The sequence below is a fragment of the Psychroserpens sp. AS72 genome, assembly GCF_038900375.1.
In the GTDB taxonomy this organism is placed as follows: Bacteria; Bacteroidota; Bacteroidia; order Flavobacteriales; family Flavobacteriaceae; genus Psychroserpens.
The window spans coordinates 461,372-519,042 of sequence record NZ_JBBMRC010000003.1 but is presented as its reverse complement, the minus strand read 5'-3'; the positions used below and the strand labels follow the sequence as shown (position 1 = coordinate 519,042).

51 protein-coding genes and 1 pseudogene (2 of these 52 running past the window's edge) are annotated in these 57,671 nt (G+C 30.8%); 15 read left to right on the top strand and 37 right to left on the bottom strand.

Features of this window, described 5'->3' with window-relative positions; translation table 11 throughout:
• Positions 1-1,033, bottom strand: the 5' portion of a protein-coding gene (locus WNY78_RS08495) for a T9SS type A sorting domain-containing protein (protein WP_342872771.1). Its footprint begins 230 nt before the window's first position; 1,033 of the gene's 1,263 nt are visible here — the first part of the coding sequence; the start codon lies at positions 1,031-1,033; its stop codon lies beyond the left edge, outside the window.
• A 3-nt stretch (positions 1,034-1,036) separates the two neighbouring features.
• Positions 1,037-1,645: an ACP phosphodiesterase gene (locus WNY78_RS08490; protein ID WP_342872770.1), complete on the bottom strand. Its 609-nt coding sequence runs from the start codon at positions 1,643-1,645 to the stop codon at positions 1,037-1,039.
• Between the two features lie 40 nt (positions 1,646-1,685).
• Between WNY78_RS08490 and WNY78_RS08485 the strand changes: the two genes are divergently transcribed.
• Genes WNY78_RS08485 through WNY78_RS08475 form a run of 3 tightly spaced genes read left to right on the top strand, consistent with a single transcriptional unit; the run spans position 1,686 to position 5,672 of the window.
• The gene (locus tag WNY78_RS08485) at positions 1,686-2,753 is read left to right on the top strand and encodes an acyltransferase (protein WP_342872769.1); all 1,068 of its coding nucleotides are present in this window, start codon (positions 1,686-1,688) and stop codon (positions 2,751-2,753) included.
• Positions 2,753-4,141 (top strand): phosphoglucosamine mutase, encoded by a 1,389-nt coding sequence (gene glmM, locus WNY78_RS08480; RefSeq protein WP_342872768.1) that lies wholly within the window; start codon positions 2,753-2,755, stop codon positions 4,139-4,141. The genes WNY78_RS08485 and glmM overlap by 1 nt, the downstream gene beginning before the upstream one ends.
• A 25-nt stretch (positions 4,142-4,166) precedes the next feature.
• On the top strand, positions 4,167-5,672 hold the full coding sequence (locus WNY78_RS08475; RefSeq protein WP_342872767.1) for an aminotransferase class V-fold PLP-dependent enzyme: 1,506 nt from the start codon (positions 4,167-4,169) through the stop codon (positions 5,670-5,672).
• Here the strand turns inward: WNY78_RS08475 and WNY78_RS08470 are convergent.
• Complete coding sequence (locus tag WNY78_RS08470; RefSeq protein WP_342872766.1) at positions 5,650-6,564, bottom strand: lysophospholipid acyltransferase family protein; 915 nt, start codon at positions 6,562-6,564, stop codon at positions 5,650-5,652. The genes WNY78_RS08475 and WNY78_RS08470 overlap by 23 nt on opposite strands.
• A 53-nt stretch (positions 6,565-6,617) precedes the next feature.
• On the opposite strand from WNY78_RS08470, the gene WNY78_RS08465 reads away from it, so the two are divergent.
• A complete protein-coding gene (locus WNY78_RS08465) occupies positions 6,618-7,253 on the top strand; it encodes a rhomboid family intramembrane serine protease (protein WP_342872765.1) in 636 nt (211 codons plus the stop codon).
• A gap of 55 nt (positions 7,254-7,308) precedes the next feature.
• On the opposite strand, the gene WNY78_RS08460 is transcribed toward WNY78_RS08465, so the two are convergent.
• Complete coding sequence (locus WNY78_RS08460; protein ID WP_342872764.1) at positions 7,309-8,460, bottom strand: TlpA disulfide reductase family protein; 1,152 nt, start codon at positions 8,458-8,460, stop codon at positions 7,309-7,311.
• A 105-nt stretch (positions 8,461-8,565) separates the two neighbouring features.
• Between WNY78_RS08460 and mnmE the strand changes: the two genes are divergently transcribed.
• The gene (mnmE, locus tag WNY78_RS08455) at positions 8,566-9,957 is read left to right on the top strand and encodes a tRNA uridine-5-carboxymethylaminomethyl(34) synthesis GTPase MnmE (protein ID WP_342872763.1); all 1,392 of its coding nucleotides are present in this window, start codon (positions 8,566-8,568) and stop codon (positions 9,955-9,957) included.
• Positions 9,958-10,240: 283 nt separating this feature from the next.
• On the opposite strand, the gene WNY78_RS08450 is transcribed toward mnmE, so the two are convergent.
• The 3 genes from WNY78_RS08450 to WNY78_RS08440 are packed head-to-tail and all read right to left on the bottom strand — an operon-like array spanning position 10,241 to position 12,659.
• Positions 10,241-10,816, bottom strand: a complete 576-nt coding sequence (locus WNY78_RS08450; protein ID WP_342872762.1) for a helix-turn-helix domain-containing protein — start codon at positions 10,814-10,816, stop codon at positions 10,241-10,243.
• A 3-nt stretch (positions 10,817-10,819) separates the two neighbouring features.
• Positions 10,820-11,278 carry a hypothetical protein gene (locus WNY78_RS08445; RefSeq protein ID WP_342872761.1) on the bottom strand — a complete coding sequence of 153 codons (459 nt, stop codon included), beginning with the start codon at positions 11,276-11,278 and terminating at the stop codon, positions 10,820-10,822.
• Position 11,279: 1 nt separating this feature from the next.
• Entirely contained in the window at positions 11,280-12,659 is a 1,380-nt protein-coding gene (locus WNY78_RS08440) for a serine hydrolase (RefSeq protein WP_223445425.1), read from the bottom strand.
• 171 nt (positions 12,660-12,830) lie between these two features.
• Here WNY78_RS08440 and WNY78_RS08435 point away from each other — a divergent pair, with 171 nt between their 5' ends.
• Both WNY78_RS08435 and WNY78_RS08430 read left to right on the top strand, forming a co-directional pair.
• Positions 12,831-13,340, top strand: coding sequence for a LytTR family DNA-binding domain-containing protein (locus WNY78_RS08435; protein WP_342872835.1), 510 nt, complete (start codon positions 12,831-12,833; stop codon positions 13,338-13,340).
• 387 nt (positions 13,341-13,727) lie between these two features.
• Positions 13,728-14,550, top strand: a pseudogene (locus WNY78_RS08430) (IS110 family transposase); the annotation flags it as partial.
• A 137-nt stretch (positions 14,551-14,687) separates the two neighbouring features.
• Here the strand turns inward: WNY78_RS08430 and WNY78_RS08425 are convergent.
• Both WNY78_RS08425 and WNY78_RS08420 read right to left on the bottom strand, forming a co-directional pair.
• A complete protein-coding gene (locus WNY78_RS08425) occupies positions 14,688-15,386 on the bottom strand; it encodes a LytTR family DNA-binding domain-containing protein (RefSeq protein WP_342872760.1) in 699 nt (232 codons plus the stop codon).
• A complete protein-coding gene (locus tag WNY78_RS08420) occupies positions 15,383-16,336 on the bottom strand; it encodes a histidine kinase (RefSeq protein WP_342872759.1) in 954 nt (317 codons plus the stop codon). Before WNY78_RS08420 ends, WNY78_RS08425 begins: the two co-directional genes overlap by 4 nt.
• A gap of 230 nt (positions 16,337-16,566) precedes the next feature.
• On the opposite strand from WNY78_RS08420, the gene WNY78_RS08415 reads away from it, so the two are divergent.
• A complete protein-coding gene (locus WNY78_RS08415; RefSeq protein ID WP_100818301.1) occupies positions 16,567-17,655 on the top strand; it encodes a serine hydrolase domain-containing protein in 1,089 nt (362 codons plus the stop codon).
• A 99-nt stretch (positions 17,656-17,754) separates the two neighbouring features.
• On the opposite strand, the gene WNY78_RS08410 is transcribed toward WNY78_RS08415, so the two are convergent.
• From WNY78_RS08410 to WNY78_RS08345, 14 genes are all read right to left on the bottom strand, one after another.
• The gene (locus tag WNY78_RS08410; protein WP_342872758.1) at positions 17,755-19,971 is read right to left on the bottom strand and encodes a CocE/NonD family hydrolase; all 2,217 of its coding nucleotides are present in this window, start codon (positions 19,969-19,971) and stop codon (positions 17,755-17,757) included.
• A gap of 32 nt (positions 19,972-20,003) precedes the next feature.
• Complete coding sequence (locus WNY78_RS08405) at positions 20,004-20,624, bottom strand: hypothetical protein (RefSeq protein WP_342872757.1); 621 nt, start codon at positions 20,622-20,624, stop codon at positions 20,004-20,006.
• A gap of 119 nt (positions 20,625-20,743) precedes the next feature.
• Entirely contained in the window at positions 20,744-21,466 is a 723-nt protein-coding gene (locus WNY78_RS08400; RefSeq protein ID WP_342872756.1) for a LytTR family DNA-binding domain-containing protein, read from the bottom strand.
• Positions 21,453-22,478, bottom strand: coding sequence for a histidine kinase (locus tag WNY78_RS08395; RefSeq protein WP_342872755.1), 1,026 nt, complete (start codon positions 22,476-22,478; stop codon positions 21,453-21,455). Before WNY78_RS08395 ends, WNY78_RS08400 begins: the two co-directional genes overlap by 14 nt.
• Positions 22,479-22,795: 317 nt before the next feature.
• Positions 22,796-23,650, bottom strand: coding sequence for a type II CAAX endopeptidase family protein (locus WNY78_RS08390; RefSeq protein WP_342872754.1), 855 nt, complete (start codon positions 23,648-23,650; stop codon positions 22,796-22,798).
• A gap of 217 nt (positions 23,651-23,867) precedes the next feature.
• Positions 23,868-24,098, bottom strand: a complete 231-nt coding sequence (locus WNY78_RS08385; RefSeq protein WP_342872753.1) for a tetratricopeptide repeat protein — start codon at positions 24,096-24,098, stop codon at positions 23,868-23,870.
• 66 nt (positions 24,099-24,164) lie between these two features.
• Complete coding sequence (locus tag WNY78_RS08380; RefSeq protein WP_342872752.1) at positions 24,165-25,295, bottom strand: serine hydrolase domain-containing protein; 1,131 nt, start codon at positions 25,293-25,295, stop codon at positions 24,165-24,167.
• 193 nt (positions 25,296-25,488) lie between these two features.
• The gene (locus tag WNY78_RS08375; RefSeq protein ID WP_342872751.1) at positions 25,489-26,310 is read right to left on the bottom strand and encodes a GNAT family N-acetyltransferase; all 822 of its coding nucleotides are present in this window, start codon (positions 26,308-26,310) and stop codon (positions 25,489-25,491) included.
• A 38-nt stretch (positions 26,311-26,348) separates the two neighbouring features.
• Complete coding sequence (locus WNY78_RS08370) at positions 26,349-26,924, bottom strand: hypothetical protein (RefSeq protein WP_342872750.1); 576 nt, start codon at positions 26,922-26,924, stop codon at positions 26,349-26,351.
• A gap of 111 nt (positions 26,925-27,035) precedes the next feature.
• Positions 27,036-28,289 carry an alpha/beta hydrolase-fold protein gene (locus WNY78_RS08365; protein WP_342872749.1) on the bottom strand — a complete coding sequence of 418 codons (1,254 nt, stop codon included), beginning with the start codon at positions 28,287-28,289 and terminating at the stop codon, positions 27,036-27,038.
• 169 nt (positions 28,290-28,458) lie between these two features.
• Positions 28,459-28,821: a cupin domain-containing protein gene (locus tag WNY78_RS08360; protein ID WP_342872748.1), complete on the bottom strand. Its 363-nt coding sequence runs from the start codon at positions 28,819-28,821 to the stop codon at positions 28,459-28,461.
• Between the two features lie 124 nt (positions 28,822-28,945).
• Entirely contained in the window at positions 28,946-30,061 is a 1,116-nt protein-coding gene (locus tag WNY78_RS08355; protein WP_342872747.1) for a nuclear transport factor 2 family protein, read from the bottom strand.
• Positions 30,062-30,177: 116 nt separating this feature from the next.
• The gene (locus tag WNY78_RS08350) at positions 30,178-31,128 is read right to left on the bottom strand and encodes an alpha/beta hydrolase (protein WP_342872746.1); all 951 of its coding nucleotides are present in this window, start codon (positions 31,126-31,128) and stop codon (positions 30,178-30,180) included.
• Between the two features lies 1 nt (position 31,129).
• Positions 31,130-31,990: an alpha/beta hydrolase gene (locus WNY78_RS08345; protein ID WP_342872745.1), complete on the bottom strand. Its 861-nt coding sequence runs from the start codon at positions 31,988-31,990 to the stop codon at positions 31,130-31,132.
• 97 nt (positions 31,991-32,087) lie between these two features.
• On the opposite strand from WNY78_RS08345, the gene WNY78_RS08340 reads away from it, so the two are divergent.
• Positions 32,088-32,213: a hypothetical protein gene (locus tag WNY78_RS08340; RefSeq protein ID WP_342872744.1), complete on the top strand. Its 126-nt coding sequence runs from the start codon at positions 32,088-32,090 to the stop codon at positions 32,211-32,213.
• 317 nt (positions 32,214-32,530) lie between these two features.
• On the opposite strand, the gene WNY78_RS08335 is transcribed toward WNY78_RS08340, so the two are convergent.
• The 14 genes from WNY78_RS08335 to WNY78_RS08270 all read right to left on the bottom strand — a co-directional run bounded on the left by WNY78_RS08335 (position 32,531) and on the right by WNY78_RS08270 (position 46,390).
• A complete protein-coding gene (locus WNY78_RS08335; protein WP_342872743.1) occupies positions 32,531-33,463 on the bottom strand; it encodes an NAD(P)-dependent alcohol dehydrogenase in 933 nt (310 codons plus the stop codon).
• Positions 33,464-33,540: 77 nt separating this feature from the next.
• Positions 33,541-34,326, bottom strand: coding sequence for a CPBP family intramembrane glutamic endopeptidase (locus tag WNY78_RS08330; protein WP_342872742.1), 786 nt, complete (start codon positions 34,324-34,326; stop codon positions 33,541-33,543).
• Between the two features lie 25 nt (positions 34,327-34,351).
• The gene (locus WNY78_RS08325; RefSeq protein WP_342872741.1) at positions 34,352-35,260 is read right to left on the bottom strand and encodes a hypothetical protein; all 909 of its coding nucleotides are present in this window, start codon (positions 35,258-35,260) and stop codon (positions 34,352-34,354) included.
• A gap of 163 nt (positions 35,261-35,423) precedes the next feature.
• Positions 35,424-35,993, bottom strand: a complete 570-nt coding sequence (locus WNY78_RS08320) for a hypothetical protein (RefSeq protein WP_342872740.1) — start codon at positions 35,991-35,993, stop codon at positions 35,424-35,426.
• Positions 35,994-36,217: 224 nt separating this feature from the next.
• Positions 36,218-37,300 (bottom strand): tryptophan--tRNA ligase, encoded by a 1,083-nt coding sequence (trpS, locus tag WNY78_RS08315; RefSeq protein WP_342872739.1) that lies wholly within the window; start codon positions 37,298-37,300, stop codon positions 36,218-36,220.
• Between the two features lie 130 nt (positions 37,301-37,430).
• Positions 37,431-38,117 (bottom strand): DUF4386 domain-containing protein, encoded by a 687-nt coding sequence (locus tag WNY78_RS08310; RefSeq protein ID WP_342872738.1) that lies wholly within the window; start codon positions 38,115-38,117, stop codon positions 37,431-37,433.
• Between the two features lie 232 nt (positions 38,118-38,349).
• On the bottom strand, positions 38,350-39,174 hold the full coding sequence (locus tag WNY78_RS08305; RefSeq protein WP_342872737.1) for an alpha/beta hydrolase-fold protein: 825 nt from the start codon (positions 39,172-39,174) through the stop codon (positions 38,350-38,352).
• A gap of 51 nt (positions 39,175-39,225) precedes the next feature.
• Complete coding sequence (locus WNY78_RS08300; RefSeq protein WP_342872736.1) at positions 39,226-39,843, bottom strand: hypothetical protein; 618 nt, start codon at positions 39,841-39,843, stop codon at positions 39,226-39,228.
• A 96-nt stretch (positions 39,844-39,939) separates the two neighbouring features.
• Positions 39,940-40,101, bottom strand: coding sequence for a hypothetical protein (locus tag WNY78_RS08295; protein WP_342872735.1), 162 nt, complete (start codon positions 40,099-40,101; stop codon positions 39,940-39,942).
• Positions 40,102-40,482: 381 nt separating this feature from the next.
• Positions 40,483-42,267: a helix-turn-helix domain-containing protein gene (locus tag WNY78_RS08290; protein ID WP_342872734.1), complete on the bottom strand. Its 1,785-nt coding sequence runs from the start codon at positions 42,265-42,267 to the stop codon at positions 40,483-40,485.
• Positions 42,268-42,875: 608 nt separating this feature from the next.
• On the bottom strand, positions 42,876-43,604 hold the full coding sequence (locus tag WNY78_RS08285; RefSeq protein WP_342872733.1) for an NAD(P)-binding oxidoreductase: 729 nt from the start codon (positions 43,602-43,604) through the stop codon (positions 42,876-42,878).
• Position 43,605: 1 nt separating this feature from the next.
• Positions 43,606-44,637, bottom strand: coding sequence for a serine hydrolase domain-containing protein (locus tag WNY78_RS08280; protein WP_342872732.1), 1,032 nt, complete (start codon positions 44,635-44,637; stop codon positions 43,606-43,608).
• A 43-nt stretch (positions 44,638-44,680) separates the two neighbouring features.
• Entirely contained in the window at positions 44,681-45,784 is a 1,104-nt protein-coding gene (locus WNY78_RS08275; RefSeq protein ID WP_342872731.1) for an acyltransferase family protein, read from the bottom strand.
• Positions 45,785-45,796: 12 nt separating this feature from the next.
• A complete protein-coding gene (locus tag WNY78_RS08270; protein WP_342872730.1) occupies positions 45,797-46,390 on the bottom strand; it encodes an ankyrin repeat domain-containing protein in 594 nt (197 codons plus the stop codon).
• Positions 46,391-46,625: 235 nt separating this feature from the next.
• Between WNY78_RS08270 and WNY78_RS08265 the strand changes: the two genes are divergently transcribed.
• From WNY78_RS08265 to WNY78_RS08240, 6 genes are all read left to right on the top strand, one after another.
• Positions 46,626-48,773 carry a helix-turn-helix domain-containing protein gene (locus WNY78_RS08265; RefSeq protein WP_342872729.1) on the top strand — a complete coding sequence of 716 codons (2,148 nt, stop codon included), beginning with the start codon at positions 46,626-46,628 and terminating at the stop codon, positions 48,771-48,773.
• A 530-nt stretch (positions 48,774-49,303) separates the two neighbouring features.
• Positions 49,304-53,245, top strand: coding sequence for a PAS domain S-box protein (locus WNY78_RS08260; RefSeq protein ID WP_342872728.1), 3,942 nt, complete (start codon positions 49,304-49,306; stop codon positions 53,243-53,245).
• A gap of 261 nt (positions 53,246-53,506) precedes the next feature.
• Positions 53,507-53,932: a hypothetical protein gene (locus tag WNY78_RS08255; RefSeq protein WP_342872727.1), complete on the top strand. Its 426-nt coding sequence runs from the start codon at positions 53,507-53,509 to the stop codon at positions 53,930-53,932.
• Positions 53,919-55,757 carry a PAS domain-containing protein gene (locus WNY78_RS08250; RefSeq protein ID WP_342872726.1) on the top strand — a complete coding sequence of 613 codons (1,839 nt, stop codon included), beginning with the start codon at positions 53,919-53,921 and terminating at the stop codon, positions 55,755-55,757. Before WNY78_RS08255 ends, WNY78_RS08250 begins: the two co-directional genes overlap by 14 nt.
• 13 nt (positions 55,758-55,770) lie before the next feature.
• On the top strand, positions 55,771-56,229 hold the full coding sequence (locus WNY78_RS08245; RefSeq protein ID WP_342872725.1) for a response regulator: 459 nt from the start codon (positions 55,771-55,773) through the stop codon (positions 56,227-56,229).
• 48 nt (positions 56,230-56,277) lie between these two features.
• Positions 56,278-57,671 carry the 5' portion of a T9SS type A sorting domain-containing protein gene (locus WNY78_RS08240; RefSeq protein WP_342872724.1) on the top strand. Its footprint extends 550 nt past the window's final position, so 1,394 of the gene's 1,944 nt are visible here — the first part of the coding sequence; it begins with the start codon at positions 56,278-56,280; its stop codon lies off the right edge, out of view.

Here is a 57,671-nt window from a genome sequence, read left to right as displayed (position 1 = left end):
TATAGTCAATGACATCTAGTGTACAATCTGATGTCAATGTAATTCCTGTTAAATTATAATCTAATATTTTATCTTCTAAATATTCAAAGTTAAAATCGTCGGCACAAATGAGTTCTAAATTAGTGTTGTTTTCAAAAAATAAAGAAGGTCTTGGAGGTATCATCGGATTAAAAGTGTCATCAAATATTTCTCCGTTTTTCACATATAATGTGGTGAGATTTGGGTTATTACTACATTCTAACCTAACTTTTGGATTCGTAGCAACTGTGACATCTATTGTAGTTAGTAGATTGTTTTCACAATTAATAAACAAAATGAGTCCAGGATTAATTAACCCAACTCCAGAGACATCTATTGAGGTTAATAAATTATTATCACAAGACAATCCTATTAATGGAAGATTCTGAATTAATAACTGTGTTAATTGATTATCATCACAATTTAAATTTCTGAGACTAATTGCGTTTGATAGATTTAATTCTGATAAGTTGTTATTAGTACAAAATAATTCTGTTAACGATGATGATTGTATAAAATCAATGCTATCAATATTGTTGTCGTTACAGTTCAAGTATTCCAATTGTGGATTTATATTTAGTGTCGTAAGTTGATTATCAAAAACGCTCAAATAAGTTAAGTTCTCTAGCATGCTAACATCTAATTGTAGAAGCTGGTTATGTTGCAAAGCAAGTGAATTAAGATTATTTAAAGTACTAACATCTAATTGTGTTAATTCATTGTAGAGACATGATAATTGAGTTAAATTTGTGAAAAACTCAACACCAACTAAACTGGAGATGTTAGAGTTTATAGGTATAAATAACTCATCAACCAAAGCAGCTTCACTAACTTCAATTTCACCATCACCATTAGTATCAATAATAATAGCAATGTTATCAGAATTCATTGCAATAGAATCTTCGATATCTGTAGTTAATAGTAAATCTTTAAAATTTGGATCATCAAAATTTATGATTTGTGAGTTAGCAGATATCGTTATAATTACAAAAATAAAGAATATTACTTTTTTCATTTTTCAATTTTCATTTGCTATTTCAGTTTCAATAGTACTCAAGGTGTCTTTGCTAAAAGCTATAAGTTCCTCAAAAAAAGAGGTGAACTCTTCTTCAAACTCAGTATAATATTCTTGGAGTTCTACTGTTGCAGTATGCATTCCAGATCTGTTTTTTGTTCGTCGGTTCATACCATTTAAAACTTTTTGAATCCCTTCAATTTTAGCGTAACTCAATAGCCAATTATCTGAAATCATATGTGGCATCATTTTTTGAATTCTCACAGGTAACGTTTCATAATTATTTTCTAATAAATCATAAAAACGCTCTATATATTCTGGTAAAGGGATGTCTGAATATTGCTTCCAGTTTTTAGCCAAAAAGTGATCATAGAGAATATCTACAATAACTCCACTGTAATGACCATAATTTTTATGCAAACGCTTTGTGCTCAATCTTACCGTTGGATGCGCATCTGTAAATGTGTCTATTTGGCGATGTAATAAAATACCTTTCTGTATGTCAATTGGATATTTTTTATAGCGTTTACCACGTATACCATCAGCAATAAAATTACCAATCGTGATTTGATTATCGTTATTTGAAAGAAAAATATGGGCTAGAAAATTCATTCAATAAATATATGTATTTTTGAGTTCTAAACGCTTACACTTGGATAGATTACCAAATTTAGATCCCTTACGTTTTTTATTGGCCTCGTTGGTTTTGTTTTTTCATATTCCACTACTAAGCAGAAATCAAGGTCTTCCATATTATCTAGATATTCCAATTTTTAATAGAGGTACAGAAGCCGTTTATATGTTTTTTGTGCTAAGTGGATTTTTAATTATCAGACTTATTTATAGATATAAAAAGCGTGATGAATTTTCTATTCGGAAATTTTATATACGTAGAATTCTTCGCATTTTTCCGTTATATTATTTAATTGCCTTTTTTGGATTTACGTTTTATTGGTTGATTTTGCCAGCATTAAACATTCCTTTTGAAAATAATTATAACCTAGGAGAAGGTATTTTATTGACCACATTTTTTCTTCCTAATATTTTTGGTAGACTTTATGAACCTGGAGGTATTTTAGAGGTGTTATGGTCTATTGGTATCGAAGAACAGTTTTATTTGATGATTGCTCCACTTTTATATATAGTGAAGAAAAACAGGATATTACTCATATTGTCCATTTTAACGATAGGTTACTTTATACTATTTCATGTTAACGGTTTCCATTATTTACGTCGATTTGGTTTTGTTTATTTTTTACTTTTTTTTGGTGGTATCGTTGCTATTTTGGAAGAAAAGAACAAGTTAGAATTTTTTAAAATTTCCGCAGTAATTCCGATTCTAATTGTGATAGCAACCCTTTTATATTTCACAACAGATGTTTTTAAATTTAAAGAACTCTGGATGCGTAATTTGTCAACAATGCTATTGTTTGGGTTATGTATTCATACGCTTGCTCATAATAACTTCGGAAAAGTGCTCAACAACAAATATCTCAACCATCTAGGACATATTAGCTACGGAATTTACATGTTTCATGTCATAGCTTTAAATTTCGTCGTGTTTTTTATGCTTAAAATCCAAGAACTGAAAATTTTTAACGATACCATAACCATTCTTTTAATTTATATATTGACTTTTGCACTAACAATACTTTTAGCACATTTGAGCTATAAATATTTTGAAACTTATTTTTTAAAACTGAAAACAAAATTTAGATAATGACACTTATAAAATCAATCTCAGGAATACGTGGAACCATTGGCGGTAATGTTGGTGATAATTTAACTCCAATTGATGCTGTTAAATTTGCATCAGCTTATGGTACATGGATCAAACAACAACGCAATAAAGAAAACTATAGAGTTGTGGTTGGTAGAGATGCAAGAATTTCGGGAGAGATGATTCAAAATCTAGTGATGAATACATTAGTCGGATTAGGAATACATGTCATTGATCTTGGTTTATCAACAACACCTACTGTAGAAATTGCTGTACCAATGGAACATGCAGATGGTGGTATTATTTTAACAGCAAGTCACAATCCAAAACAATGGAATGCACTTAAATTACTTGATGCTAAAGGCGAATTTTTAAATGGAGTTGAAGGTGCTAAAATTTTAAAAATAGCCGAATCTAATGAAATGACCTTCGCAGAAGTTGATGACTTAGGAGAAATTGCAATTAATGATGCGTACATTGATATACATATTGATGAAGTTCTTGATATGGATTTAGTGAATGTAAAAGCGATTGAAAAAGCTAATTTTAAAGTCGTTGTAGATGGTGTGAATTCTACAGGTGGCATTGCAATTCCGTTATTATTAGATCGTTTAGGTGTTCATGCTGTAAAATTATATTGTGATCCTACTGGACATTTTCCTCATAACCCAGAACCTCTAAAAGAACATTTAACAGATTTATCAAAAGAAGTTGTTAAAGAACATGCAGATTTCGGAATCGTTGTAGATCCAGACGTAGATCGTTTGGCATTTATGGACGAAACAGGAGAAATGTTTGGAGAAGAATACACATTAGTAGCTTGTGCAGATTATGTGTTGAGTAAAACACCAGGTAATACGGTCAGTAATATGAGTTCTACGCGTGCATTACGTGATGTGACTGAAAAGCATGGAGGAACTTATGAAGCCAGTGCAGTAGGAGAGGTTAACGTTGTGAATCTAATGAAAAAAAACAATGCTGTAATTGGTGGTGAAGGCAATGGCGGAATTATATATCCAGAATCTCACTACGGAAGAGATGCACTAGTTGGTGTGGCTTTATTTTTAAGCTTATTAGCCGAAAAGAAAATGAAAGTAAGTGAGCTTAGAGCTAGTTACCCAAATTATTTTATGAGCAAAAAGAAAATTCAGTTAACACCTGAATTGGATGTTGATGCGTTACTTGTAGCTATGGAAAACAAATACGCTCATGAAAACTTAACCACTATAGATGGTGTTAAAATTGACTTTGCAAATTCTTGGGTACACCTCAGAAAAAGTAATACTGAGCCAATTATTAGAATTTATACCGAAGCACCAAGTCAAACTGAAGCAGACGATTTAGCAGATCGTATCATTTCAGAAATTAAGGCAATCGCAAATATTTAGTATCTTAGCATAAAGCACTTTTATTATGATTTCTACGGAAATGTCAACATCAAAACCCTCTGAGCTCGAATTGTATTTTGATCAATTTAGGCAACATATCATTGGAATAGATCAAGAGTTTGAATCCCCTTACGGAAACAAAAAAATTATCTATACAGATTGGACCGCTTCTGGACGATTATACAGACCAATAGAAGAGAAGCTTTGCAATGAGTTTGGACCTTTTGTAGCAAATACGCATACCGAAACTACGGTTTCTGGGACAGCAATGACTAAAGCGTATCATGAAGCAAAACATATTATCAAAAAACATGTCAACTGTGATGACGATGATGTGCTAATCGTTTCAGGAAATGGAATGACAGGTGTTGTGAATAAATTTCAAAGAATTTTAGGATTAAAAGTGCCTGAAAACTTGAAACAATATACAACGATTCCTGATGAGATTCGTCCTGTAGTTTTTATAACGCATATGGAACATCACTCAAATCAAACTTCTTGGTTGGAGACCATTGCCAAGGTTGAAGTGATTCCACCAGATGACGAAGGTTTATTTAGTATTGAAAATTTAGAAATTTTATTAGAGAAATATAAAGATTGTACATTAAAAATAGCGTCTGTTGTTGGAGGTTCTAATGTCACAGGAATTCAAACACCACATCATAAAATTGCAGAAGTTATGCATCAACATGGTGGTGTGTGTTTTGTAGATTTTGCATGTTCTGCACCTTATGTTGACATTGATATGCATCCAGAAAACGAACTACAAAATTTAGATGCAATTTTCTTTTCTCCACATAAATTTTTGGGTGGACCAGGAACTTCAGGAGTATTGATTTTTAACAAAAAGTTATACAAAAATATGGTTCCAGATTGTCCAGGTGGAGGCACTGTAAGTTGGACCAATCCTTGGGGAGAACATAAGTATATTGACAATATTGAAGATAGAGAAGATGGTGGTACTCCAGGTTTTCTACAAACCATAAAAACAGCACTTTCTATTAAGCTTAAAGAGCAAATGGGAGTTGATAATATTCTCAAACGCGAACATGAATTAGTTGATACCGTTTTTAATGCATTACGTTCCGAAGAAAATCTTACAATACTTGCTGGTCAGCATCAAGATCGTTTAGGTGTGATTTCTTTTTATATTGACGATTTGCATTTTAATCTTGGTGTGAAATTATTGAATGACCGTTTTGGGATTCAAACCAGAGGAGGTTGTAGTTGTGCAGGAACTTATGGACATTTTTTACTACATGTAGATCAACAAACGAGTCATGAGTTAACCAATGAGATTTCTATTGGAGATTTAGTTCGTAAACCAGGTTGGATACGTATGTCTATTCACCCAACAACAACGAATAAAGAAATGGCTTTTGTTTGCGAAAGTCTTAAGGCTTTAGCTCAAAATCATAAAGAATGGGCTAAGAGTTATCAATATGATGGTAAAACGAATGAGTTTATTCATGAATCACTAGTAGGTAAAACTGAAAACAATACTCAAATTAATTCGTGGTTTTCGCTTTAACTACTTTATAATTCTCGGGAGAATCGTCTTTATATTTCCAACGTTTGTGCGTCCATAAATAATATTCTGGAGCTTCATTGATTTGTTGTTCTACTAAACGAAAAAAAGCATCTGTAATATCGTAGTTTTCAAACTCTTTTGGATGTTCTGTAATGGTTTCAAAGGTCGTTTCATAATACCCTCTTTTTAATCGTTTCACTCTAAAGAAAACAACCGCTAAATCTAGACGTTTTGCCAGCATTTCTGCTCCTGTGTGCATTGGTACTCTGTGACCCATAAATTCTGACCAATGAAGCGCTTTCCATGATTTTGCTGATTGATCTGATACAAATCCGCAAATAAAAGTTTTATTGTCAACTTTAGCTCTTAATAATTTTGGGATGGTCTCCTTGGTAGTTATCAACTCGCTATTGTATTTGGCTCGAATACCTTTGATGAGTTTATCAAAATATTTATTTTCAATTCGTTTATAAACAGCATAACCTTTATTTTTAATATAACTCTGGAGTACAAAAATCCACTCCCAACTTCCATAATGAGCACACATTAGTGCTATGCTTCTTCCATTATTTTCTAATTCTTGGAGAAGTTCTATATTGGTGAATGTGAAACGTTTTTTCATTTCTGCTTCAGAAATAGTTAAAGATTTGATAGCTTCAACCATCATATCACATAAGTGATGATAGAACTTATTAGTAATGATTTTTATGTCTTTATCAGATTTTTCTGGAAACACTAATTTTAAATTAGCCACAACAACTTTTTTTCTATACCCAAATACTTTATAAATTAAAAGATAGAGCACATCAGAAAACGCATATAGCAATCTAAAAGGAAGTATAGAAATAAGCCATAAAAAAGGATAAACTAAAATGTATATTATAAATTGCATTATTGATTAGATTTGCAGTGGCAAATATATATATAATAAAACGTTTATAGTCTATGGGTAGTTTGAGTTTATTTACCATTATAATTATTGGAGCAAATGCTTTAATATCCTACAAAGGATTTAATGATTACGGTTTTTTTGAACGCTATAAGTTTAATGTAGGAGGCATTAAAAGAGGTGAGCAGTTTAGAATGTTTAGTTCTGGCTTTTTGCATGCAGATATGCAGCACTTGTTATTTAATATGGTAACGCTCTATTTTTTTGCGGATTGGGTTATCTTTGATTTAGGCGAGCTTAATTTTTTAATTGTCTATGTAGGAAGTCTTACGTTAGGAAGTTTATTGTCTTATTACTTTCATCAAAATGAATATCAATATAGTGCAGTAGGAGCAAGTGGAGCAGTAATGGGTGTGCTATATTCTGCTATTTTAATGAATCCTATGATGAAAATTAATTTCTTTATTCCTGGTTTTGTTTTTGGAATAGGATATTTACTGTATTCTATCTACGGAATGAAAAAGAGAGTTGGTAATATAGGTCACGATGCACACTTTGGTGGTGCAGTTGGTGGTTATGTTATTACTTTAATTTTAAAACCTTCACTATTTGAAACCGATTTGTTAATGGTAGGTCTATTAGCCATACCAATTGTGATTTTATTCATGATGCATAAATTAGGTAAGATTTAAAATGAAAAAGCCTCTGATAAAACATTAGAGGCTCATTTCCGAAGTAAATAAAAATTTAATTCAATAATTCTGAAATCTTAGCTTCAAGAGCTGCACCTCTTAAATTTTTAGCTACAATTTTTCCTGTTTCATCTAAAATATAAGTTGCAGGAATAGATTTAATATTATAAGCTTTTGCTACAGGATCGTTAAAATAACTTAGGTTTGATACTTGATGCCATGTAAGTTTATCTTGTTCTATGGCTTTTAACCATGCATCTTTAGGATCTTTTTGTCTGCCACTACCATCTAACGATACACCAATAATTTTTAGTCCTTTACTATGATATTTTTCATAAATCTTAACCACATTTGGGTTTTCTCTTCTACATGGTCCACACCAAGCAGCCCAAAAATCGATTACAGTTACTTTTCCCATAGCTTCTTTAAGAGATAATACTTTACCATCTGGAGTTGGTGCAGAAAACTGTGGAGCTATACTACCAATTTGCGTTGCACCTTCAGCTGCTTTAACTTTTTGTGCTTGTGATATTCTCAAAGCAGTTTCTTGACCAAGTTTTGAATTCTTCAATTCACTATTTACGTTATTTAAAGCGTCTTCGAGCTTATCAACATCTGCATCTTTAGAATTCAATTCGTTATTAATAAAAACTAAAGACGCTACATTATCTTTGTTTTTTTCAATATGCATGAACGGTATTTTTGATTCATCTTTATTTAATTGAACCATTTCGTTGTTAATGTTTTCACGTTTAGAGACATCTCCAATTGATCTTAATTGTCCAGTCAATTTAGTACGTCTATTTGCTAATTCTCTTGTGTCTTTAAAATAAGCACTCAAAGCATCGTTAGCCTTTGGACCTTTAATTACAGTATTATCAACTTTATCTTTATCTACAGTTATCGTGTAATAATCGTTATCAATAATAAATGGAGAACTACCGTTAACACTATTAATTGATAGATACCAAATTTCAGGTTTTTCAATTTTACCTTCAAAAACAAACTTTTCATTCATTACAATAGCAGTATCTCTATTGATTTTTCTGTTACGTTCATCTGCAGATTGTAAGTAAACTCTAATCCCATTGTAGATACCAGGAGCTTCACCTTCTATAAGATAACCTTCAAGAGGCGCTTTTTTTTCTTCGGTTTTACAACCTATAACTAATAAGCATAATGCTAAAATTGATACTATTTTTTTCATAATTATAAATTTTGTACTGCAAATATAGTAAGTTACTTGTAAGAAAATCAAGCCTATTTTCATAAATAAATCTAAAATTGCGATACTTTTGTAAAAAATATTTTAATGATTCAACAAGATACTATTATTGCATTAGCAACAGCCTCAGGAAGTGGAGCAATTGCTGTGATTAGGCTTTCTGGTAATGATGCTATCGCTATTGTTGATGCACATTTTACTTCCGTAGTAAAAAAGAAGTCATTACAAAAACAAAAGACGCACACTATTCATTTAGGACATATTGTTGACGATAAGCGTGTTATTGATGAAGTTTTGGTGTCTGTATTTAAAAATCCAAATTCTTATACTGGTGAAGATGTTGTAGAAATATCTTGCCATGGTAGTTTATATATTCAACAAGAAATTATTCAATTATTTCTTCGGAAAGGTTGCCGTATGGCAAACGCAGGAGAATTTACATTAAGAGCGTTTCTAAACGGAAAATTAGATTTGTCGCAAGCAGAAGCTGTTGCAGATTTAATAGCTAGTGATAATGAAGCCTCTCACCAAGTCGCTATGCAGCAAATGCGTGGTGGTTTTTCTTCGGAAATATCTAAACTCAGAGAAGAGCTTATAAATTTTGCTTCGTTAATTGAACTAGAGTTAGATTTTGCTGAAGAAGACGTAGAATTTGCAGATCGTTCTCAGTTTAAAGCCTTAGTTGATAGAATTACTTTTGTTTTGAAACGTTTAATAGATTCGTTTGCTGTTGGAAATGTTATTAAAAACGGTATTCCTGTAGCCATTGTAGGAGAACCCAATGTTGGTAAATCTACATTGCTTAATGCACTATTAAATGAAGAACGTGCTATTGTTTCAGAAATAGCAGGTACTACAAGAGATACTATTGAAGATGAGATATCGATAGGAGGTATAGGATTTAGATTTATTGATACTGCAGGAATACGAGACACTAAAGATGTGGTTGAAAGTATTGGAATAAAGAAAACCTTTGAAAAAATAGACCAAGCGCAAGTTGTAATTTATTTATTTGATGCTGATGATTTTAAAGATCAACGTTCAGCTTTAAAAGTTGAGTTAGAAAAGATTAAGAATAAATATCCGCAAAAACCACTTCTTGTAATAGCGAATAAGATAGATAAAGTTGATGATATTTTAATATCCAAAATACAATCTGACATTCCAGAAATTAAATTATTGTCTGCTAAGACAGGCTTTGGAGTAGAGCAGTTGACTAATTCATTGTTAGATTTAATTAACACAGGAGCACTTAGAAATAATGAAACAATTGTAACAAACTCACGTCATTATGATGCGTTGTTGAAAGCATTTGAAGAAATCCAAAAAGTAAAACACGGATTAGAATCAGATTTGTCTGGAGATTTATTGGCTATAGATATTCGTCAGGCATTATATCACTTTGGAGAGATTACAGGTGAGATTACCAATGATGATTTGTTGGGTAATATTTTTGCTAATTTCTGTATCGGCAAATAGTTTAAACTAATTGTCCCATATCTGTACTACTTTTCTTGAAACACTTGTAAATAGGAGTGAAGTACTTTATGTATCCATGTTTAAAATTATTTAGATTTTATTCAGGACGGGTCAACAAATATCTAGTCCTGAAATATGGCTAAAGGTTTAAATTGAATTTACGCTTTTTTTAAATATTTGGTATTTTATATTCTAAAGATAAATGTAATTCAATTTTATTAATTCATTGCATTGTTTAGTTTTTTCTTGGAACTTTTCGGTAATGGTTTGATCTAGATGAAGTTCATTTTAAAAACTTAAATCGAGGACTATATATCACCTCTTTTTCATTGTTTATTCTCAATGTATTGATCAATATTAAAATTAAATTGGCGACATACAAAATGCCAATGACTATAAAAAATAAGCTTAAAGTCATATCTTTAATTAGCCCGATTTTTGATATTAAGAATAATACAATAGGAATAAAAAATAACAATATGGTCCAGGTGATTTCGAAATTGATTAAATCTTTACCTAGCTTATTACTGTTTTTAATCTTACCTTTTTTCGATGTCCACAGTATAAATGGAATTAGAACTCCTAATAATGGAAAAAATAAAAACATTAATGCTGATAGATTGAGATACGTTAAATACTTTTTATCTTCTTTAACGGACCAATCTATCAACTCATCTGGACTTACATTTAAGGCATTGGCTAATCGCTTCAATGACTCACCTGTGGGATTTGATTCCCCTTTTTCAATCCGTTGAATCGTTCTTAAACTCAATCCAGATTCTTCAGCAAGAAACTCTTGAGACATACCTCTCTGATTTCTTAACTCTTTTACTCGTATGGCTAAATAGTTTTTATCCATTTTCTATAGGTTTATTTTTTGTGACTGTTTTCTGTACCGCATTAGTGCTATTGTTATTGAACCCAATATGAATGCAGGAATTAATTGAACTAACGACCCATAAATCACATGATTTAATAAGGCTTCACCAAAATTATCATAATATAATCCATAATGAGTGCCAATTTCCCATTTCGTATCCACCCACCAAAGTATAGCCACAGGAACTCTTGAGATTGGAGAAAAAATAGCTAAACTTAATAAGAGGATGCGATAAGGCATTTTCTTGTTAAAGGTTTTAATACCTAAATATATGGCAAATCCTAAGGTGAGCCAAAGCAGACCAATAATAAAAATGACATTTTCTGGCAGTCCTATCAATTCTAAAGTATATCTTGTTGGTGATAGAAATAATGATATTATTACAGGTACTTTTGCAAAATGTATCGCCTGTCGCAAAGTAGTTTTTTCGTTATTTTCCATATTAATTCTTTTTAGCAGTGATTTTACGACCAGATTGATTCATAGTTAAACTAATAACCTTCCCCTTTTCATTTGTATTAAAAGTGATTTCTGCATCTACAATTTTTACAAAAAAATGATTTTGAGTTTCGGCAAATAATTCGACCTTCTTGGTTTGACCTGGAGCTAATAAGTATAATTGATTTGTGTTATCCAATCCTATAGTAAGGTTTACATTTGGTTTAACCTCATAAGTACCTGTATAGTCACTTAATATTTCTGAAGGTACATCAATTGATTTTCTCTCAGGTTGATTATTCTCAACCTCTGTTATTTTATTATCGGGTAGATTTACAAATAATTCAGCAACTTGTTTCGCCACGTTATTTACATTCTTACAATTACAGTTGGTTAATGCAGTTATATACAGTTTCTCTTTAGGTAAAAACAGCGCAATACTGGTAAACCCCTTCGTGCTTCCTGTGTGGGCAATTACAGGAGAATTTCCCAGTTTTGAAAATCGAAAACCATATCCATAAGGTACTCTTTTTCCACTGTTTAATAAGGTTGGTGTCATAGCTTGTTTTATACTAGAAGCTTTTAAAAGTGTGTTTGAAAGTAATGCATTTTGCCATTTTAAAAGGTCCTCTGTGGTAGATAAAATAGCTCCTGCGGAATACGCTAAAGACAAATTTATATAATCTGATTTTACAAAATCATTTTGTTCAATGATATAACCCTTAGTAAGGTTGGGAATAACTTGTTTCATATCTCCACAGGATGAATTCTTCATTCCTATTTTATCAAAAATATTTTGTTCTATAAAATCACTGTAAGGTTGTCCAGAAACGATTTCAATAATTCGCCCTAGTAAAATATAGCCTGCATTACTGTATTTAAAACGCTCTCCTGGTTTGAATTCTAAAGGTTCATCTTTAAAATATGCAATAAGTTCTGTAGGTGACATATTAGTTTTAGAAATAAAACCCTTGTCACCAACAGGTGTTCTGTTTTTTATTCCCGAAGTATGGTTTAATAGATGATGAATGGTAATGTCTTTTCCAATTTCAGCATATTCAGGAATGTATTTTCCAATTTTATCCTCAACACTTAACTTACCTTGTTCTTCTAGCATTAAAATAGAAATCGCAGTAAATTGTTTTGTTATAGAGCCAATTTGAAAGACACTATTAGTTTCTAAAGGAGTGTTTAATTCTAAATTAGATTTTCCAAAAGCTTTACTATAAATGGCTTTTCTATCTTTGGCTACTAAAACTGAAATTCCTGGTTCTTTAGAACTGTAAGTTGATGAAACTACAGCATCAATTTTAGATTGATAGCTTTGGCTAAACCCAATATATGTAATAAAAAAGAAAAGGATACTTGTAAAATAATTGTTCATGTGTTTGTATTAAATATTTCGTTTACAAAATTAAATACAATACCCATAGACACTAGCGCCAAACTTATGACATCTTTATGACATCTGTGGTAATTACCTGAAATAATAGTACATGTGGACTTTATTTTAATGAGTAAGTAGAGTTTTTATAGTTTTTAAAGAGAGTTCCATATAGGTAAAGAAATACTACTGTTTCCTGTAAAAGTTATTGTAACTACTGCTTATAGTGAGTTTGTCATTGATGGTTATGAATTAAATATTGTCGATTATTTATTAGAACCATTTCGTTTTGAGCGCTTTTTAAAAGCCGTTAATAAAGTTGTTGATTCAAATAAAAAGGTAAAGAAACCAATACTTGAAGCAAGTGAAACTTTACCAAAACGTATTTTTATTCGTCAGAATAAATCTCCTATTCAATTAGAAATCGATACAATTTTGTATGTAGAAGCTTCTGGAAATTATACAAAAATCATCACTAAAACTGAAACCATTACGATTAGGGATAAAATATCTGATATTTTAGAATCATTACCAACAAATGGTTTTATCCAAGTACACAAATCATTTGCTGTTGCTACACAATATATCAATAAAATTGATGGAAATCGAATACATATTCAAGATCATATCATTCCTATTGGTAAACTATACAAAGCTAATCTTCTTAAAATTTTGAATTAGATTTTTTTTAGCTTAAAATATTATTTAAACCTTAGCTACTAGCAGCTGTGGTTGCTGCTATTGATGCTGACATCATAACAACAATCATCGCTGTTATTTGTGTATGAATTTCTTTAATAGTAGTACCTAATACCAATTTGCATTTCTAATGCCGTATAAAATTAGTTTCTTTTTCACCCATTTGTCGTCATAAAATGGAACCATAGCAATTACTATGCTTAAATTTTATTCCTAAACTGAATAAAAAATAATTCAAATTTTTAATACGGCATTTAGAACACAAATTGGTATAACATATTATTTTCAGATTCAGAAATAATAGCCTTTATATTCTTTTTGTACTTCTTGTAACGTTCTTTGCGGTAAACAATTCTATCCATATTACAAGTAATTATGGAAGCAACAGGTTACTATCATTACAGATTAGCTCAGTTCTTCATAAACAAAGTATTTTAGTTTCTGCTGTCAATCCATTATCAATAAAGCGTTTTCTACAAATGAAATTAGCTAAAGTAAAAACGGATAAAAGTGATGCAAAAGCAATTTCTAACTATGGTATGATCAACGAAGTTCCCTTATACAACGCGCTTACAGAAGTTCAAAGTGGATGTCTACAACTCTTTAGATGGTTGGATAGTTTGATAAAAAAGCGAACAGCTACCAAGAATAAAATTCACGGTGAGGATGTCTTAGGTATTCCATCAAAATATTCTTACCGTTCTCTGAAAAGGACAAAAAAGTTCTTAGGTAAAGAGATAAAGGGGATAGAAGAGAAGTTACTTACTTTGGTAAAGCAAGAACAGCAAGGGAAATTAACACTTTTAAAAGTATCTCAGGTATAGGTGTAAAGACGGCGTTATTTTTAATTGTAGTTACAGATGGTTTTTAAAAGTTTGAGACAGCCTCACAACTTTGTAGTTATGTAGGAATCACACCAACTATAAGAGAATCTGGAATTAGTGTTAGGGGAAGAGCAAGAATTAGTAAAGTTGGCAATAGAAAGTTAAGAAACCTATTATTTCTATGTTCATTTACAGCATGTAAGCATAAAAAAGGCTGCAGAGAACTTTATCTACGTATTGTAAACAAAGCCAAGAGCAAGAAATTGGCATTAATAACTGTATCTAATAAGTTGTTAAAATAGAGTTTTGTTATTGTGAAATCAGGATTAGTATATGATGAAACCCATGTTTCAGTACTGCCTAAATAAATAGAATTAAACAGAAAAATAAAGCTCAAAATACCAAGTAATAGCATTTTGAGCTTAATATAATAGTGAAGAAATTTAACGAAGAATTTATTTGTTTTTTGACTCAGTTCTTTGTTGTAGCACGTTTTTAAATAATTTTATTTTATTAATCGATTTACATTAAGCTTATACATTTTGCCTATTGGAATTTTGTGATCCTGAATAAGTATTCTATTGCCTTCAATCAATTCAATTTTATCTATTGAAATAATAAATGATTTATGCACTCTTATAAATTGATTTTCAGGTAAATTATGAGTAAAGGATGTTAAGGTTTGATGTGAAACGATTATTCTGTCAACCATATTAATTTTCACATAATTTCCATAGGCTTCTATAAATAGAATGTCATTAAGCTTAATCTGATAGTATTTTTTATCTTCTTTTATAAATATTTTAGCGTCTTCATTATTTTCTGAATTTTGTATTGATATGGATTTATTAGCCAATGCATCAGAAACTTTACTAACAGATTTTACAAAACGACTAAAATTAAAAGGCTTTAATAAATAATCGTCAATATTCAACTCATAACCTTCTAAAGCAAATTCTTCATAGGCTGTGGTAATGATTATCTTTGGCTGATTAGAAAGTGTTTTTAAAAACTCTAAACCAGAAAGTTTAGGCATATTAATATCTAAAAAGATAAGGTCAATAGAATGTTTATTTAAATAGTCAAGAGCTTCAAAAGCATTATAACAACTTTTTTGGAATGATAGGTAGGTCAAGTTACTCGCATAATCTTTAATATTATCATGCGAGGCTGTCTCATCGTCTACAATTATATATTTTATCATTTCTTATATATTTCTAATGTTGTTGAATAGATGTTTTCTTCCATACTATTACACAGTTTATGACTATTTGGATATAATAAATTTAATCGATCTTTTAAATTTTTCAGTCCAATGCCTTCATTTACTGAAGTATCTTCAACATCATAATTATTTTTGACAGTAAAACTTATTTTAGTATCATCTTCAATAAGTTTTATATGAACAAATGCATTATCAGTTGCTTTTTCAACTCCGTGTTTAAAAGCATTTTCTAGCAAAATAATGAATAACAAAGGTGCCACTTTTGTTTCTGGATTTTTAATTGATTTTTCAAAATTCACATCAATGTCTTTATGGTATCTGGCAGTTTGTAAATCAATAAAATTTATTAAATAATCTATTTCATCTTTTAACTGCACGTTTTCCTTTCCGCTATCGTAAATAGTGAATCGCATTAAATCTGATAATTTTAGGACATAGTCTTGAGCTGCATCAGCATCCTTTTTTATTAAGGCATACAAATTGTTAAGTGTGTTAAAGAAAAAATGAGGATTTATTTGATTTTTTAATAGCATCAATTCGGCTTCTAATTTATCCTTTTTAAGTTTTTGAATACTTTTTCGGTATTCGTAGGTCCAATAGAAAATTAAATAAGCAACTGCAATTGCTAAAAGAATTCTTACGCTATTCTTTAGAAAGCCTCCATCTAAATCTGTAGTAGCATCAATAGCAAATATTAAAAGCGGAATACTTATTCCTAAAAAGAGATATTTTAATCGAAGGTTAGAAGTCCCAAATTTTATTTTTTCAGTTTGAAAGAGATAATTCAAAAGGGTGTAAAAGACTACTAAACCCAATGAACTTGAAAGCACTGCGAATATTTCGCTTTGAGCGTTTCTTAAGATTAGCATCAAAATAATAATGATTACAGATAGAACTGCTGCTGCTTTATAAAGTTTTTTATGTGTCATGATTTTAATTTATTTATGATTTTGACACAAATCTATATTGCATATTCAAGGTTACAGCTTTTATTTTATGAACGTCTCTTTTCATATTGTAAACGTATCAAATTTAATGATAAAGGTACTTTAAATATCATAATGAGTTGATTACCATTTGATACGCTAGCTTCATCAAAATAGTTCTAATTAACGAATATTCAGCTCTAGGTTTACATCGAATTTAAAACTAAATACATATGAAAACTTTAATTACAATTATTACAATCGCATTATCAACCTTATTTGTAAATGCTCAAACGAGTTCTGAGAAAGAACTATTAAAAACTTTAAATGAAACTACACCAAAGGCATTGCAAGACAATAAAGTACCTGGATTGGCATTGGCTATTATTAAAAATGGCGACGTTATTATTAAAAAAGAATATGGGTTTTCTGATGTATCAGAAAACGAGATTGTAAATAGTAAAACAGGCTTTAATATTGGTTCTATATCAAAAATGTTTACAGCTTGGGGAATTATGAAATTGGTAGAAGACCAAAAACTTAATTTAGATGCTCCAGCTTCAAAATATCTTTTGAATTGGAAATTACCATCTAGTGAATTTGATTCAGATAAAGTAACTATCAGGAATCTATTGCAACATACTGCAGGTTTGTCTGTTCATGGTTACAACGGTTATGAAACTAAAGATGAATTAACTTCAATTGATGCATCGTTATCCGGAACTACTAATCTAGATGAGAAAGTAGAACTCGTTATGGAACCAGAAAGCAAATGGAAATATTCAGGTGGTGGTTATTCTATATTGCAATTAGTTATTGAAGACGTTAGTGGGAAATCTTTTGCGGATTACATGAAAGAACATATTTTTAAGCCTTTAAAAATGAAACAAACAAGTTTTAATATTAGTAAAAAGGTTTTAAAAAATTCTGCAAAGGCCTATGATGAAGAAGGAAATGAAATCCCATTACGCCTTTTTAATGCGCAAGCAGCAGCAGGTTTGCATACAACAATAGATGATCTTATTCTTTTTGCAAAAGCATCATTTTCAAAAAATCCTGTTTTGTCAGAAGAAAGCATTGCTCTTTTGATAAAACCTACCGAACTATCTAAAGGGAATTACGGAATGGGTTATATGATTATGAATCGTTTTGGGGATTTTACATTATCTGGTCATGGTGGTTCTAATGAAGGATGGCAATCTGGTTTTATGCTCGATTTTGAATCAAAATCAGGTATTATTATCCTTACCAACGGCTCTAATGGAAAAAACGTTTTATTTGGAAACCTGCAAGATTGGGCAAAATGGCATGGAAGTAATTAATTTAATGTCTTAATATTTGTAGCAGTGAATGTCTTATTTTAAGGCATTCATTGTTTTTGTCATCATGTGTAGTTTCTTTAATGGGTTAGGAAACATCAATTAATCTCTCCAAATTGGTAAAGAAATACTACTGTTACCTGTAAAAGTAATTTTTAATGGGATTATAGCATCTCTAATATTCTCTATATTTACATCTTTACCTGTTCCATAATTTAATTGTGCATTGTTGTTTTTATTGACATTGACAACAATTACAATACGACTTCCTTTTTTTAGTTTTTTACTGATTAATTTTGAGTTATCAAAAGAGACTTCTGTGTTTTTGTTTGGAACAAGTAAATTCCTAAGCTCTTTATCTTTAGCAAAACTAGCTCTACCAATGTAATAGCTTAAATGGAAATACTTGTTTTCTGGTGTTAATTGATATACAATTACAGAATAATCAACATCTTTTTTATTTACTGAAAATTCAAGGTTTCCAAAAAATGATCCGTTTATAATTAAATCTTCTTTTAATGGTTCAGATTTAAAAATCAATCCATCTTTTAAGTTAATGCTGTCTTTTTCTAAAGGCCAAGGATAGTATTCAGTATTGTTCATACCTTTTCTATCTTTAAAATCAACTGACATATCAATCTTAGAAATGTTAGCTTTTGATTTTAAAGCATAAAAATCATCTGTTCTAGTAGCACTTAAATAAAAATTCAAGGTATCATTTATCATCGCATTTAAACTTGATTTATGCATCCAAGTATCTGTATCCATGACCTGAAAATTCACCTTATCTTTTAAAATACTAGGCTTTTGTTTTCCGTTTAAAACGTAATCAAACCATTGATAAATAATGTCCTCTTCAATATTTATTAAGGCAGATTTGTCTAGCTTGTAATTCCTTAAATTCTCTTCTGGTTTTGTTTGCGCTGTCCAATGATCATAAGGTCCTACTAACAAATAATGATTTGGATTTTTTGCATATTTATGATGTTGACTGTAATAATACATAGCACCTCGTTGTGAGTCATCATAATAGCCAGTAATGGTTAAAATAGGAATGTCAATTTTTGCAAACTCTTGTTTATAGGGAATCATTTTTTTCCAATACTCATCATAACTAGGATGTTGCATATAGGTATTCCATAATGTATTTATCTGACCATCTATACTATCTAACTTATTAAATGCAACGCCTGTTTTGTACCAGGTGTTTTTTAAGGTATTCCAACGCTTAAAATCATTTGAAGCCTCAAAATCTAAAAACTTGTTATTGGTTACATAAAAATTCCAGGAATACGAATAATTGTGTAGGACATTATTTTCCATCGGGTAATCAATTCCTGGTGCAATAGCAACCATAGGAACAATGGTTTTTAATGCAGGATGCACGTTGTGTTTCATAGAAGCCCATTGTGTAAACCCATTGTAACTACCTCCAAACATGGCTACTTTTTGATTGGACCAGGATTGTTTACTAATCCAATCAATCACTTCATACACATCAGTATGTTCATATTCAAGAGGTTTTATGTCGCTTTTACTCAATCTCTTTCCTCTTGTATTGGCAATAACGCCTATATAGCCTTTAGATGCTGATAACATGGCGCCAACTTCATTGGTTCCTGCGTAAATAGAGGACACTAATATGGCAGATTTTTTAGCTGTTGAATTTCCTTTTCGCTCTACTAATACAATTGAAACTTCTGCACCATCTTTCATAGGAATGACGATACTGTCATTTATGACATATCTACGCTTATGATCTTGTTTTATTTCTTCAAAGAAAATGTCTCTGGTTAACGCATATACTGTACTCAAAAAATATTTTTTTAATAAGTCTTGAGCTGTAACATTTGAAATTTCGTTAGCGGTAATATTTTTATAGGTATCATTAAAATTAGAAATAAAATAATCAGTTCCATCTCTAAGGATTAATGTTTTATCTAAATTAATGACATGAACATCATTAGATTCTATTAAGTAATTTTGATAAGAATCTTTAAAGGTTTTGTTGAAGTTATTGGACAATTTTGCTTCTACATAGTATCGATATAAATCCAAATAGATGCTTTCTTCTCTAGGTTTTTCTTCTATTTTTTTTTGAATGGTATGTAATGCATCCTTATAATCACCTCTAATTAACTGAACCTTAAATACATCTAATTCTGATAAGTTTTGAGTATCACAGTGTATTGCCAGTTGCTGCATTTGATTTTCAAGTGCTACTGAATCTGATAGTACCACCTTTTGAAATGGTAATTCTTGTGCAAAAGAAGTGCTGCTAATTGCAATTAGAAATAATAATAGGACTGACTTTTTCATTGTTTTACGTTTGAAAATTGATAAAAAACTAACTATTTCCTATTTGGGTCTATGTACTGGATTAACTCTTCATTGTACAAAAAGCCATCTTGAGTTTGCGTCATTTTAATAAAGTTTTTAATTTCTGGTGCATACAACCAAACTTCATCGGTTTGTGCGTTGTATCCTCTAGAATTAGAAACTGTTCCCTTGTATTCTATGGTATAAGCCATAAAGGTTCCAGCGTCTACAGTTTCTTCTTTATAGGATAATACTATTGCATCTTGACTTTGTGTTCCTGTGGTACCATCTTGACTTGTCCAGTTTTTTTCATATCGCCACGTTTTACCAACCTCTAAAGGCCATTTGTATCTTGGTGTTTCGCCTTCTTCTGGCTTTACAATGTCCGAAACTGGAATCGTATCTTTTGCAATGACCATACCTAAACCATCAGCTATATGTACTATTTCTCTTGTATCTTCGCCTTCTGAACGTACTTCGCCTTCAGTGGTTACACCTTTATATTTCCAAGTCCATTGTTCTCCAACGGTATAATCGGATAGGATAGGTTGTTCTGCTACTGAAACAGTGTTTTCATTACAAGATATCAACACTGAAATTAGCACTAGATATACTATTTTTACTGTTTTAAATACTACTTTTAAATACTTCATAATAAGACTTTTAAATTAATTATAGTACAAAGTAAAGGTGTATATTTCTTTCAAAAAAGGAAAAGTACATGAGCGTAATAAAAAGTCAATGAACGTTAGAAAACTTAGCGATTTTCTCTTTATAAACTATTCCAGTTTTTAAACTTAACGGACTGCCTGCTAGATACTTCTACTTTTTCACCAGTGGTTAATATAATTAGTAATTTATTATTGAAGTATGGGTGAATCTCTTTGATGTAATGTATGTTAATCATTTGACTTCGATTCACACGGAAAAAGACTTTAGGGTCTAATTTTTCTGCTAATAAATTTAAAGAACGCTTTATCATTGCTTTATCCGAACCAAAATAAAGACGTGCATAATTTTCTATAGATTCAATAAAATAAATATCTGTTAGTGGAATAAAATGACATTTTTCACCATCTTTTATAAATATCTTTTGATGCATCGGTAATGTTGTAGGTTCTAATTTTACCCTATTAGAAAGTTCTTCCTTTACCTTTTCAATAGTTTTAGAAAAACGTTCATCTCTTAAAGGTTTTACCAAATAGTCTAAAGCGTTCATCTCAAAAGCTTTTACAGCATATTGATCATAGGCCGTTGTAAAAACGACGTCTGGTACATTTGTTAATTCTTCCAGTAAATCAAACCCAGATTTCCCAGGCATATGAATATCTAAAAACAATAGGTCTGGTTGTAAGTCTTCAATTAAAGTTATGGCTTCATCTACATGACTAGCTTCAGCTATAATTTCAAACTCTTTATGTTTTTCTAGTGCACGTTTTACTTCTTCTCTCGCTAAACGTTCATCATCAATGATTATGGTTTTATATCTTTTCATCGTTTATATGCATTGGAATTATTAGTTCTGCGCAGACATGGTTATTTTCAGTCGCTGTTAAACTAAAAACAGCCTTACCTTTATATTCAATTTCTAAGCGTTTTTTTAAATTTTCGAGACCTAATCCAACACTTTTATTTTGATTAATTATTCCAGGATTCTCAACTGTAATATGAATATGGCTATCCTTCTTTTTAATTTTTAAGTAAATAATACCACCATCAACTATTAAATCAATGCCATGTTTAATGGCGTTTTCGATTAACAACTGAATACTTAAGGTGGGAATCTTATATTGACCAAGGCCTTCTTCAATATTCGTTTTGAGTTGCAGTCGTTCTTCAAAACGCATCTTTTCTAATTCAATATAATCATAAACTAAAGCCAATTCATTTTTAATAGGAATGAGATCTTTGTCTTTTTCATATAAGGATGATCTCAGCAAATCTGATAATAAATCAATAGCTCTTCTTGCAACGTTAGGGTTTTCGATGACTAGTGATTTAATCGAATTTAATGAGTTGAATAAGAAATGTGGATTCAATTGCGCTGATAAATTATCTAACTGGGCTTGTTTTGCGATTAAGGAAAGTTGAGCATTCTCTCTTGCCGTAACCACTTCTTTTTGATAGTAATGATACAAGTGATACGCCAATATCCAGATAGACATTAGTCGAAGTCCTGTAAGTAAAATTGGATCCCAGTACATGATGGCTTCAAAGAAATTTTTATCCTCGCCTGCAATAAGAGTCCAATACGTATACCATTTTAAGTTGTTTATTAACACGTATAGAAGCGCTAACAAAAGTATACTTGGAATAACACGAATAAGTAACTTTTTAATTGGCAATTGACTCCAGTTAGCTTTTAATGCATATATTCTGTACACATGTGTTAAGAAAATTCCAATTGCCACATCTAAAACATAATTTAAAAATGTATAGAAAATTCCATAATTATCTCTAGTATATACGGTGTATGCCCAATAAGTTGACACCAAGCACCAGCCCATCAATTGGCAAAGCCAATACAAACGGGTTTTTGATATTTTCTTGGTATAACTTAAACTCATATGAATAACAAAGCAACGTATTTTCTTTAAAAATAGAAAAAAGAAATACATGAGCGCGAATAAGAAGCGATAAGCGTTTGTTATTAATTTTAAGAATTTAGGCTATGGAATATTTAAGGCTTGGATTAATTGCTAAAAAAAAATACAGATTGAAGACAAGAGAATTCATGACTTAAATATTGTCTTTCTTCATGATAGTCTCAGTAGAGGATTGCCTAATTTTTTTATCTATCTTTGTTAGCCGCTGTGTTTTTTAGTTATAATTTTTCTTTAATTGCTTTTCTCCAAAAGTAAATTCCAAAAACGCAAGTCACAATTGCAAACATAATTCCGTTTTCGCCAAGCCAATGTTCCGTTCCTTCATTTTTTATGGTTAATTCAGGTAATATTTTTTGAATATATACATTGCTTACGGCGTGAAAAATTACTGCTGGCCATAGACTTTTAGATTTAAATGTGTAATATGTCATAATAAAAGACATAGAAATAATTACGATGAAGAATGTTATAAATTCCAATAATACATTATTACTATAGTAAACAAGCAGCGGCCAGTGCCAAGCAGCCCAAATAAATCCACTAAAAATAGATACACCAGTAAAGGAAAGTACCTTTCTCAATTCATAGATAAAAAAACCTCTCCACCCAATTTCTTCTCCTAAAGTTGTTGCTGAGGCTCTTATTACTTCTACAGTACCTATTAAAATAATGGCTATTATTGTTATTGCCGTTGGATTTAATGTTCCTATTCCAAACAAACCAAGTTCTTCTCCCCAGTCTATAATGACTTCTTCATTGGCTAAACTTCCAAATCCGAAACTCCAGACTAGTATATAAGTGATTACCCCATATAAGGCAGGAATGAAATAAGACCATCGGATATATTTCCAATTTCCCCAATTCCAATTTAAAGATGAAATTTTACGCCCTTTTATTTTTAAGGTAATAAATGCGGCAATTGCAGGACACCACATGATTGCTCCAACATATATTCGTGATGGATATAAATTAACTATGGCATAATGGAAAGGTGAAGTAAGCGCAAATACGAGAGCGAGAAATAGAAAGATCGTATTCCAAGTTTTTTTTTGTTCTGTTAAATTTTCTTGCATTTTAATTTTCTGATTGGTTGTTAATGGAAGACGATGAGTCCGTAGTTTTGTTACATTGCGCCTAATGTGATTGTATAAGATTCAATATGTGTTAAGCACCTGATTTAACAAATAAATCACAGATAGACACGAGCTTTGCGAACTGTGCGCAGCAAAAGTCAGCGAGGACTTTCGTAAATTGGCTAATACAAGCAAATAATTTTATACGTTGTTGCTATTAGTTTGTTTTTACATTTATTTTTTCAATTCTGTTTATCATTTCTTCTGCATTTGTATTTTCAGGATTGCGTTCTAAAGATTTTTGATAGCTTATTTTTGATAATTCAAATTGGTCATTTAAGAAATAACTTTCGCCCATACTATCAAATGCATTTGATGAATTTGGGAATTCTGAGATAAGTAATGTAAAAATGCTAATAGCTTCTTCTATTTGACCTTTCTTAATCAAATCATAGCCAAGTTGATTTAATTCATTTTCATCCGAAAAATTATATTCAGAAAAATTTTGTTTTTTTTAGTTTTTATAAAGCTCAATTCCCTCATTAGCATTATCATAACATTTTTCTCTAATTGCGAAATAAATAGACTTCTGTGGTATTGAAAAGGAATTGCCTTTTAAAATATTTTCGACTGCATCAGTTATTTCTCGAAGCTTGCGGTTTTTATTATTTGTCATTAAAACGATTGATAATTCTTCTTTCACATTATAATGGATAAAAGATTCATAATTGAAAGATGATCCATGATGTTGATGAATTAGCAAAGTGTCATTCTCAATGACCCCAATTCCTAAAGCAGAAGAACTCTCCTTAGAATGCGAATCAAATAAAGTAATTAACGATTTATTAGATATAAACTGTCCTGAATGTAAGTTGATTATCCATTTATACATATCATTTGCACTAGGGTTTACCCAACCAGAGAATTCGATATCCATTGCTCTATCATTTACAAAAGCATTATTAAATGCGGTTACTAATTCAGGGTTTTGAATATCCGCGTCAATCATAGCATTTGTCATACCGCCAGGAATAAGTAGGTTTTTTTGAATGAAATCATTAAAACTCATTCCAGATACTTGTTCAACAATTCTTCTTTGTAGAAAAACATTATTGTTGCTGTACAAGTAATCTGTACCAGGTTCAAAATTTAGACGTTTAATATTCTTTATATCATTATAGATATCTTGGTCATTTTTAATATTGTTCCAGTTGATTCTTGGCAGTCCACTAGTATATTGAAGTAGATGCCTAATACTAATGGTATTTGACCATTCTGGTAATTGCAATTCAAAATTTGAGATTTTATCATCTAGATTAAGTAACCCTCTTTCATTTAAAATCATTATCGCAACAGCGTTGAATTCTTTTGCTATAGAACCAATGTTAAATATTGAGTTTCTACTAAGTTTTTTTGATCTAGAGGCATCTGAATATCCAAATTCATTTTGATATATAATATTATTGTTCTGTGCCACAAGGATGTTCCCATTGAACAATCCACGTTTATATGACACCTCCATCAATGTGTCTATTTGGTTTATTGTTGTTTCAGACAAATACTTTACCGTCGGATTGTTTTTATTTTGACAGTTTGTGAAAAAGATTATTGATGTCAGAAAAAAGAGAGTTTTTATTCTATTCATTTTTGAAATTTTACTGAAAGACTATAAATTAATTAAACTGTTTCAGTTTTTAATTAATGGCAATGTGATTGTATAAGATTCGTTGCGTGTTTAAGCACTTAATTTAGCAAATAAAAACCGAATATAAAATCCGTAAGGATTTTCGTAAGTACCCTCTAAATAGCCATTAATTATGCACGGTGTTGGCTACAGTTTATATATTCATTTCCATTTCATATTGATTAACAGTATTCGATAATCCAATTGAACTGATGTAATTTATTTTCTCGTTTAATCTTGTATCAACATTTATTATTTTTATTGAGTTTGATACTTCTTTTATCCCTTTAAATAATCTATTCCAACAGCCATCACTTTCTTTTAAAATCTCAAATTGCGCTAAATATTCATTTTTGGGGTTTACAACAAAAAAAGACTCAAGAAAATTATCCTTTGTAATTTGGTAGTATTCGTAATCTCCGTTTTTAATTACTTCTAAGTTAAAATCCCAAGAATATAAATTTTGATTAGGTAATTTTCCCCAATCAAAAGTATTATAGTCAACTTTATTCATCTCAATTTTAGCATTTGAGATTAATTTAATTTCTCCACTGAAGCAATTAAATGTTTTACAAATTTCGAATCCAATACTTTGATAAGATTTTATTGCTTTAGTATTTTCAATGATTACCTCTAATGAACATTTTGTAACTCCATTTATTTTTAAATCTGGTATAGCAAAATCGTAAATCGATTTAACTATTCTTCTCCCTCTATATTCTGGAAGTACACCTGTTCCGGTATTAAAGGCTATTTTTTCTCCATTTCGTTTATCTATGGCGTTAATTATAAACCCAACTAATTTTTCGTCATCAAACATTCCATAGGACAAGGCATAATCAACTTTTGCTAATCTCCATCTATTTTTATAATAGTTTTTGTCTGTTGGTAGCTTAACATAATAATTTTCAAAAGACTTTAAAAAGCAATCAACAATTATATCAAATTCAATTTTCTCTAAATTTTTTACTATCAAAATTTTGTCAGTTATTCGTTCTTAAATTGTAGCCAATGTTATACGGTGTTAGCACTTTTTTTTCTGTTTAATACTTTAATTCCAAGTGTTATTAAGATTACTATTAATACAATAAAAAATATACTTGTTGAAATGCTTTTTATAACTGAAAATATATTAGTTGTATAAACTGCAGTCTCATTCAATTCGGGATAGTTTTTAAGCATTGTGATAATCCCGATATTTTCCAAATAATCTGCAATTCCAGCAATTATCGGTATTACGCAGAGATAAATATATGGGGAATTTAATTTGTTCAATTTTTTTAAGAAATAACCCAAAAGCAGACAGTAAGAAAGTCCGAATAGCAGTGGGTAAATCATATCAACAGGTATTTGATTGGTGAGATACGTCAAACGTCCATTTTCTCCAAGCGAAGTGAATAATTCATTGACATAATTCAAATCATATCCTGTGGGCATCATATCCAATAATTCCATTCCGTTAGAGAATTCCATTGTTTTGGGAATTGTAACAGTCAGCATAAAGGTGTAAACAAGATTGGTCAAGATAAAAAGTCCTAAAACCTTTTTGCCCGAAATATTCTTTTCTATGAATTTTAATAATCGTTTCATTTTTTTCTCAAATAAGTGCTAACGATAAATTGTATGTTTAGTGGCAGATTGCTTGGTAGTTTCTTATAAGACTTCTACTTTGGCATTACTGATACAAAATGTTAGCCTTTGTTATTTGTTTTTTAGTTCTTGAATTCTGTTTTTATAGTATTCGTTATTACTTAATTCAGCAGCTTTTTGCACAAACCTTAGTGCATTAGTTATATCATTTTGAGCTTCATAATAATCTGCCATTGAATTATAGGCACTTGCGCTGTTGGGATAATAATCAATATTCAATTTGAAGAACATTAATGCCTTTTCAGGTTGCCCCATTTGTAAATTCATATAGCCATAGCCACTAAAGATTTCCTCAATCATTGGAGGGAAGGGATAACCGAAATGCGTTGAATAGATTTCTTCTTGTTTTTCCAATAGCTTAACAAGTTCATCTACTGTCGTTTCAGGATTATTATATTTTTGCGGAGATTTAAACTGGTACCATTTAAAAAGAAAAATCAATCCATCTCTCATCGTTGGGAGCGGAACAGTACCATGTAAATCTTCATTGTACACCTTCCATGAGAAATTTAATCCACTCTGTTTTTGAGAGGTCGCAAAAGTTGAAAAGTCAACGATTGAACGTGCAAACAAAGTGAATTCTGAAGAGTCGTCCATAACATTCTCCATGGTTATTTCTTCATCCCACATGTGTAGCTGTTCTGCTGCTAAAGACACATAAAGAGATTTACCTTTATAACTTTCTGAACTCAGCTTTTCTTTTGCCTCCTTCAATAATTTTTGGTCGTCCCAATCCAAACTTGGATCTATGGCTATATAGTTTTGAAAGATGTGTTTATGATTAACCAACATATTTACCGTAAACAAACCGGCATAAGAATGCCCAATTAAGGTACGATAGGCCGTGGTTGGATATTTATTGTCAATGTATGGGATTAGTTCTTTTTCAATACTTTGGGTGAAGTTTTCCGCACCACCAGTTTCTTTATTCATTGCTTGTCCACGCCTCATTTTAATCTGAGAAGTAGTTAAGTCCCGTATCCTGTTAGTTTTGTTAGAAATTCCAATTAGAATCATATGAGGCAAATAATGTCCCCAATAATTATCATAAACTGCTTCTAAATTTTCTCTCAGAGAAAATCCATCTAACAAATAAACAACAGGATATTTTACACTACTATTTGGGTTATAATTATCAGGGAGTTTAACCCAAAACTTTCGATATTCTTTGAATACCTCTGAATAAACAGAATCAATAATTTCTGTTTGAAATTCACTCGATTGATTCAACTTCGATTGTGCCGATATTTCTTGAAAAACAATAATGAGTCCTATTGTCAATGCTATTTTTAATCGTTTTTTCATTTTATTATTTTTATTAATTATTAATTATTAATTATTATTTGTATTTTTAATTGATGGCTAAAGTTCTACTGCTATATATGCTAAAATAGCATACCTCAGATCTACCCTAAATTGAAATTCTGATTGAACTAGTGTTTCAGTATAATGTAATCCCAAACAAACTAAAAAATCAATCCATTTGATTTTTAATAGATTTTGTAATCTCATGGATTACATTTCCTGTATGCAAAGCTGATTTATTTTCAATAAGCATTAAATGGCATTCCTTTTTAGAACTGACTTTATGATTAATTCCCTTTTTTACAATAAACATATCTCCCTTTTTCATTGTAAAAGGCTCTTTATTTTCAATTTCAAAAAGAAGCTTTCCTTTATTAAGGACATAAAATGATTCGTCTTCATCTTTATGGTTATGCCGAGGCACTTTATCGCCCTTAATTTTCACCAGTTTTATATAGACATCATTTACTTCACCTATTATTTTAGGAGAATAATAGTCTTTTATGGTTTTAAGTTGATCGTTTATATTCATAATATAACTGTTGTCGTCAGTTTATATTTTTTTAATCATTTTCAGAGGGTTAGAATTGTTTGGAGTTAATTCTAGCATTTTTTTATAATTAACTAATACTAAATCACAGTTTGCATTTATAGACTTATTTTCTGGTATTTAAATTTTCAATTATTTTTAATGCAACATATTTAGATGATAAATAATTTTGACCTGTTATTACATTTCCTTGTACCTCAACATGTACAGAGTTTCTAGGAGAGTATTTAAAAATTCCACCTCTTTCTTCTATGGTCTTTTGGATTAAAAAAGGGAATTGCTTAAAATATTCGGCATCCTCTTTTTCATAAGCTTCTGGATATCCACTAATTATTTTTCCATTTACCAAGTACTTGCCATCTTTTGTCTTTAAATTAACAATACCAGCTGTTCCATGACATACTGAAGAGACAATACCATTATACTTTTCAAAAATGGTCATTGTTATTTTTTGAATTTCTTTATTCGTAGGCACATCATACACTGCACTTCCACCTCCGATATAATGAACTGCTTTATAGTTTTTTGCAATAATTTCTTTAGGTTTTTTGGTGTGTTTTAAAGCATACATAAAATCTTCATTATAAAGCAGATTTTTTTGGAGTGAGTCAGATGTATTAATATAAGCCAATGGAATACTACCTCCATTAGGACTAACGAAATCCACAGTAAATCCAGCTTTTTTAAATGTGTCATATGCATTGACAATTTCAGAAAAGCTATTTCCAGTTGGAAGTTTAGATGCTCCATGGTATGAAGTATTTGATACTATAAATAATATTTTATCACCATTTTGATTACTTTTTTTATTGCTAGCAGTTTTGCTAATAATTTTCCATTCGTTCTCTATTTTTTTTAAAAGAAACAAATCAATGTATCTCACACCACTCGTAGGGATAATAATTTCTGCTTTTTCAGTAGCAACACCTTCAAAATTATCTATTGATAAAATGTTACCTATTCTTCCTGTAAATTCTCCTTCTTTTTTGTTTTTATACCAACTTGCGTACTCTTTAGCTGGTACAGTCCAAAGTGTTTTGTCCTTTTTTTCTAAATACAGATTAGCATTTGGGTAAAACGCCTTTTCTATGAGCTTAGATTTGTTGTAAGAGGTACCGTTTATATAGTTTAGAAGTGTGTTTTCTATTTTGGATACTTCAGTTTGTGCAAAAATTGAAGTACTAAGGCTTATAAAGCCGATTATTAAAAATATTTTTTTCATAAGTATGTATTGTTTGTAATTGTTAATAAATTGATTCAAAAATTAAGGCTTGTCTATAGTCTCCGACAAATTCTGCTCCTTCTCTATTAATTACCTTTCTTGTTTCCATTTCTTTTTTAACCATTAAATTTTGCCAACCATTTTAAAATCGATTCATTTGTTTCTTGTGGTAATTCCTGTTGAATGTGATGGCCACAATCTAAACTAATCACATCTAAATTCGGAACAAAATCCTGTAACCTTTCAAATTTTGGTATCATATCTAGATTACCATAGATCATAAGTGTAGGCTGGTTGATAATTGGGTCTATATCTGCTAATATGTGCCAGTTTAGATCGAGGTTTCTATACCAATTAATCGCTCCATTAAACCCAGAATTTTTAAAGGCCGTTACAAATACAGACAAATCAACGTCGTTCATAATAGGATCACCAAGGGGTTTTTCTTCTTTTGCAAGATTCATCATTAACATTCCTGGTTCTGGTGGTGCAAGAGGTACATTCTTACGAAATAAATTACGAAAGAAGTTCTCTGTATTTTGCTCTAATACAGCATCTGCTATACCTGGTTGTTTGTTAAAATGGACAAAGTAAAAATCATCACCAAAATACTGCTCCATAACCCGTAACCATGGTTTTTCGCCGCGTTCTTGATAAGGCAATGCAAGATTTATAATTTTATTGACACGCTCTGGATGCAAAAGTGCAAGGTTCCAAACTACATTTGCGCCCCAATCATGACCCACAAAAACAGCATCTTTGTAGTTGTAATAATCAAGTAAAGCCACCAAATCACCTGTTAAATGGGTGATGTCATATGCTGTTACTTCTTTAGGGCATGATGAATTGCCATACCCTCTTTGATTTGGAACAATGACATGATAACCAGCTTTAGCAAGCGCTGGGATTTGATAACGCCATGAAAAAGCATGTTCGGGAAAACCATGACAAAGTACAATTGGATTGCCCATATTTTCTTTACCTGCTTCAAATACTTCTAACTCAATTCCATTTATTGAAATTATATTAGGACTAGGGAATTCTAAAGATTTTATTTCTGCTATCATTTTAGTATCCGTTTTTATCAATAATTAAATCCTCTATTTTTTTAAAACCTTTTGAATTTGGTACGTGTTTAGCATTTTCAATCAAAACAACGTCTTCAATAGAAGAAAATATTCGTTTGGCTCTTTTAATCAATTTTCTACCGGGAAACATAATATCGTTTTCACAGGCGAAAATAGTAATAGGTGTTTCAATTTGTTGAGCAGATTTTTTAGCTATTACAGGTAATGGTGAAAAGTCCATATTACAATTTTGAAAAGTGGTTCCCATAAACTGGATGGCAAAATCATCAGCTTCACTAAAAAGAACTTTTATTACTTTTTTTAGATAGTTATCATTACCCGTTTTTATAAATTTCTTTAAAGGAATAAACATCTTAAATAAGCCTACAAGAGGGTTACCATTTACGATGTAAACTGGCGCTATTAAAAAAACGTGTTTTATGAGTCTTTGGTTAAACTCTAAAGTCTTTAGAGAGATAAAACCTCCAAATGAAAATCCTACTAAAGTAATTTCGTTTAGTCCTAGTAAAATTATGACTTCCGTTAACCATTGTCCATAATCTAAGGACTTCATATCTAATCTGTTTTCAGCACTTTTATTGGGCTGCGCTAAGACATCAATTGCATAGACACAATATTTTAAAGATAAATTCGGAAATGATTCTAAAATTAATGGAGCACAACCTCCTGTGCCGTGAATCAGCACTAAAGGAGGGTTTTTAGTATCGCCAGTAATGATAACATTAGTGACTCCAAACTTTGTTTCTAAAGTTTTTTCGGAATATTCAATATTTAGCTTATTTAACTTCTGGTTGTAAAGGGATAAGATTTTGTATTTTCCTTTTTTTGATTTGAAAAACATATACTGTTCGTTTTTTGATTGATGATTATGATTGATGTATTTTGAATGTTATGACGAGCGATGATTGGTATTTATTACACTTTAATTTTTATTGTTAATGGCACACTTTTTTTACTTCAACAAAGATCCATCAAGAAGCAATGCGTTTCCAAACCCTTATGCAGCCTTAAGTATAAAGTTTGATGATAGATTGAAAATTATGACGCAGTTGTATAAATTATGATGCAAATAAGCCTTTCTATTAAATCTAATTTTAATTTTTCTGATTTATATCCATTTTTGGCAGTTGTTTATTTTTTAATGATTAAGTTTTCCAAATACCTTAGTGCAGTAGCAATTAGATTCTTTCTATTTTTTTGCCTTTTCATTAAAAGAATCCAAAGTCTCTCTGTTTAATTTTCGTCCTTTTACTATTTTCACTTGGTTAATTCTTTTCTTTTCCTTTTTTTGATTTGATAAAAATACACTGTTCGTTTTTTTATGCTTCGACTGGGCTCAGCACGAGTTGATGATTTATAAATTTAGAAAATCCATAGCCAGCTAAATAGTGATGACCACATTTCCTATTTTATGACCCATCTCCACATATTTATGAGCTTCGGCCATTTCTTCTAAAGAATATATTCTATCAATAACAGGTCTAAGTTTCTCTTGTTCTGCTAAGCTTTTTAAATTAAAAAAAACTTCTTTTGGAGTTGATGGAGTGCCATGATCTATGGATATATATTTGCCGCTCGAAGTCAATGCTTTTTTGCTCTTTTCTTTTAGTATCGATGATTTCGAATGGCCTACAGCATCAAGGACATATTTGTACGTTTCTAATTTTGTTTCAGCATTTTCTATCGTGTAGTCTATCATCCTATCACTACCTAAAGACTTTACCAATTCGAAATTTCTACCACTGCAAACACTTGTAACATGAGCTCCCCTAAGCTTCGCCAATTGTATCGCCATTGTACCTATACTTCCTGACGCTCCATAAATTAAAATTTTGTCGCCTTTGTTTATACTCGTCTTTTTTAATAAATGAGAAGCAAGCAAGCCACCATAAGGTATTGCTGCAGCTTCCTCAAAACTAAGATTTACAGGTTTTAGGGCTAGATTCCAATCTTCCGGTAAACAAATATATTCTGCATAAGAACCAAAACGGTGTTTGGTAGGTGATATGGCACCATAGGCAAAAACCTCATCCCCAATTTCAAACAATGTTACATCTCTGCCTTTAGCCTCAAGAATTCCAGCTGATACCATCCCCAAGATAAGATTTCTTGGACGTCCAAATCCAAATATGAGTTGGAGTATAAGTTTAGGAACAAAAGATTCATCCATCCTTCGAATAAGAACATCGCTTGTGGTTACCGAGGTTGCGCGAATCTTTATAAGAACTTCATTAGCTTTGGGTGTTGGCTTTTTAACCTGACTTAGCACCAGATTATCTACATCGCCATATTTTAGACATTCTATTGCTTTCATAATTTTTTTTGTTAACAGCAAAGTTGGTTAACTTATAAAGTTCTAAAGTTCGCGTTTGGAAATTGGAACAAGGTTTTTTACAAATAGGGTGAGCCAACTACATGAAAAACCAAATCCCAAACAATATGAACAATTATTGCTACCAGTAAACCACGTTTCCAATACACCCAACCAAAGAAAGACCCTGTAATAAGATTACCTATCATGGTAGAACTTACAGTTACCAAAGTGAGATTTGAAAAGTTTTTTGATAGCGGTAAATGCATTAAACCAAAACACAATGCCGTAATAATTATACTCACCCAAACCACGCTTGCTGACGGATTTGTTTCTTTTTTGAAACGCTGAATTACTACTACAATTAGAGACATTAATCCTAAGCGGAACATAATTTCTTCCGTAATTCCTGCTGAAAAAGACACAATAGCATAAAACAGTTTGGAAGGTCTTTCAATAATACCTGCTACAGGAAAGTAATCTCTAATTAATTTATGAACCAAAAGTATTACCAAAGCTAAAACTACACTAAGAACTACAGGATACAATAGCTTTTTAAAAAAACGATTTTGCGTTCTGTTTTTTTGATTTGAAAAGAAACGTTCGATTACTGGTGCTCCCAAATGAGCTCTTTGTGATAACCATAAGCCAGCAATAACTAAAATCACACCTAAAATAAGGCCATAAATTCCTGTTTGTATGATATCAGTAGTTAACTGATCTGATAATTGTACCTCAGTATTACCAACTTCAATTTTTAATCGTTTTAATTCTCTACTAAAAGGAATGTTTAGAAGCGTACCTATTATAAATAAAGCAACTATGACAGATGCAGTTTTAATCCGATTGAAATTATTTGTCTCCATTTTGATTTAGGACTTTATTAATGATTTAGTTCTTAGGTCTTATTGATTCAATGATTTGAGCATCTACCCAAAATATATCTACATTTTCAAAATCATCTGATCCTACATTTCTACTAAAGAAAAGGTATTTACCGTCTGGTGTTATACTAGCAGAAGCTTCCCAAGCGTTGGTGTTTATTTTATATCCCAAATTAATTCCATCACCCCAAGTGTCATCTTTTTGTTTAAAACTGATGTAAATATCTGAATCTCCAAAACCATTTTCCCTTTTAGCATCAAATAATAAATATGACTCATCTGGAGCTATAAACGGATGGCTTAAAAAAGTGCCAGTGTTTATTTCCTTAGGCAAAGCGATAGGTTCTTCATGCTTTCCATCTATTAAACGCGAATAGCGAATTGGAAACGTTGAATCATTCTCTTTATAGGTGTCAAAATAATACGTACCATTTGTAGACGATGAAAGGCGCATAATATACATAGAATCATTACTTACAGTAGGAGGTTCTAGTTTTTGTAATTCAGACCATCCAGATTCCGTTCTTTTTAAATAGTTGTCACCTAAATGCATGGTTTGTCCATCTGGCGATATTACGGGTCTTCCTATCCATGGAGATGCTATTTCTGATTTTTCCCATTTTTCATTGGTTTCATTGTATTTGTATTCATAAAAAGCTGATTTTTTATTTTCTTCTCTTCTTCTAATAAAATAAAACGCTTTCATATCTGGGGTGAATGCACTATTGACTTCATACAAATCTGTAGACACAAGACCTGGAGCAAATGGTATAGGCGTTAATCCAGGTGGTTTTTGTCCCAGATATTGATTTTTTATAGAAGGAGTATTATTATCTTTAGTTTGTTGTTTTTTTGCATCACAAGATTGCAACGAAAGTAGTCCAGCGATTAGTAGTGTTATGAAGGTCTTTTCCATTTTGATATTTCAATTATTACTGTTTTTGTTTTATCCTTTTAATCACATTGGCGTCAACACAATTGCTATCAGCTTTATTAGATTCGTAGCTCCTATGAAAAAAGAAATATTTTCCATTTGGCGTTAAGCTTGGACAGGTTTCGTCAAATTATTATTGTTTTTGCTAAAACCTATATCCTATACGCAAGTGCATATTTAATTCCATTTCACTTTTGTTCTTTAAATAACCAGCACGTTTAGCAAATGTGTAACTAAACCCTGTACCAAGACCTGCTTCATAATTAAAATGTTTGCCTATGTTTCTTCTAATTCCCCAAGTGGGTATAATAGAAAAATCACTTACAATAGGAGCATTGTCAGTATTGAATAAGACAAACCAATCTGGATGATAACCCATTTTTAAAGCAATAAAGTTGCCACTATTCCCATCAATTCTTTTTGAGTTTTTTGAACGTTTTTCGAGGTTATAATAAAATCTTGGTTCAACAACTATAACAGGTGTTAGTAGAAATGGAGAATCATAATCATCGTAAAAAGTAGTTTCCCATATACCAAAATCAAAACCAATTTCTGTTCTCAGTGCTACGGTATTTGATAGTTTTGCTTCATTATATGCCCAGATTCCTAGAACTCCAGTTTGTAATCCGAATGTTGATTTTTCTACACTAGTGTTTTGAGCTTTGGCGATTAATGTTAGTCCGCACAAAGTCAAAGTAATTAAAGTTTTTTTCATGATGATGTTTTTTTTGATTAATGATGATTATTGATTGATATTTGTATGAAGTTTACCTTCATGAAAAAGTAGAATTAAATAATAGTTTTAGTTATTTTGTTTTTTTGAAATGCTTCCGTTCGCTTAATTTGTTCTTCGAGATTCCATTTAAAATCAAATCTATTCTTTCAAAATAAAAAGATTATATCGAGTCTGATTTCAATTCTTTGCTGGATGTAGTGCTATTATATTTTCATATTCATTGCCTCAGTGACTTCACTCAACGTTCCAATAGCTGTTTCTCTCGCTTTACTTATACCTTTAAGCAAAATATCCCTGACATAATCTTTATTTTTTTCAAGCTCTATTCTTTTTTTTCTAATAGGCTCAAAATATGTGTTTATGGCTTCTTCTGTTAGCTGTTTAAGTTTTCCTGAACCTTGGTCACCAATTTTATCAGCAATATCTGTTGGACTTTTATCTGAACATAAGGAAGCTAACTTAAGTAAGTTGGAAACCTCTGGTCTGTTTTCGGGGTCGTAAGATATGTAACGACTTGAATCAGTTTTGGCAGATTTTATTAGTTTTACTGTTTCGTCAGCGGTTGACTTTATCATAATTGAATTGTTGCGACTTTTACTCATTTTTTGAATACCGTCTAACCCAAGAATAATAGGGGTATCAGTAAAAAATGCAACTGGTTCTGTAAAAATATTTTTATTGAATTTGGTATTAAAGCGCTTTGCAATTTTCCGAGTTAATTCTATATGAGGTAATTGATCTTTTCCAACAGGAACCACATTACTTTTACAAAACAAAATATCAGCAGCTTGATGAACTGGATAGATATACATTCCTGCATTAATATTACTCAGTCCTGAAGCAGTAATTTCTTCTTTAACAGTTGGATTTTTGTTTAATTCTGAACTGGAAACTAATGTCAGAAATGGAATAGTTAGTTGATTTAATTCAGGAATATGACTATGTGGAAAAATATGAGTTTTATAATTTTCAGGGTCTAATCCACAGGCTAAATAGTCCAAAGTTAGTTCATATGTGAATTTTGAAATTTCATTAAAAACATTTCTATCTGTCAACACTTGATAATCAGCAATTAAAATATAAGTCTCAATTCCTAAGCTTTGTAATTTTAATCGGTTTATTATTGAGCCAAAATAGTGTCCAAGATGTAAATTACCTGTAGGTCTATCTCCCGTTAATACACGGTACTTTTGAGGATTTTTATACAAATCATTTTCTAATAATTTGCTTTGTTCTTTTGCTTTTTCAAAACTTTTATTTATCATTTTTTGTTCAATTTTATTCAAGTAAGTTCAATTTTTCTCATTACCCACAACGATCTCGGCTATGAGTAGTTTCATGGATAAGCACTTAACGTTGCAAGTATAAACCAAACTGAAATCCGTGAGGATTTTCAGAAGTAGGAGAGAAAAGCAATTACTTATAGCTAGGTCTTATGCCAAAAATTAGTAAATAACCTATCATCCAAAATTCTCCAATGGTTGCAGGTAGAGTAAGAAATCTATTGAAGCTAAAATCAATTCCTGCGTAGTGTATAACTGTAGAAATTAGATAGCCTATACCACCCAAAATAATTATTCTTCCTAACCAGACAGGTAACCTTTTAGATTTGATAACTATGTATCCCATTGGAAATAGCCATAACCCGAAAAATAGGCCACCAATACCCCAAGCATTCGAAATAATATTTTGAAAAACCTGAATTAGTAAAACTTTGTCATCCATAGCACTTATTTCAGAATTTGCAATACCTATTGCTGAGGCGATTGAAATTGCACTTATCATAATGGCTAAAGCATTTACCATTCCCCATATACCTAGAGTCCAAGCTTCCCATTCATAATTATCTTTAAATAATTTGAAAAACCAAACTGCGGTAAGTGACTGAGAAATTACTATACCAAATTCTAATAGCAACCTAATTCTTGCTGTAGATTCTAATTCTACTAAATTTGTTAGCGTTTGTTCAGGATTACCAGACACAAATATTTGAGAATGAAAGACCATAAACCCTAGAATTCCTGTAATAGCCATCATTAAATACCATAAGCCAGTTATTCTAGCTGTCTTAATTAATCTTTTTTGTTCTGTATTTGCAATCATAGATGATTTATTTTTATTATTTTATACTAATTCTGACTCTGTAAAAGAGTAATTGTTACAGTTTTGCCCAAATGGCACACAACGTGTTAGTATATGGTTTGTTACGTGTTTTAAGCATCTAATTACCGACCAAGAAAGTCCGCAAGGACTTTCGCAAATAGGCAAAAAGCCAGCAATAAATTATATACGGTGTTACCAAACGTATTTGTTGATATTACCAGCTTCGAAATCATTACTCTTGATTAATATATTTTAACCCTTCGTATAAAGCTACTAATGGTACAGAGCGATGGTTTTCTTTTTCAAAATATTCTATTTCGATATTTAGAGGTTTATCCGATTTCTTTGTCATTAAAGTATAAAGAGAGTCGTGTCTTTGTTTATTCCTTTCGTAATTAGCCTCTCCTTGATTGGCAGTAGCGATATAAAGTTTTTTATCTAATGATATTGAGGAAATAGAATCAACTTTGTTTTTTATCATCTCCTCATTCCACCAAATACTTGGGTCTATAGAAATGTAAGCATTGAATACGCTATTTTCATCCATATAGGAATTTAGTGTAAGTAGTCCTCCTAAAGAGTGCCCAACAAGAGTTCTAAACGGTTCTGTCTTATACTTTTTATCAATATAAGGTACTAGTTCTTTCTCAATGAAATTCAAAAAAATCCTTCCACCTCCCATATTATTCGGTCGTTTGGTCTTAATTTTTGTAACTGTAAAATCTCGTTCTCGGTCAACATTCTCTATGGCTATAATAATACTTTCAGGCATTAAATTGTTTCGATTCCTATTAGAACTCATAAAATGTACTATTCCAGATGCTGTTTTAAAATGAGTATATCCATCCAATAATATGATAACTGGATATTTTTTATCAACTTCAGATGAATTATTGTATGAATCAGGAAGACTTATTAAACAGGTTCTTTCTTCATCTAAAATATTAGATTTAATAATGAACTTACTTCCTATTATAATATCTGTTTCATTCTGTCCAAATGTGGTTTGTACTCCTGAAAGAAGAATATATAAAATTACAAATGTCAAATTTTTCATAGTTTGCTTTATATGTTTGGTAACAATAGAATATATGTAATAGATAAATTTTTATAACCAACTAAACCCTAACCCTACATTAAAAATTACTGCATCTCTATGTGCGTCACCATCTAAAAACGCACGACCAAGTACTAATTTAGATTGCACATTAAGTGCGAAGTTTTTCTTTTTGTAAATTTCGTAACCTGTACTTGCCATTACTGCACAACCAAAATTCCAATCGTCATTTAGATTGTCTTTAATATCATATAGTGCCGGCGAATCTATTGCTAAACCAATTCCGCCATGAATCCACCAGTTGTCTTTTACCCAATATTGTAGCGATGGAATAAAGCCTCCAAAGTTCCTGTCATTATCTTGAAATTCGTATATGTTTCCTGGCATAGCGGCAGTAATGGCAAGATTTTCATTCAACATATAGCCCAACTTTACATCTGGAAAAACAAACGTTCCTTGAGATGTGTCGAACGTTTGAATACCTTCACTATCTTCTAAACTGATTAGACCTCCACCTACTGAAAATTCAATAATAAAGCCATCTCGCTGTGTTGTTGTTTTAGAATCTGCGTTTTGTGCATATGTTATATTTGACACTAATGCAAAGGCTACACAAGCCATTTTTAATCCGATTTGTTTTTTGATTGTTTTCATTTTAATTGATTTCATGATTGTTCGCTTTTTGATTTTTTGATTTTTGTTTTTGATGTTACAAGCATTAATAGCAAATGCTTAAAAAAAAGTGGAATGTGTAATGAGTGATTTTTATTTTTTATGATTTTTTTTGGCACCATATTCTAATGCTGAACCTATGGCAATCCCTAAAACAAACCACAATTGCATATTTGAGGTCAAGTAGCCAACTATAGTGCCTAGTATAATCCCTATTCCTAATTTTAGGCCCTTTCCACTTTTTTTAATTTTCATTTTTGTTATAATTATTAGATTTTTGATAAAATTAAATAGACTTCGCAACTAAAAAGTTCTACTTTAAAAACCAGAACTAAATCTTTTAATTGGCAAACAGCATTCTAATTAATTGATTTTGAAATGATTTTGAATTTTTAGAATAACTGTTCCGATTTGATGGTACAAAGATGCCATGAACCTTGAAGCAACAGTAAACAGTTATGAAGCAAGAGTTATTAAGTTTAGCGCAAGACTATAAATTATGAAGCAAGACTATAGATTATGACGAATTTTGAAATATTGCCTAAGTATAAATCAAGTAATCTCTTACTGTTACTAATTTGATGAAGTAAAACTAATTGTAGCTTATAAAAGGAGGTTCTATTTTTTTAATCAGAACTAACTATTACTCTTAAGGTAAGTATTTGGTGTAATCCCTTCTATTTTTTTGAAAAAGGTATTGAACACTGTTTTAGAGTTAAAACCACTATCATACGCTACAGCCATTAAGGTTAAACCCTTGTTTTTCTCTAGAAGAATCCGCTCTTTAAATTCGTTAATTCTATAGGTATTAACATATTCCGAGAAGTTTTTTTGAAACCCCAAGTTTAATAACTGGGATACATAGTTCGCAGGAAGTTCCAAGTAAGAAGCTAAATCTTTTAAGGATAGGTCTGGATTTAAATACAGTTTGTAGTCTATCATTATTTGCTCTAGTTCTTTGCTGTACTTTTTGATTTCGTTGGAATCTAGTAAAGCCTGTTTATACTTCTTTTTCTGTTTATAATTTAAATTATCTGGAATGGCTTTTAGCATGATGTCTTTAAACCTTTTGTGATTTTTAACAGGTTTAAGAATTGGTGATGGATTAAGTAATAAAATTACGGGCAAACGATTATTGTATGCTTGAGTTATTAAATCAATTACCTTTTCGTTATTACCTAACAAGGCATTTACTAATATCAAAAACGTAAATGCCTTATCTACAAGATCAGTATTTAAATACGTCTCTAATTCTTTTAATCCATCATTACACTTTTCCGTTTCATTGAGTTTTGCATAGCACATGGTTTCACCTCCTAATTTGGTGAGGTCTTTCACAGAAACGCCTTCAAGTGAACCGAAATATGTTAAAGCTTCATTTGGTTTGCCTGACATTAATAAACAAATCCCTATATAAATTGGTGGAAAGGGTAACTTTGGGTCTAAATCTAATGCCTTTTTTAGATAAGGTATCGCAGTTTTATAATCTTCTTTCAAGTAGTATAAGAAACCCTTGTAATGATGATTTATAGCGGCATAAGGATCTAATTGTAAGGATTTGTCAAGATAATTAAGTGCCGCATCTAATTTTCCTTCAACGGTCAAAAAATTAGAAATGGTTAAGTAAATATCGTCTGCTTGTTGCATCTCCAAAGCCTTATTGGCATGTTCGTAAGCTTTCTTAAGATTCCAGTTTTGCCAGCATTCTATCCAAGCCAAATTCAATTGTGACCTTGATGAGTTTGGGTCTAGCTCTAATGCCTTTAACAAATAAGGCCTAGCCTTTTGGTAGGCTTCAAATGCGGGTAAAAGCCCCATGGTACCCATATTAACATAGGCTAAATTAATATCAAGATATGGATTTGAAAAATTTGGTGACTTATTAATGACCTCCTTTAAAATATTGATACCTTTTATGGAGTTATTATAATCCAACTTCATGATGTAATACCTCCCTTTCAGGTATTCTCTGTAAACATCTACTGCAACATCAACAGGCTCAACTAGCTTTTCTTTTATTTCGAGATGACCGATATGTTCACGGAGTTTCTCAGCAATAAAAAGGCTAATTTCATCTTGAATTTCAAATACATTTTCCGGATTTCTATCAAAGGTTTCTGACCAGAAATGAAAGTCCTCTAAAGTATCTATCATCTGCACCGTAATGCGCATATTATGTTTTGATGTTCTTATGCTACCTTCAATAAAGGTAGCTACCTTTAATTTTTCTCTTATTTCCTTTGCTGTTACTGACTTGCTCTTAAAATAAAATGAAGAGGTTCGGGAAGTCACCGAAAGTTGTTTGATTTTTGCTAACGCATTAATAATTTCTTCGGTTAATCCATCACAGAAATATTCGTTTTCAATATCATTACTCATATTGATGAAAGGAAGTACGGCTATGGCTTTTTGGTCAATCAAACTCTTCGATCCTTAAAATAAAAGATAAATATAAGTCAATTAACTCTTGTACAGAATATAAAAATGGTATTTGAGTAAAGTTATGAACAGGTAAAACGGCATATTGTCGAATCCTCTAGGAAACTTTTTAACTATTATGTTTTATCCATTAATTAAGATGCTCTAAAATCCAACTCGATATTTCATTTAATGCTATTGGTGAAAATGTCTGTTCAATGTTTCCATATTCATCTATCTTACCGGTTTCGCACTCTTGAAAAAGGTGATTTAAATTTTCTAACTGTACAACCTTATAGTCTTTGTTGTTTCCTTTAATTAGAGCATTTCGTATCGCATTTTGATTTACGGTGGCATCGACTTGTGTATCCTTATATCTAATTAAAGACTATACCGGGATTTTTAATTTTTCAAATTCTTCTTGCGAGTTAGTATAAGCTCGACCTAATTTGAAGATTATTCCTGCAAACGATAAAATGGATGATTTATAAAAATCACTAATCAATAGTGGTGTTTTATTGGTTAGTGTCTTAAATAAAGAATTATTACAGGGCTATTAACTACTTTTCGAAATAGTTTAATTAGTTCTATTTAGAATCTAGACATTTTTTTTAAGAAGAAGACTTAGAATAAATCACAGGCATTTGTCCTTTCCAAGTATTCCATAAATTGAGATCACTAATTAGACTCGCCATAAAATGAGCAACATTTATTTGACTCACTTTTCCCGCATCAAAAATGGCACTTCTAGTTGGCGACCGATGTATCTCATAATCGGTAACTTTCTCTTCATTAATTAAGCCATCTGGTCGAACTACAACCCATTCAATAGATTTGTTTTTTTGACCAATTTGAGTTCGCAAATAATCTGCAGCTTTTTCATTATCTACGTCAGGTGGTAATACTAAACGAAGTAAACTGATGACACATTTTTGAGCAAAAGAAATAGGTTCATTTAAATCACGATTACGACTACCAGTTGTGTTCATTAAAACAAACTTTGTTGGACTGTGAGCATTGTTTGATTCTATGGCATCACAAAAGCGTTTCGTAGCATCTGTTACTAATCTTCTAGGTTGACCATAAATGCCTTTCCAAGTTAAATTATGACCAAGACAAGATGCCACAGCACTGCAATCACTTACAATATTACTCAACTCTACTTCACTTAAATCTAATACACTAGCAGTGATGATTTGCAGATGATCATTCGTTTTCCACGATTCTGGTAGTTTTTCAGGTGATCTTACGATGACTTTAACTTTGTATGCTTTAGTTAAAAGTTGTTCAACTAATTTGCTACCTGTTGCTCCACTGGCACCTACAATTAATACTGTCATTTTATTTTTGGTTTTTCATTATTTTTACGATTCTATTGTTTATAATTTCAGATAAGTTCCAATTGTACAGTTTAGGATCGGTTGTACTATAAAATGCAATGACAACGGCATCAAGATCTTTGTGATATTTTGCAAAACTTTGGTATCCAGGAACCCAACCAGAATGCTCATATTCATAAATAGAAGTATATATTTCCTGTTCTTCTGGTGTAAATAATGATCCATCGTTCAATGCCCTCAGGAAAATACCCACGTCTTCTGCTGTGGCATGCATACCATAATCGTTGGTCTTCAAATCATGCGGATAGCCAACGTGATAGCCACTCATCACATCGTCGATACTCACTTCACTTAGCGAGCTAAACGTATGTTTCAGGTTTAAAGGATTTAAAATTTCTTCCTGAATGAATTGAAAATTGTCATAACCTAGTTCATCACCCATTATTTTATTAATTAGAAGATAATTGGTATTACAATATTCATAATCCTCACCAGGTTCAAAGTTGGCAGGCTTGCTTTCAATCAATGCTAAGTTTTCTTCATAGGTTTTTATGGGATCTTCCCAGAATTTAGGTGTGTCTGTAAAATTAGGTATGCCACTTCGATGCTGAATCATCTGCCTCAAAGTTATTTTCTCTGCATTTTCGATCTCTCCTTTAAGTTCAGGTAAGTACTCTGCTAAAGTTTTATCTAGCGAAAGTCGCCCGTGACTTACTAATTTTGTAACTGCAACAGCGTCATATAGCTTGCTAATACTCGCAATCTTAAATAGTGCTTCCGGTTTAGCAGGTGTCTTGGTTTCGCGATTATGCCTGCCAGAAGCATAATATTGAGGTTGTTGATCTGCTTGGTCTACATAAACAATCATACCATCAAAACCATGACCAATAGCTTCATCTAATTGTTTTTGAATTGTTTCCGGTAAAGGAAGTATCCACGCTTTAACCAAAAGCCATGGTACAAAAAACATTGACACAATAGTTCCGACTAGCAGTGCAATTCTAATAATTAGTTTTTTTCGATTATTGTTCATTGTTTTTAGCTTAATTAACTAATCTGATATGTATATTGTTAGTTCAATTTGATTCGACAGGTTTAGATGATAATTTGACTTTCTTTTCATGAGATGTAAACTTCCATTTTAAACCAAATAAAGGTCTTAAAATTACAACTTTTGTTAAGATGAATTCATATATCAAAAAACAAACTATAAACGTAAAGACTGTAATTCCAATAAATTGTAACATAGGATGAAGGTCTAATGGCAGTATGAATAATGCGCCTATATATAATACAAACATGTGAATAATATATACAGGATAAACAGCTGCACTTAAATAGCTTAGTAAGGCGCTTGGTTTATTAAGGTAACGATATCCTATGCCGAATAAACCCAATATCCAAGCATTAGATTCTATGGTGGTGATATACATATTTGATATAGACTCAAATCTAGTGAAACGAATTAAGAAGAGGATGCTTGCCAAACCGATATATAACCATTTCCATTTTGAAACGGTTTGCCAGAATGCCTTACCACTATAGACAAAAAGGTAACCAAAAAAGAACGCTAGAAAACCTATAAAAAATCCATGCCAAGTTTGAGCGTACATTTCAAATAGCTGTGGTTTAACAACACCTACTTCTAACATAAAAAATGCTGATATAGATAATGGTCCTAAAGCATAGGTCATCACTTTCGAAATGACTTTCTTTAATTTTCCATTTTTATTAGTCTTCAAATAGTAAAAAACAGGTGACAACACTACGACATAGACAAAAATATTTCCTAAAAACCATAGATGTCCCATATGCGGAAAATAACTCAGTGGCATATTATAGTACTTCTGAAAAACTAAAAAATGTAATGGAGTGATAGCTAAAATTCCGAAAACAAAGGGTAAAAGAATTCGTTTACCTCGCTCTATGAATAATTGCTTCCAATTTCTTTTTTTCATTGCAAAATATAAGCCCATTCCCGATACAAAAAATAATAAAGGTATCCGCCAAACATTGAGCATGTTCATTGGTTTCCAAAGTCCTTCTAAAGCATGTTCACTTCTTATAAACCCTATAAACATGGCCCAAGGTTGAAATATAATGGCTATATGGTAAATCAGTAATAAACCTATAGCAATGACTCTTAGCCAATCAATATCGTATCTTCTTTCTGTTGTCATCTTATTTTATGTTTATTGTAGCATCATTGCAACAACAGGACGTGCTTTTTGTAGTTCATTCAAGTCAAGTTGAAAACCCATTGGTTTTAACTGCTGTATTAACATTTCATAGATAGGTTTCATTTGAGCAAAATCTGCTATTGCTGTTTCTCTTGGTGTAGCACCATAATTATTACGTACAGTTTTATCTGCTTTGGCATCAATTAATAACTGTACAATTTCAATACGGCCAAAGAATGCTGCCGTGTGTAAAGCCGTGCCACCATCATTATTTGTTATTGACAAATCTGCATTGGCGTTGATCAATAAATTAGCGATTTCAGGTTTATTAAATGTGGCTGCTGACATTAAAGGTGTAGATCCAGACATGGCCTCTTTTTGATTAATATCCGTACCTGCCTCAATATGTTGCTTAACTGCTTCCAAATTTCCAGTAAGTACAGCTCCGTGAATATCTATACTTGGTTTGTCTACTGTTTTTGTTATTTTAGTTGAAATATCTGAGCTTGTTTTTTTCTCAGATTGGGCACATGAACTTGTTAGTAAAAGTGTATAGAATATCATCTGAATGGTCATTCTAATTGAAGTCATTTTTAGTGTTTTCATAATTTAAATTTTTAATGATTTATAACTTGATATTTGTTTCTACAAAGATGCGACACTAACCTAGTTGACTGATAATCCGCATGAAGCCTATTGTATAAAGTTTGATGAGGGGTTGGAAATTATGACGCAGAAGTATAAATTATGACGCAAGCAACTGTTTTTGCTAAGAACTTTGAACTCTAAGCGGCACAGCGTTTAAATAAAAATTTCTACATTTGAAGTAATACAAAAGAACATGTCTAACATTCCACATCAAGGAAAATTTATAGAACAGGCTAAGGCGCTTATTTTAGAGCATATCTCTAACGAGCAGTTTGGGGTTTCAGAATTGGCGGATCTCATGAATATGAGTCGATCCAACTTATTGCGGAAGATTAAGAAACAAACACAAGGTAGTGCGAGTCAATTTATTCGTGAAGTTCGACTTCAGAAAGGGATGACCCTCTTGGAAGAAACAGAACTTACGGTTTCTGAAATATCTTATGAGGTTGGATTCAGTAATAATTCTTATTTCACTAAATGCTTTAGGGATTATTACGGATACTCTCCGGGTGAAGCAAGAAAAAAAATAGTTGAACAAACAGCATTCGAACAAGACGAAATAGAAAAAGAGCTACAAAAAGAGGTAGAAAAAGAGAAAGAAGAAGATAACCAAAACACAAACACTATTGAAGTTCCTAAAAAAGGGTTGTTCCAACAGTACCGAGTTCCAATACTATTAGGAATTGTTCTAGTTTTAGTGATAGCAGCATTCTTATTTTATCCAAAAGAAACTCCGAACACTGATAAGCAAGATGCAAGCCTTAAGAAGTCGATTGCTGTATTACCGTTTAAGAATATGAGTAGCGATTCTGATAATCTGTATTTTGTGAACGGACTTATGGAGTCGACACTAAACAATTTACAAAAGATAGAAGATATCCGAGTTATCAGTAGAACATCCGTTGAAAAATATAGAAGTACAGATAAGTCCATCTCAGAAATAGCAAAAGATCTCAAGGTTAATTACTTGATTGAGGGAAGTGGGCAACGTGTTAATGATCAGGTTTTATTAAATATCCAATTGATTGATGCCTCAAACGATACACCTATATGGGCAGAACAGTACAATCATAAAACGGAAGACATTTTTTCTGTACAAAATGAAGTTGCAAAAAAAATTGCAGAAGCTATAAAAGTGACAGTAACACCAGCGGAGTTAAAACAAATCGAGAAAAAACCAACAGAAAACGTACTAGCTTATGAATATTATTTAAAAGGAATTGAGGCATCACAAAATAAGACTAAAGAGGGTTTGGAAGCTGCTATTAATTTTTGCGATAAGGCAATAGAAAATGATCCTGAATTTGCAGTCGCCTATGCTCAAATTGCAATTTGCTACTATTACTTGGATGTAAATAAAATTGAAAAGAAATATTTAGACAAATTAAATGAATATGCAGACAATTCCTTGTTGTATGATTCTACTTCTGAATTGTCTCTGATTGCAAAAGCGCTGTATTATATAAGCGCAAACGAATTTAGGTTAGCGATACCTTACTTGGAAAAAGCACTAGATTACAACCCAAATGCTTCTTCTGTAGTACTAATTTTATCTGATATATATGCTAGAGTTATTCCAGATACACATAAATATCTTACTTATGCATTAAAAGGAATTCAATTAAATATTGAAGCTAACGATAGTGTATCTAAAAGCTTTATCTATCTAAACTTGAGTAATGCATTAGTCCAAAATGGGTTTGCTAAAGAAGCCTCAAAATACATTGAAGAATCTTTAAAATATAATCCTGAAAATCAATATAGTACTTACTTGAAAAATTTTATAGATTATGCTAATAACAAAGATTTAAAATCCTTAAGAAAAAAAATGCTAATAGAGTGGCGAAAAGATACTACTCGCGCTGATATCACTCAAGAATTAGCTAAAACGTATTATTTTCAGGAGGATTACGAAAATGCATTGGCTTATTACGAGAAATATATTAGTATACTTTCTACTAATAAAATTGACCTGTATCCTGCAGAGAACATAAAAATTGCTTACACCTTTGAGAGAATGGGTTTTTCTCATAAAGCGGAAAAATATATTAATAAATATAAAAACTATTTGGAAAAAGATGAGTCAATTTATAGAGAGGCAAGTTTAGCTATGCTTTACTTATATGAAAATATGCCGAATAAAGCTATAGAAGCTTACGATAAATTTAGTTCACAAGATGGTTTCCAATATTGGATTTTATTGTTTCTTGAAGAAGACCCACTATTTAAATCCTTAAAGAATCATCCCGACTATGATGAAGTTATTCAAAAAATTAATGATAGATTCTGGGAAAATCATAATCAGTTGAAAAAAACATTAAAGAAAAATAATCTTTTATAAAATACTGATGCTATTTGTTATAGCAACTATTGTTATATTCTGATTTACTTTTAATTATTTAAATAGTTTTTGTACCGAATTTGTATCGATTTAGGATTTAGTACCGTGAATACTCGACTTTTACTTCCTGTATTGGAAAGTAATACTCCTGGTTTTAGATAAACCACTTAAATTTTCACTACTAAGAGTGGTTAAAAATTAATAATTAAACGTTTTAAATAATTATTATTGATACTTCAATTATCAATTTTTATTCCTAATCAAATTATTACTTTATATAAATTACTGTATGAGACTATTTTCTAAACATTTAGATTTTTACTCTTAAATTGTTGATAAGTTTATTGATAACTCTAAAAAGGTATCTGTTTGATTTATAGCGAATTGTTATTTTTGTTTTTTAAAGTTTGATTATTTACAAATATCTAAATGGTAAAATATAGAGGTGATATTTGGACAGATTAATTATAACTAAAAAAAAACTGCTATTATTTCAACAAAATATATTAGAGGATAATAATATATTTTAAATGTTTAAAATTAATAAAAAATTATTTGAAGAATTACAACAAATAAACGGTTTTACAGATCGTTATATAGAATCAATTAAAGAGGGATTAGTAATTATTGACGCAAATGGTCATATAATAATTACTAATACTAACTTTTGTAACACAACCGGTTATACCAAAAAAGAATTATTTGGTGTAAGTGCTCCTTTTCCATTTTGGCCTCCTGAGTTTCATAATGATTATAAAGGGATTTATGATGATATGTTAGATGGCAATTCGAAGCTTGAGTTTGAAGCTGTATATCTTCGTAAAGATAATTGTAGGATCCCTGTTTTTATGCTCATTTCGACCATTAAAAACACTAAGGGAGCATCTATAGCGTATATGATTTTAGTACAAGATCTAAGTCATAAAAAAAGTAATTTAGTAAGTAAATCATTTCCTAGTAAAGAATTATATTCTGTCTTAAATTATAAGAAAGGATATCTCGATTTAATTGATAAAAAGCACGTAGAATCTCAATTAGATACTGCTTTAGATTTGATTTCTGATGGTTTAGTATCGTTTGATAAAAATTGGTGTTATACTTTCATAAATAAAAGAGCAGGAGAGTTAATAGGAAGAGATCCCAGTAGTCTTTTAGGAAAACATGTTTGGACTGAATTTCCAGATGCGGTTGGCAACATTACTTATAATGCTTGTTATAAGGCTGTCGAAACTAATGAAACTCAAAAGTTTAATGACTATTTTGATGCGTTAGGGATTTGGTTCGAAAATAGAGTGTATCCGCATTCTGAAGGTTTAACATTGTACTTCACAGATATTACAGAACGTAAAAAAGTAGAAGAACTTTTAGTCGAAAGTGAGAAAAATCTAGATAATATAATTAATAATATTGGAGATCCAGTATTTGTTAAGGATGATAAAAGTCGTTTAATCTTTGTGAACGATGCATTTTGTGATGTTTTTAATCATACTAAAAATGAAATTATAGGTAAAACCTTAGAGCAAGATGTTACTCCAGAAGAACGATCGAGTTTTTTAAAGATTGATGAGGAGGTTCTAGATACAGGCGTTGAAAATATAAATATAGAAAAGCTCACAGTAAAAGGAAGGAAAACCCAAATAATCTCAACTAAAAAAAATAGATTTATAGATACCAATGGTAATAAATTTATTGTCGGAATTATTAGAGATATAACTAAACTAAAACAATTTGAAGTTCAGCTTTTAGAAAGCGAATACAATTTAAGACAATCTCAAATAGTCGCAAATATTGGTTCTTATTCTGTGGATTTGATTGCTTCAGAATGGACTTCATCTGATGTGTTGGATAAGATATTTGGAATTGATGAAACTTTTAAAAAAACTGAGGAAAGTTGGGCTAATTTAGTTCATGTTGAAGATAAAGAATATATGTTGAATTATTTTGACACATGTATTAAAGAGAAATTGAGATTTGATAAAGAATACAGAATTCTAAAGCACGATACTAAACAAGTAATTTGGGTACATGGAATTGGAGAATTTATATTTGATAGTGATGCAAATCCAATAAAGATGATAGGCACAATTCAGGATATTACTCAACGTAAACAATCTCAAATACGGTTACAACAAAGTGAAAAATCTTTATTAGAAGCCCAAAAAATAGCAAAGGTCGGAAATTATAATCTGGATATAAAAACAGGTAAATCCCAAACATCATTAACGTTTAATAAAATTGCTAATTTCGATATCGATAGTGAAGTAACACTTGATAAATGGACTGAAATGATGCATCCAGAAGATGCTTCAAAATGCCTAGAAATGATAGATAATTGCATTGAGACTGGCGAGAAATTTAATTTAGAATATAGAATATTTACAAACAAGACTAAAAAATTAAAATGGATTCATGGGTTAGGTGAAGTTGTATATAATAATGGCGAAGCCACCATTTTTTTCGGCACCATACAAGATATAACCAATCGTAAAAAAGCTGAAATTGAATTACAAGTTGTTAATGATTTTACAAAAAACCTGGTGATGTCAATGCAAGAAGGATTGCTCATGCTTGATAGTCAAGGAAAGGTGATTAAGGTGAATGATTCATTATGTAATATTTTAGGCTATTCAGAAGATGAACTACTTGGACTTGAATTACCGTTTCCTTTTGCTAAACCAGAAGATTTTGAAAAAATGCAAGAGATTAAAGAAAAAGTCACTAATGGTGAAGTGACCTCGTTTCAACTAGAATTTTTTAGAAAAAATGGAGTAAAATTTATTGCTTCATTTTTAGCAGGTAAAATAATCAATGATAACGGTGAAGTTGTAGCCATATTTGCCACCATTAAAGATGTCTCAGAAGAAGAGAAGTCTAAAGAGCTATTGAGAGAGGTTGCCATTAAATCTACTCAAAAGAAAAATGTTATACTTAAGTTAGCTGGAATGGTAGGCGAGGATCTAAGTAAAACTTTTAATAGTGTTACAAAACATGCTGCTGAAACTTTAAATGTTGGACGAGTTAGTATATGGGAATTCAACAAAAATCTTACTGATTTAAAATGTAAGAAACTATATGTGTTAAATGAAAATCGACATGAGAAAGGGGCTATTATTAGGGATGTTGAAAATTCAGAATACTTTAAAGTATTAGATGCAAACAAAACTATACTTATTAATGATATAGAAAAGGAAAGCATAACAAAACAGTTTGCTCAAAATTATTTAGTGCCTAATAATATAAAATCTTTGATGGATGTTCTCATAAACAGCACTGACGGTTATTATGGAGTCATTTGTTTTGAACATGTTGGTGATCAAACTAGAGATTGGACAGCAGATGAACAGCAATTTGCAACTTCAATTGCTAGTGTTGTGTCTACAATGGTTGAAAGTTATGAGCGAAAAGTAACAGATCAAAAAATTATAAAAGCCAATACAAAACTTTTAGAAGCCAATGACGAGTTAAATAAATTAAGAAAACAATTAGAGCAAGAGAATGTGTATTTAAGAAATGAGTTGGACTTAGTGTTTAACTATGAGGAAATGGTATATGGAAGTGTAGAGTTTAGTAATGTATTAAGTGAAATTGAAACAGTAGCTCCAACAAATGCCACAGTTTTATTGCTTGGTGAATCTGGTACAGGAAAAGAATTATTGGCAAGAGCGATTCATAATACAAGTTTAAGAAATAATAAACCATTAATTAAAGTTAATTGTTCAGCTATTCCTAGAGAATTGATGGAAAGTGAATTATTTGGTCATAAAAAAGGATCATTTACTGGTGCGTTTAGCGATAAAGTCGGAAAATTTGAATTAGCTGATGGTGGAACCTTGTTTTTAGATGAAATAGGTGAACTGCCTATAGATATGCAACCTAAAATTTTAAGATTTTTACAAGAAGGAGAGATTGAGGTTGTAGGAGGTCTTGGTTCAAAAACTTTAAATGTAAGAGTAATTGCTGCTACCAATAGAAACCTTTTGGAAGAAATTAAAAAGAAACAGTTTAGAGAAGATTTATATTTTAGACTTAACGTTTTTCCAATTAACATTCCAGCATTGCGAGAACGTGTAGACGATATTCCGTTGTTAGTGGAGCATTTTGTAGATAAGTTTAATAAAGCTTATGATAAACAAATAAAGTATATATCTGATGATGCAATGAGTAAATTAAAGGCATATAATTGGCCTGGAAATATCAGAGAATTAGAAAATTTAATTGAACGTGCTTTAATATTATCAAATAGTGAAACTTTAGTGGTTCCTGGATTTGAAACTGCTCATCAAAAAACCAAACAACTTATCGCTGGAAAAGACTTATCTCTAGATTCTGTGTTACGAAATCATATACTTCAAGTTCTCGAAAGTTGCCAATGGAAAATTAGTGGTAAAAAAAGTGCCTCAGATTTGCTAGGATTAAGACCAAGTACTTTAAGAGATAAAATGTCAAAACTAGGTATTAATAAACCAAAATAAAATAACGGTATTCCGTGACTTACGTATTTTGACAGAAAAAAAACACGGTATACCGATTTTTTAATTAATAGTTCATATTTCTTTATTAAACACAAAGCATTGTAATTCAGTGTTTTGTGTTTTTTTTTTGTCCTTCATTTATGTTTTGGCACTAGTAATGTATACGGTAATACGCTGATATGTTATTATTTAACAATTGACTTGGCTAGAATTTAAAAGTTAAGAGTCTCAAATAGAGGTTTTACGAATTAATTTATAAGGATGAACAATATTGAGGATTATATAAAAATAGGAACAACTACCTTTTGGTTAGATTCAAATGGTATTCTTAATTGTAGGTTTGGAAATAAAAACCCGAATTATAAACTAGATATGTTTTTATCTCATCTATATATAAAAGCGATAGCAAAATTATGCAATGGTAAACCTAAGCCTTTTCTAATTGATTTAAGAGGGGCTCGAGGTACTTTTTCTAAAGAAGCGGTTAAATTATTTGCTCAATCTGCAATACTAAAAGTTTTAAGAATATCTGAAGCTTATATATATGACTCTATTACAATGAAACTTTTAATTATGTCTTATAAAAGGATATATGATCAAATCACACCTTATCAAATATTTAAAGAATATCAAGTAGCATTAAACTATTCTAAAATTACAAAAAATGAGTTTTATGGAAGCAATTAACTACTACTTACCTTTAAAGATAGATCAAACTTTAATGTCTTTATTAAAGGATAATTCTATGTGTACATTGTCAGATTCTATGGGTCGTTTAGAATATGTAAGTGATAACTATTGTGAAATTTTAGAAACAAACAGCAGTAGACTTATTGGTGAGCCTCAAAAATTATTAAAATCTCATCTACATTCAAGTGCTCTTTATAAAAATTTATGGAGAACTATTAAAATGGGTCAAAAATGGAATGGAATATTAACTGAAACATTAGATAGTGATCAAACAATATACCTTGACACTACAATAATCCCAATACATGATGAAATTGAAAATAGCGTCAAATATGTTGGAATATATAACAATGTTACCAAAATTCATCAACAAAACAACAAGTTAAAGACTACAAATATTGATGATAAAAATTTATTAAATGTTATGCCATTTCATGTGTTTTTAACTTCAAAACATGGTAAAGTATTAAATGTTAATAAGAGTTATGGTAATAAAGAAGTTTCTGAACTTATTGGGACCTATATATATGATTATTTCAGTTTAGATTCTTTTGAAATAATAAAGAATAATATTGAGTATGTGGCTTCAAAAAAAGTCGCTAATCAGTTTGAAATAACAGAAATTGATTTAACAAATAATCCACGTAAGTATTCAATTTTAGTTGCACCAGTTTTTAATGAGCTTGGAGGATTACAGTCTCTAACTGTTACTGTTCATGAAAATATTAAAACCTATTGTATAAACAAAGACAGAGAGGTCGGAAAAAAATGTAGGTTAATTTATCAGTCTATCAATGTAGGAATCATTGTTGTTACTGATAATAATGGAAAAATTACTGAGTGGAACAAAGGAGCTGAAGCAGCATTTGGTTATAAAGAATCAGAAATACTTGGAAAGCCACTTACGGTTTTAATTTCAAGAAAATCTAGAAAAACAAGTATTAAAGAACTCTTAAATATTACTGAAAAAATTGATAACAAACAAGATGTTGAACTTATAGAAATGTATTGTTTAAGCAAAAACAAAAAAGAGTTTCTTGTTGAACTTGCTTTAAGTAGTTTGAATTTCAGAGGTAACAAAATTTATTGTGCCATGATGCTGGATATAACTAAACGAAAAACATTAGAAAATAAATTAAAACAAAAAACAAAAGATCTAGAATTGTTTTTATATCGTTCTGCTCATGATTTAAAAGCGCCATTTTCTACAGCAGAAGGTTTATTAAATTTATTAGATAAAGACTCATCAACAGTAAACACCAAATTATTAGAGTTGCTCAGTACAACAGTAAAAAGAGGAAAATTGTTATCAGAAAGTTTGACTCAAGCATCATTAATAACGGTAAATAGAAATGAGACTTCTAAAATCGATTTTCAAAAAAACATTGAAGATATCTTACAATTACCTTCTTTAAAAAATAATTTAAAAGGAATCAAAATAGTAAAACAACTTGATACATATTCAGAATTTTACTCCAATCCAGAGTTGTTGAGAACAATTTTTCACAACGTCGTTCATAATGCCCTTATATACTCTAAATCCCTTAATAACTCTAATAAGCCGTGTGTCACTATCTCAGTTAAAACTTTAAAAAATAAAGCAATAATTGAGATTAGCGATACAGGTATGGGCATACGTAAAGAAAACTTGCAAAAAATATTTGATTTATACTTTAGAGCAAATAATCTTGATGATTCTGGTAATGGATTAGGCTTGTATGTTGTTAAAAGTATTGTGGATGATCTAAATGGAGAAATTCATGTTAAAAGTAAAATAAATAAAGGCACCTCCTTTGAAATTATAATACCTAATCTTAAATAAAAATTATCTACTTATGAAACTGAACTTTATGCTTATTGATGATAATAAAATTGACTTATTTATTACTAAAAAAATTATAGAGAAAACCTCTAGTAATTACAATGTTAGAACATTTCAAAGAGCTCGCAGTGCGATTAAGTTTTTGGAAATTTTTGAAAAGAAATTAGAATACCAAGATGCGTTTCTTCCAAATGTGATTTTATTAGATATTAATATGCCTGAAATGAATGGTTTTCAGTTTTTAGATGAGTTTAATAAACTTGAAAAATTAATTGAGAAACCTATTAAAATTTTTATGCTGTCTTCATCAACAAATATACATGATGTGATTAAAGTTAAAAGTGAAAAACATTGTGTAGGTTTTATAAGTAAGCCTTTAACTGTTGACGTATTCAACAAAATTGTAAATGAATCACTGCCATTTTTAAACCAAAATCATTATCAAACCAATGACTTAAATACTATTTATTAAATCAATGCCCAAACAAATCTATTATTAACCTTTTAAACCTAATGACTTATGAAAATGAAACTTTACTTATGTAATATTTTTGCTATTTCGAGCTTTATTTGCGGATACTCTCAAATAGTAAATAAAGGTTTACTCAAAATTGATTCTTTCACAGATGTTTATTTTGAAAATGAATACACCAATAAAGCTAATGGTATTCATAACAGTAATGGTAACCTTTATTTAAACCATAACTTTATTAATGATGGTATAATGCTTATGCCATCATCTGGAACCACATACTTTAAGAGTTCCAACAACTCATTGTTAACTATTTCTGGATCTTCAAATGAAATTATGTTCTATAATTTAGAAATTGACGTAACAGGTGTTGATGCTAAAGGTGTCGCTGTACACGATGATTTTGGAATTACAGTTGAGAATGGATTACACTTAATAAGTGGTGATTTTCGCTTATTAGGAAATTCACAATTAATCCAAAACACACCTTCAGATATAAATATCATTACTGATGGTAATTTATTGGTAGACCAACAAGGTTATGCGTCAGCATATAAATTTGACTATTGGTCTTCACCAGTAAATAGAAATGGAACATTTTCTCTTTCCGAATCTAAATTTGATGGGACAGACTCAAGTCTTAATCCTTTTAACCCAACGGAATTATTGTTTAATTCTGGTTCACCTTATAATGGTTTACCATCTGTATTAGATGTGTTTGGTAATGTTACTACTGCGCTAACTATTAATACGCAATGGCTATACAAATATTTACAAGGAACAGGCTTAATGAATGATTGGGTCGCTATAGATCAAAACAGCAATCTAAATCCAGGGGAAGGTTATACTATGAAAGGCACTAATTCTCTTCTAGCAGAACAAAATTATGTATATTCTGGTACACCTAATAATGGTGATTACTTTTTACCAATAGTCTTAGGAGAACAATCTTTAATTGGTAATCCATACCCATCAGCTATTGACGCTAGCCAATTTATAAACGACAATTTATTAATCTTAGATGCCTTATATTTTTGGGTGGATGGAGGATCTACATCTCACGCATTAACCGACTATTTAGGTGGATATTCAATACGTAACTTAACAGGTGGAATTACACCATCAGTAGCATCTCCTTTGATTAGTGGTATTGGTACCTCTGGAAGTATTACAGAACCTTCACAATATGTGCAAATCGGACAAGGCTTTTTTGTAAATGCCTATGGTAGTGGAAACATTGCTTTCAATAATGGTCAAAGAAAATATGTCACCGAAAGTGTTGAGTCAAATAGGGCAACCGAATCATCTTCAAATAAATACATTCGTTTAGGATTTGAAGATACTGAAGGATTTCATAGACAGCTTCTATTAGGATTTTTGTCAGATTCTAATGCAGATATAAATTACAACTTAGGCTATGATGCAATTTTAACTGAGCATAG

Coding starts and splice junctions, on each gene's coding strand:
- WNY78_RS08425 (WP_342872760.1), bottom strand. CDS start 15,386: ATGATAAAATATATAATTGTAGACGATGAGACAGCCTCGCATGATAAT.
- WNY78_RS08445 (WP_342872761.1), bottom strand. CDS start 11,278: ATGGAAAATAACGAAAAAACTACTTTGCGACAGGCGATACATTTTGCA.
- WNY78_RS08360 (WP_342872748.1), bottom strand. CDS start 28,821: ATGAATATAAACGATCAACTTAAAACCATAAAAGACTATTATTCTCCT.
- WNY78_RS08460 (WP_342872764.1), bottom strand. CDS start 8,460: ATGAAAAAAATAGTATCAATTTTAGCATTATGCTTATTAGTTATAGGT.
- mnmE (WP_342872763.1), top strand. CDS start 8,566: ATGATTCAACAAGATACTATTATTGCATTAGCAACAGCCTCAGGAAGT.
- WNY78_RS08450 (WP_342872762.1), bottom strand. CDS start 10,816: ATGGATAAAAACTATTTAGCCATACGAGTAAAAGAGTTAAGAAATCAG.
- WNY78_RS08325 (WP_342872741.1), bottom strand. CDS start 35,260: ATGGAAAAGACCTTCATAACACTACTAATCGCTGGACTACTTTCGTTG.
- WNY78_RS08330 (WP_342872742.1), bottom strand. CDS start 34,326: ATGGAGACAAATAATTTCAATCGGATTAAAACTGCATCTGTCATAGTT.
- WNY78_RS08270 (WP_342872730.1), bottom strand. CDS start 46,390: ATGAAAACACTAAAAATGACTTCAATTAGAATGACCATTCAGATGATA.
- WNY78_RS08335 (WP_342872743.1), bottom strand. CDS start 33,463: ATGAAAGCAATAGAATGTCTAAAATATGGCGATGTAGATAATCTGGTG.
- WNY78_RS08405 (WP_342872757.1), bottom strand. CDS start 20,624: ATGAAGTATTTAAAAGTAGTATTTAAAACAGTAAAAATAGTATATCTA.
- WNY78_RS08295 (WP_342872735.1), bottom strand. CDS start 40,101: ATGAAAATTAAAAAAAGTGGAAAGGGCCTAAAATTAGGAATAGGGATT.
- WNY78_RS08490 (WP_342872770.1), bottom strand. CDS start 1,645: ATGAATTTTCTAGCCCATATTTTTCTTTCAAATAACGATAATCAAATC.
- WNY78_RS08390 (WP_342872754.1), bottom strand. CDS start 23,650: ATGCAAGAAAATTTAACAGAACAAAAAAAAACTTGGAATACGATCTTT.
- WNY78_RS08410 (WP_342872758.1), bottom strand. CDS start 19,971: ATGAAAAAGTCAGTCCTATTATTATTTCTAATTGCAATTAGCAGCACT.
- WNY78_RS08305 (WP_342872737.1), bottom strand. CDS start 39,174: ATGAAAAATTTGACATTTGTAATTTTATATATTCTTCTTTCAGGAGTA.
- WNY78_RS08260 (WP_342872728.1), top strand. CDS start 49,304: ATGTTTAAAATTAATAAAAAATTATTTGAAGAATTACAACAAATAAAC.
- WNY78_RS08300 (WP_342872736.1), bottom strand. CDS start 39,843: ATGAAATCAATTAAAATGAAAACAATCAAAAAACAAATCGGATTAAAA.
- WNY78_RS08420 (WP_342872759.1), bottom strand. CDS start 16,336: ATGACACATAAAAAACTTTATAAAGCAGCAGCAGTTCTATCTGTAATC.
- WNY78_RS08275 (WP_342872731.1), bottom strand. CDS start 45,784: ATGACAACAGAAAGAAGATACGATATTGATTGGCTAAGAGTCATTGCT.
- WNY78_RS08245 (WP_342872725.1), top strand. CDS start 55,771: ATGAAACTGAACTTTATGCTTATTGATGATAATAAAATTGACTTATTT.
- WNY78_RS08265 (WP_342872729.1), top strand. CDS start 46,626: ATGTCTAACATTCCACATCAAGGAAAATTTATAGAACAGGCTAAGGCG.
- WNY78_RS08250 (WP_342872726.1), top strand. CDS start 53,919: ATGGAAGCAATTAACTACTACTTACCTTTAAAGATAGATCAAACTTTA.
- WNY78_RS08365 (WP_342872749.1), bottom strand. CDS start 28,289: ATGAAAAAACGATTAAAAATAGCATTGACAATAGGACTCATTATTGTT.
- glmM (WP_342872768.1), top strand. CDS start 2,753: ATGACACTTATAAAATCAATCTCAGGAATACGTGGAACCATTGGCGGT.
- WNY78_RS08415 (WP_100818301.1), top strand. CDS start 16,567: ATGAAAACTTTAATTACAATTATTACAATCGCATTATCAACCTTATTT.
- WNY78_RS08440 (WP_223445425.1), bottom strand. CDS start 12,659: ATGAACAATTATTTTACAAGTATCCTTTTCTTTTTTATTACATATATT.
- WNY78_RS08380 (WP_342872752.1), bottom strand. CDS start 25,295: ATGAATAGAATAAAAACTCTCTTTTTTCTGACATCAATAATCTTTTTC.
- WNY78_RS08400 (WP_342872756.1), bottom strand. CDS start 21,466: ATGAAAAGATATAAAACCATAATCATTGATGATGAACGTTTAGCGAGA.
- WNY78_RS08465 (WP_342872765.1), top strand. CDS start 6,618: ATGGGTAGTTTGAGTTTATTTACCATTATAATTATTGGAGCAAATGCT.
- WNY78_RS08350 (WP_342872746.1), bottom strand. CDS start 31,128: ATGATAGCAGAAATAAAATCTTTAGAATTCCCTAGTCCTAATATAATT.
- WNY78_RS08285 (WP_342872733.1), bottom strand. CDS start 43,604: ATGACAGTATTAATTGTAGGTGCCAGTGGAGCAACAGGTAGCAAATTA.
- WNY78_RS08345 (WP_342872745.1), bottom strand. CDS start 31,990: ATGTTTTTCAAATCAAAAAAAGGAAAATACAAAATCTTATCCCTTTAC.
- WNY78_RS08395 (WP_342872755.1), bottom strand. CDS start 22,478: ATGGGCTGGTGCTTGGTGTCAACTTATTGGGCATACACCGTATATACT.
- WNY78_RS08370 (WP_342872750.1), bottom strand. CDS start 26,924: ATGAAACGATTATTAAAATTCATAGAAAAGAATATTTCGGGCAAAAAG.
- WNY78_RS08320 (WP_342872740.1), bottom strand. CDS start 35,993: ATGAAAAAAACTTTAATTACTTTGACTTTGTGCGGACTAACATTAATC.
- WNY78_RS08475 (WP_342872767.1), top strand. CDS start 4,167: ATGATTTCTACGGAAATGTCAACATCAAAACCCTCTGAGCTCGAATTG.
- WNY78_RS08255 (WP_342872727.1), top strand. CDS start 53,507: ATGAACAATATTGAGGATTATATAAAAATAGGAACAACTACCTTTTGG.
- WNY78_RS08310 (WP_342872738.1), bottom strand. CDS start 38,117: ATGATTGCAAATACAGAACAAAAAAGATTAATTAAGACAGCTAGAATA.
- WNY78_RS08355 (WP_342872747.1), bottom strand. CDS start 30,061: ATGAAAAAAATATTTTTAATAATCGGCTTTATAAGCCTTAGTACTTCA.
- WNY78_RS08280 (WP_342872732.1), bottom strand. CDS start 44,637: ATGAACAATAATCGAAAAAAACTAATTATTAGAATTGCACTGCTAGTC.
- WNY78_RS08340 (WP_342872744.1), top strand. CDS start 32,088: ATGGCACACTTTTTTTACTTCAACAAAGATCCATCAAGAAGCAATGCG.
- WNY78_RS08470 (WP_342872766.1), bottom strand. CDS start 6,564: ATGCAATTTATAATATACATTTTAGTTTATCCTTTTTTATGGCTTATT.